At 68.3% G+C, this 56016-nt stretch carries 52 protein-coding genes and 1 pseudogene (1 of these 53 running past the window's edge); 37 read left to right on the forward strand and 16 right to left on the reverse strand.

Features of this window, described 5'->3' with window-relative positions:
• The first annotated feature begins 1013 nt into the window (after window positions 1-1013).
• The gene (locus AB0E69_RS24885) at window positions 1014-4349 is read left to right on the forward strand and encodes a CARDB domain-containing protein (protein ID WP_360150500.1); all 3336 of its coding nucleotides are present in this window, start codon (window positions 1014-1016) and stop codon (window positions 4347-4349) included.
• A gap of 75 nt (window positions 4350-4424) precedes the next feature.
• Here the strand turns inward: AB0E69_RS24885 and AB0E69_RS24890 are convergent, their stop codons facing one another.
• On the reverse strand, window positions 4425-5267 hold the full coding sequence (locus AB0E69_RS24890) for a helix-turn-helix transcriptional regulator (protein ID WP_360150503.1): 843 nt from the start codon (window positions 5265-5267) through the stop codon (window positions 4425-4427).
• A gap of 101 nt (window positions 5268-5368) precedes the next feature.
• On the opposite strand from AB0E69_RS24890, the gene AB0E69_RS24895 reads away from it, so the two are divergent.
• Window positions 5369-6091: an SDR family oxidoreductase gene (locus AB0E69_RS24895; protein ID WP_360150506.1), complete on the forward strand. Its 723-nt coding sequence runs from the start codon at window positions 5369-5371 to the stop codon at window positions 6089-6091.
• A gap of 27 nt (window positions 6092-6118) precedes the next feature.
• Here AB0E69_RS24895 and AB0E69_RS24900 read toward each other — a convergent pair whose 3' ends face one another.
• Together AB0E69_RS24900 and AB0E69_RS24905 are read right to left on the reverse strand one after the other, a co-directional pair.
• Window positions 6119-6667 (reverse strand): NUDIX hydrolase family protein, encoded by a 549-nt coding sequence (locus tag AB0E69_RS24900; protein ID WP_360150509.1) that lies wholly within the window; start codon window positions 6665-6667, stop codon window positions 6119-6121.
• 14 nt (window positions 6668-6681) lie between these two features.
• Window positions 6682-7359, reverse strand: coding sequence for an AraC family transcriptional regulator (locus tag AB0E69_RS24905; protein WP_360150512.1), 678 nt, complete (start codon window positions 7357-7359; stop codon window positions 6682-6684).
• 118 nt (window positions 7360-7477) lie between these two features.
• On the opposite strand from AB0E69_RS24905, the gene AB0E69_RS24910 reads away from it, so the two are divergent.
• The 3 genes and pseudogenes from AB0E69_RS24910 (at window position 7478) to AB0E69_RS24920 (ending at window position 9517) form a co-directional block, all read left to right on the forward strand.
• Window positions 7478-8239 carry a phytanoyl-CoA dioxygenase family protein gene (locus tag AB0E69_RS24910; protein ID WP_360150515.1) on the forward strand — a complete coding sequence of 254 codons (762 nt, stop codon included), beginning with the start codon at window positions 7478-7480 and terminating at the stop codon, window positions 8237-8239.
• A 44-nt stretch (window positions 8240-8283) separates the two neighbouring features.
• A pseudogene (locus AB0E69_RS24915) lies at window positions 8284-9093 on the forward strand (MFS transporter); the annotation flags it as partial.
• A gap of 58 nt (window positions 9094-9151) precedes the next feature.
• On the forward strand, window positions 9152-9517 hold the full coding sequence (locus AB0E69_RS24920) for an MFS transporter (protein ID WP_360151645.1): 366 nt from the start codon (window positions 9152-9154) through the stop codon (window positions 9515-9517).
• A gap of 3 nt (window positions 9518-9520) precedes the next feature.
• Here AB0E69_RS24920 and AB0E69_RS24925 read toward each other — a convergent pair whose 3' ends face one another.
• Complete coding sequence (locus AB0E69_RS24925) at window positions 9521-10270, reverse strand: hypothetical protein (RefSeq protein WP_360150517.1); 750 nt, start codon at window positions 10268-10270, stop codon at window positions 9521-9523.
• 55 nt (window positions 10271-10325) lie between these two features.
• On the opposite strand from AB0E69_RS24925, the gene AB0E69_RS24930 reads away from it, so the two are divergent.
• Entirely contained in the window at window positions 10326-10970 is a 645-nt protein-coding gene (locus tag AB0E69_RS24930) for a helix-turn-helix domain-containing protein (protein WP_130444922.1), read from the forward strand.
• Window positions 10971-12037: 1067 nt separating this feature from the next.
• Here the strand turns inward: AB0E69_RS24930 and AB0E69_RS24935 are convergent.
• Window positions 12038-12508, reverse strand: a complete 471-nt coding sequence (locus tag AB0E69_RS24935) for an Lrp/AsnC family transcriptional regulator (protein WP_360150521.1) — start codon at window positions 12506-12508, stop codon at window positions 12038-12040.
• A gap of 146 nt (window positions 12509-12654) precedes the next feature.
• Between AB0E69_RS24935 and hppD the strand changes: the two genes are divergently transcribed.
• From hppD to AB0E69_RS24970, 7 genes are all read left to right on the forward strand, one after another.
• Window positions 12655-13857: a 4-hydroxyphenylpyruvate dioxygenase gene (gene hppD, locus AB0E69_RS24940; protein WP_360150524.1), complete on the forward strand. Its 1203-nt coding sequence runs from the start codon at window positions 12655-12657 to the stop codon at window positions 13855-13857.
• A 195-nt stretch (window positions 13858-14052) separates the two neighbouring features.
• Window positions 14053-14523, forward strand: a complete 471-nt coding sequence (locus AB0E69_RS24945) for a hypothetical protein (RefSeq protein WP_360150527.1) — start codon at window positions 14053-14055, stop codon at window positions 14521-14523.
• A gap of 54 nt (window positions 14524-14577) precedes the next feature.
• Window positions 14578-15954 carry an FAD-linked oxidase C-terminal domain-containing protein gene (locus AB0E69_RS24950; protein WP_360150530.1) on the forward strand — a complete coding sequence of 459 codons (1377 nt, stop codon included), beginning with the start codon at window positions 14578-14580 and terminating at the stop codon, window positions 15952-15954.
• A gap of 134 nt (window positions 15955-16088) precedes the next feature.
• Window positions 16089-16688 carry a hypothetical protein gene (locus AB0E69_RS24955; protein WP_360150533.1) on the forward strand — a complete coding sequence of 200 codons (600 nt, stop codon included), beginning with the start codon at window positions 16089-16091 and terminating at the stop codon, window positions 16686-16688.
• A gap of 15 nt (window positions 16689-16703) precedes the next feature.
• Window positions 16704-17402, forward strand: a complete 699-nt coding sequence (cseB, locus tag AB0E69_RS24960) for a two-component system response regulator CseB (RefSeq protein ID WP_360150536.1) — start codon at window positions 16704-16706, stop codon at window positions 17400-17402.
• Between the two features lie 4 nt (window positions 17403-17406).
• Complete coding sequence (locus AB0E69_RS24965; protein WP_360150539.1) at window positions 17407-18651, forward strand: HAMP domain-containing sensor histidine kinase; 1245 nt, start codon at window positions 17407-17409, stop codon at window positions 18649-18651.
• A gap of 80 nt (window positions 18652-18731) precedes the next feature.
• The gene (locus AB0E69_RS24970; RefSeq protein WP_360150542.1) at window positions 18732-19145 is read left to right on the forward strand and encodes a hypothetical protein; all 414 of its coding nucleotides are present in this window, start codon (window positions 18732-18734) and stop codon (window positions 19143-19145) included.
• A gap of 55 nt (window positions 19146-19200) precedes the next feature.
• Here the strand turns inward: AB0E69_RS24970 and AB0E69_RS24975 are convergent, their stop codons facing one another.
• The 3 genes from AB0E69_RS24975 to AB0E69_RS24985 all read right to left on the reverse strand — a co-directional run bounded on the left by AB0E69_RS24975 (window position 19201) and on the right by AB0E69_RS24985 (window position 25065).
• Complete coding sequence (locus AB0E69_RS24975; RefSeq protein ID WP_360150545.1) at window positions 19201-22953, reverse strand: endo-alpha-N-acetylgalactosaminidase family protein; 3753 nt, start codon at window positions 22951-22953, stop codon at window positions 19201-19203.
• Between the two features lie 61 nt (window positions 22954-23014).
• Entirely contained in the window at window positions 23015-24214 is a 1200-nt protein-coding gene (gene fahA / locus AB0E69_RS24980) for a fumarylacetoacetase (RefSeq protein WP_360150548.1), read from the reverse strand.
• Window positions 24211-25065 (reverse strand): hypothetical protein, encoded by an 855-nt coding sequence (locus AB0E69_RS24985; protein ID WP_360150551.1) that lies wholly within the window; start codon window positions 25063-25065, stop codon window positions 24211-24213. Before AB0E69_RS24985 ends, fahA begins: the two co-directional genes overlap by 4 nt.
• A 74-nt stretch (window positions 25066-25139) precedes the next feature.
• Between AB0E69_RS24985 and AB0E69_RS24990 the strand changes: the two genes are divergently transcribed.
• The 4 genes from AB0E69_RS24990 to AB0E69_RS25005 are packed head-to-tail and all read left to right on the forward strand — an operon-like array spanning window position 25140 to window position 27892.
• Window positions 25140-26333, forward strand: a complete 1194-nt coding sequence (locus AB0E69_RS24990; RefSeq protein ID WP_360150553.1) for a homogentisate 1,2-dioxygenase domain-containing protein — start codon at window positions 25140-25142, stop codon at window positions 26331-26333.
• Between the two features lie 58 nt (window positions 26334-26391).
• The gene (locus AB0E69_RS24995) at window positions 26392-27036 is read left to right on the forward strand and encodes a hypothetical protein (RefSeq protein ID WP_360150556.1); all 645 of its coding nucleotides are present in this window, start codon (window positions 26392-26394) and stop codon (window positions 27034-27036) included.
• Window positions 27037-27062: 26 nt separating this feature from the next.
• A complete protein-coding gene (locus AB0E69_RS25000; protein WP_360150559.1) occupies window positions 27063-27668 on the forward strand; it encodes a hypothetical protein in 606 nt (201 codons plus the stop codon).
• Complete coding sequence (locus tag AB0E69_RS25005; RefSeq protein ID WP_360150562.1) at window positions 27665-27892, forward strand: hypothetical protein; 228 nt, start codon at window positions 27665-27667, stop codon at window positions 27890-27892. The genes AB0E69_RS25000 and AB0E69_RS25005 overlap by 4 nt, the downstream gene beginning before the upstream one ends.
• Here the strand turns inward: AB0E69_RS25005 and AB0E69_RS25010 are convergent.
• Window positions 27874-28680: a polysaccharide deacetylase family protein gene (locus AB0E69_RS25010; RefSeq protein WP_360150565.1), complete on the reverse strand. Its 807-nt coding sequence runs from the start codon at window positions 28678-28680 to the stop codon at window positions 27874-27876. The two genes, AB0E69_RS25005 and AB0E69_RS25010, sit on opposite strands and share 19 nt — an antisense overlap.
• A 74-nt stretch (window positions 28681-28754) precedes the next feature.
• Between AB0E69_RS25010 and AB0E69_RS25015 the strand changes: the two genes are divergently transcribed.
• From AB0E69_RS25015 to AB0E69_RS25025, 3 genes are read left to right on the forward strand one after another with little or no spacing between them, the layout of a single operon-like run.
• Complete coding sequence (locus AB0E69_RS25015; protein WP_360150568.1) at window positions 28755-30443, forward strand: 5'-nucleotidase C-terminal domain-containing protein; 1689 nt, start codon at window positions 28755-28757, stop codon at window positions 30441-30443.
• Between the two features lie 34 nt (window positions 30444-30477).
• Window positions 30478-31068 carry a sigma-70 family RNA polymerase sigma factor gene (locus AB0E69_RS25020; protein WP_360150571.1) on the forward strand — a complete coding sequence of 197 codons (591 nt, stop codon included), beginning with the start codon at window positions 30478-30480 and terminating at the stop codon, window positions 31066-31068.
• Window positions 31065-31916, forward strand: a complete 852-nt coding sequence (locus AB0E69_RS25025) for a hypothetical protein (protein ID WP_360150574.1) — start codon at window positions 31065-31067, stop codon at window positions 31914-31916. Before AB0E69_RS25020 ends, AB0E69_RS25025 begins: the two co-directional genes overlap by 4 nt.
• 83 nt (window positions 31917-31999) lie before the next feature.
• Here AB0E69_RS25025 and AB0E69_RS25030 read toward each other — a convergent pair whose 3' ends face one another.
• From AB0E69_RS25030 to AB0E69_RS25040, 3 genes are all read right to left on the reverse strand, one after another.
• Complete coding sequence (locus AB0E69_RS25030) at window positions 32000-32395, reverse strand: hypothetical protein (protein WP_360150577.1); 396 nt, start codon at window positions 32393-32395, stop codon at window positions 32000-32002.
• Window positions 32396-32504: 109 nt separating this feature from the next.
• Window positions 32505-33083: a nicotinamidase gene (locus AB0E69_RS25035; RefSeq protein WP_360150580.1), complete on the reverse strand. Its 579-nt coding sequence runs from the start codon at window positions 33081-33083 to the stop codon at window positions 32505-32507.
• A gap of 64 nt (window positions 33084-33147) precedes the next feature.
• Window positions 33148-33927, reverse strand: coding sequence for an SDR family oxidoreductase (locus AB0E69_RS25040; protein WP_360150583.1), 780 nt, complete (start codon window positions 33925-33927; stop codon window positions 33148-33150).
• Between the two features lie 192 nt (window positions 33928-34119).
• On the opposite strand from AB0E69_RS25040, the gene AB0E69_RS25045 reads away from it, so the two are divergent.
• The 3 genes from AB0E69_RS25045 (at window position 34120) to AB0E69_RS25055 (ending at window position 38330) form a co-directional block, all read left to right on the forward strand.
• On the forward strand, window positions 34120-35667 hold the full coding sequence (locus AB0E69_RS25045) for a fibronectin type III domain-containing protein (RefSeq protein WP_360150585.1): 1548 nt from the start codon (window positions 34120-34122) through the stop codon (window positions 35665-35667).
• A gap of 590 nt (window positions 35668-36257) precedes the next feature.
• Window positions 36258-37022, forward strand: a complete 765-nt coding sequence (locus AB0E69_RS25050) for a sulfite exporter TauE/SafE family protein (RefSeq protein WP_360150588.1) — start codon at window positions 36258-36260, stop codon at window positions 37020-37022.
• 69 nt (window positions 37023-37091) lie between these two features.
• Window positions 37092-38330, forward strand: coding sequence for an FAD-binding protein (locus tag AB0E69_RS25055; RefSeq protein ID WP_360150591.1), 1239 nt, complete (start codon window positions 37092-37094; stop codon window positions 38328-38330).
• Window position 38331: 1 nt separating this feature from the next.
• Here the strand turns inward: AB0E69_RS25055 and AB0E69_RS25060 are convergent, their stop codons facing one another.
• The gene (locus AB0E69_RS25060) at window positions 38332-39024 is read right to left on the reverse strand and encodes a cache domain-containing protein (RefSeq protein ID WP_360150594.1); all 693 of its coding nucleotides are present in this window, start codon (window positions 39022-39024) and stop codon (window positions 38332-38334) included.
• 1 nt (window position 39025) lies between these two features.
• Window positions 39026-39769 (reverse strand): FCD domain-containing protein, encoded by a 744-nt coding sequence (locus tag AB0E69_RS25065; RefSeq protein ID WP_360150597.1) that lies wholly within the window; start codon window positions 39767-39769, stop codon window positions 39026-39028.
• A 108-nt stretch (window positions 39770-39877) separates the two neighbouring features.
• Between AB0E69_RS25065 and AB0E69_RS25070 the strand changes: the two genes are divergently transcribed.
• Genes AB0E69_RS25070 through gabT form a run of 6 tightly spaced genes read left to right on the forward strand, consistent with a single transcriptional unit; the run spans window position 39878 to window position 46569 of the window.
• A complete protein-coding gene (locus tag AB0E69_RS25070) occupies window positions 39878-41314 on the forward strand; it encodes an aminobutyraldehyde dehydrogenase (protein WP_360150600.1) in 1437 nt (478 codons plus the stop codon).
• Window positions 41311-42393 (forward strand): ABC transporter ATP-binding protein, encoded by a 1083-nt coding sequence (locus AB0E69_RS25075; RefSeq protein ID WP_360150603.1) that lies wholly within the window; start codon window positions 41311-41313, stop codon window positions 42391-42393. Before AB0E69_RS25070 ends, AB0E69_RS25075 begins: the two co-directional genes overlap by 4 nt.
• A 9-nt stretch (window positions 42394-42402) precedes the next feature.
• A complete protein-coding gene (locus AB0E69_RS25080) occupies window positions 42403-43608 on the forward strand; it encodes an ABC transporter substrate-binding protein (protein ID WP_360150606.1) in 1206 nt (401 codons plus the stop codon).
• Window positions 43605-44453 (forward strand): ABC transporter permease, encoded by an 849-nt coding sequence (locus AB0E69_RS25085; protein WP_360150609.1) that lies wholly within the window; start codon window positions 43605-43607, stop codon window positions 44451-44453. Before AB0E69_RS25080 ends, AB0E69_RS25085 begins: the two co-directional genes overlap by 4 nt.
• Window positions 44453-45262 (forward strand): ABC transporter permease, encoded by an 810-nt coding sequence (locus AB0E69_RS25090; RefSeq protein WP_360150612.1) that lies wholly within the window; start codon window positions 44453-44455, stop codon window positions 45260-45262. The genes AB0E69_RS25085 and AB0E69_RS25090 overlap by 1 nt, the downstream gene beginning before the upstream one ends.
• Window positions 45259-46569 carry a 4-aminobutyrate--2-oxoglutarate transaminase gene (gene gabT / locus AB0E69_RS25095; protein WP_360150615.1) on the forward strand — a complete coding sequence of 437 codons (1311 nt, stop codon included), beginning with the start codon at window positions 45259-45261 and terminating at the stop codon, window positions 46567-46569. Before AB0E69_RS25090 ends, gabT begins: the two co-directional genes overlap by 4 nt.
• Here gabT and AB0E69_RS25100 read toward each other — a convergent pair.
• Window positions 46563-47015, reverse strand: coding sequence for a MarR family transcriptional regulator (locus AB0E69_RS25100; RefSeq protein ID WP_360150618.1), 453 nt, complete (start codon window positions 47013-47015; stop codon window positions 46563-46565). The genes gabT and AB0E69_RS25100 overlap by 7 nt on opposite strands.
• Complete coding sequence (locus tag AB0E69_RS25105; protein ID WP_360150621.1) at window positions 47012-48346, reverse strand: nicotinate phosphoribosyltransferase; 1335 nt, start codon at window positions 48344-48346, stop codon at window positions 47012-47014. Before AB0E69_RS25105 ends, AB0E69_RS25100 begins: the two co-directional genes overlap by 4 nt.
• 49 nt (window positions 48347-48395) lie before the next feature.
• Between AB0E69_RS25105 and clpS the strand changes: the two genes are divergently transcribed.
• The 8 genes from clpS to AB0E69_RS25145 form a co-directional block, all read left to right on the forward strand.
• A complete protein-coding gene (gene clpS, locus AB0E69_RS25110) occupies window positions 48396-48683 on the forward strand; it encodes an ATP-dependent Clp protease adapter ClpS (protein WP_360150624.1) in 288 nt (95 codons plus the stop codon).
• Window positions 48680-49231: a DUF2017 domain-containing protein gene (locus tag AB0E69_RS25115; protein ID WP_360150627.1), complete on the forward strand. Its 552-nt coding sequence runs from the start codon at window positions 48680-48682 to the stop codon at window positions 49229-49231. The genes clpS and AB0E69_RS25115 overlap by 4 nt, the downstream gene beginning before the upstream one ends.
• Window positions 49232-49653: 422 nt before the next feature.
• Window positions 49654-50793: a serine hydrolase domain-containing protein gene (locus AB0E69_RS25120; protein ID WP_360150630.1), complete on the forward strand. Its 1140-nt coding sequence runs from the start codon at window positions 49654-49656 to the stop codon at window positions 50791-50793.
• Between the two features lie 131 nt (window positions 50794-50924).
• Complete coding sequence (locus AB0E69_RS25125; RefSeq protein WP_360150633.1) at window positions 50925-51599, forward strand: hypothetical protein; 675 nt, start codon at window positions 50925-50927, stop codon at window positions 51597-51599.
• Between the two features lie 31 nt (window positions 51600-51630).
• Complete coding sequence (gene ileS, locus AB0E69_RS25130; RefSeq protein ID WP_360150636.1) at window positions 51631-54132, forward strand: isoleucine--tRNA ligase; 2502 nt, start codon at window positions 51631-51633, stop codon at window positions 54130-54132.
• 14 nt (window positions 54133-54146) lie between these two features.
• Window positions 54147-54671 carry a DUF5915 domain-containing protein gene (locus tag AB0E69_RS25135; RefSeq protein WP_360150639.1) on the forward strand — a complete coding sequence of 175 codons (525 nt, stop codon included), beginning with the start codon at window positions 54147-54149 and terminating at the stop codon, window positions 54669-54671.
• 9 nt (window positions 54672-54680) lie between these two features.
• Entirely contained in the window at window positions 54681-55658 is a 978-nt protein-coding gene (locus tag AB0E69_RS25140) for an aldo/keto reductase (protein WP_360150642.1), read from the forward strand.
• A 67-nt stretch (window positions 55659-55725) separates the two neighbouring features.
• On the forward strand, window positions 55726-56016 hold the 5' portion of the coding sequence (locus tag AB0E69_RS25145; protein WP_360150645.1) for a M67 family metallopeptidase. 168 nt of this gene lie beyond the right edge of the window; the window shows 291 of its 459 coding nt (coding positions 1-291); the start codon lies at window positions 55726-55728; its stop codon lies off the right edge, out of view.

Raw genomic sequence — 56016 nt, forward strand, 5'->3', positions numbered from 1 at the left:
GTGGACACCTTCGCGTGGGGCGGGCGCCTGCCGTCGTACATCTCGCGCAGGGGAGAGGCCGCGGTGGACACCTTCGCGTGGGGCGGGCGCCTGCCGTCGTACATCTCGCGCAGGGGAGAGGCCGCGGTGGACACCTTCGCGTGGGGCGGGCGCCTGCCGCCGTGCATCTCGCGCAGGGCAGTCGCTGCGGTAGACACCTCCGCGTGGGGCGGGCGCCCGCTGCCGTGCACCGGCATGGGGGGCAGTCGTCGTAGACATCTCCGCGCAGGCACCCGCCGCCGCACATCCGGCGCAGAGCAGACGCTGCCGTGGACACGTCCGTGCGGGGTGGGTGCCCGCTGCCGTACGCCGGCGTGGGGCAGACGCTGCCGTGGACACGTCCGTGCGGGGTGGGTGCCCGCTGCCGTGCATCGGCGTGGGGCAGACGCTGCCGTGGACACCTCCGCGCGGGGCGGGCGCCCGCCGTCGTGCATCGGCGTGGGGCAGACGCTGCCGTGGACACCTCCGCGCGGGGCAGGCGCCCGCTGCCTGGCACCGGCGTTGGGCAGTCGCTTGCCGTAGGCACCTCCGGGCGGGCGACCGCCGCCGTGCGCACTCCGCGCGGGGCAGCGCGTGCCCGCGGCCGTGGTCTCCGGCGACAGCGTCGCGCCCATGAACGCCGTGCGCAGCGACCGGAGGGCTGGTCCCGCCTGCGCGGGTGACCACGGCGAGCCGCGGACCGGGATCATCCGCGCGGCGGCAGGCGCCTGCCGCGTACTGACGCACCGCGGGAGCCTGCGGCGTACTCACGCACGGCGGGAGCCTGCCGGTCTAGGCATCTTCCGCGCGGGCGTGGGTCGGCTGGGCCGCGTCCTGGTCTGGGTCTTCTGGGCGGGGGTTTCTGTGGGTGCTCAGGTGTTGACGTGGTGCTACTGGTGCTGCAAGCTTCGGTTACCGGGCTGCAAGAAGTCGGCAAAGTTCTGCAATTTTTGTAGCTCGGGTTCCCTCCCACCGCCCCGATGGAGGAGCGCTCGATGCAGCGGACAAAGCTTCTGCGGTTATTGCTGGTGGTCGTACTGGCGGTCGGCTTCGTGCCCCGCCCGGCGACCGCGGCTGTCACCGCCAACCTCGCCAAGACCTTGACGGCCAGCAGTTCGCTCGGTGCCTACCCGAGCGGCAACGCCGGTGATGGCAACCAGGACAGCTACTGGGAGAGCAACAACAACGCGTTCCCGCAGTGGCTGCAGGCCGATCTCGGCAGTGCTCAGGACGTCAACCAGGTCACGCTCAAGCTCCCCACCTCGTGGGGTGCCCGGAGCCAGACGCTGACCGTCCAGGGCAGCACCAACGGTTCGTCGTTCACGCAGCTCGTCGCGAGTACGGCGTACAACTTCAGCGGCACGAATGTTGTGACGATCAGCTTCGCTACCACCTCGGCGCGGTACGTCCGCCTGACGTTCACCGCGAACACGGGCTGGCCGGCCGCGCAGCTCTCGGAGTTCGACCTGGCCGGACCTGGTGGCGGGCCCGTCGATCCCCCGACCGGCACCGACCTCGCGAACGGCAAACCGATCGAAGCGTCCTCGAGCGTCTTCGGCTTCGTCGCCGCCAACGCGAACGACGGCAACCCCGGCACCTACTGGGAGTCCAACGGCTTCCCGTCGACGCTGACCGTCAAGCTGGGTGCCAACGCCGACCTCAGCTCGGTCATGGTGAAGCTCAACCCCGACCCGGTCTGGGGCCCGCGCACGCAGAACATCGAGGTCCTCGGCCGGGAGCAGTCGTCCACGACCTTCACCTCGATCAAGCCACGGACCGACTACCAGTTCAGCCCGAGCACCGCGCAGAACTCGATCACGATCCCGGTCACCGGCCGGTACGCCGACGTCCGCCTGCAGTTCTTCAGCAACACCGGCGCCCCCGGCGGCCAGGTCGCCGAACTGCAAGCCTTCGGAACGGCGGCCCCGAACCCCGACCTCGTCGTGACGAACGTCAGCTGGTCCCCGGCGAGCCCGACCGAGACCACGCCGATCACCCTCCAGGCCACGGTCAAGAACATTGGCACCGCCAACGCACCCGCCAGCAGCCTCAACTTCCTCCTCAACGGCAGCACAGCCGGCACCGGCCAGGTCAGCGCCTTGGCAGCCGGCGCCTCGACCACGGTCAACGCCAGTGCCGGGACCCGAGCCCAAGGCAACTACACCGTCACTGCGGTCGTTGATCCAACCAACGTTGTCGTCGAGCAGAGTGACACCAACAACACCCTCCAGGCCCCGACCCAGCTCACCGTTGGTCAAGCCCCTGGCCCGGACCTTCAGATCACCGGCATCACCGCTACGCCGGCCAATCCCGCCCCCGGCCAACCGGTCTCGTTCACGGTCGCCGTCAACAACCGCGGTACGACGGCCTCCGCCGCCAGTACCACCCGCGTCACCGTTGGCAGCACCACGCTCAACGGTGCCACGCCAGCGATCGCGGCTGGCGGGACCACCAACGTTGCGATCAGCGGCACCTGGACCGCGACCAACGGTGGTGCGACCATCACCGCGACCGCCGACGCCACCGACACCGTTGCCGAAACCAACGAAACGAACAACGTGCTGACGAAGGCGATCGTCGTCGGCCGCGGCGCCGCCGTACCGTTCACGTCGTACGAGGCGGAGGCCGGCGACTACACCGGCACCCTGCTGGCCAGTGACGCGAAGCGGACCTTTGGGCACACCAACTTCGCAACCGAGTCGTCTGGCCGGCAGTCGGTCCGGCTGAACTCGACCGGGCAGTACGTCGAGGTCACCTCGACCGTCCCGACCAACTCGATCGTGGTCCGCAACTCGATCCCCGACTCGGCGAACGGGCAGGGGCTCGAGGCAACGATCAGCCTGTACGTGAACGGCACGTTCAAGCAGAAGCTCACCCTGAGCAGCCATAACAGCTGGCTCTACGGCACCACCGACTCGCCCGAGGGTCTGACCAACACCGCGGGTGGGGACGCCCGAAGGCTCTTCGACGAGTCGCACGCCCTGCTCGCCACGTCCTACCCGGCCGGCACGAAGTTCAAGCTGCAGCGCGACTCGGGTGACACCGCGCCGTTCTACATCATCGACCTGGTCGACCTCGAACAGGTCGCACCGCCGATCAATCAGCCGGCCGGCTGTACGTCGATCACGCAGTACGGCGCCGTGCCGAACGACGGGATCGACGACGCGGACGCGATCCAGCGCGCCGTCACCGACGACCAGAACGGCGTGATCAGCTGCGTCTGGATCCCGGAAGGACAGTGGCGGCAGGAGAAGAAGATCCTCACCGACGACCCACTGAACCGCGGGCAGTACAACCAGGTCGGGATCAGCAACGCCACGATCCGCGGTGCGGGCATGTGGTACTCGCAGCTCCACTCGACCATCGAGCCGCAGAACGCCGGCGGCATCAACCACCCGCACGAGGGCAACTTCGGCTTCGATATCGACAAGAATGTGCAGCTGAGCGACATCGCGATCTTCGGCTCCGGGCGCATCCGCGGCGGCGACGGGAACGCCGAGGGTGGCGTCGGGCTGAACGGCCGGTTCGGTACCGGGACGAAGATCAGCAACGTCTGGATCGAGCACGCGAACGTCGGGGTCTGGGTCGGCCGCGACTACGACAACATTCCCGAGCTCTGGGGTCCGGCCGACGGGCTCGAGTTCAGCGGGATGCGGATCCGGGACACGTACGCCGACGGAATCAACTTCGCGAACGGCACCCGCAACTCGAAGGTGTTCAACTCGTCCTTCCGGACCACCGGCGACGACTCGCTGGCCGTGTGGGCGAGCAAGTACGTCAAGGACCAGTCGGTCGACGTCGGTCACGACAACTCGTTCACCAACAACACCGTCCAGCTGCCGTGGCGGGCGAACGGGATCGCGATCTACGGCGGGTACGGCAACAAGATCGAGAACAACCTGATCTACGACACGATGAACTACCCGGGCATCATGCTGGCCACCGATCACGACCCGCTGCCGTTCTCGGGCACGACGACGATCGCCAACAACGCGCTCTACCGGTGCGGTGGGGTGTTCTGGAGCGAGGCGCAGGAGTTCGGGGCGATCACGCTGTTCCCGGCGAACCTGCCGATCACCGGGGTGACGATCCGGGACACCGAGATCTACGACTCGACGTACGACGGGATCCAGTTCAAGACCGGCGGCGGCGAGATGCCGAACGTTGCCCTGACCAACCTCCGGATCGACAAGTCGAACAACGGCTCGGGGATCCTCGCGATGGGCGGCGCCCGCGGCAACGCCAACCTCAGCAATGTCGTCATCACCAACTCGCGCGACGGCGACATCTTCAAGGAACCCGGCTCCACCTTCACCTTCACCGGCCAGTAAGCCGACCAGTAAGCCGACCGGTGAGCCCGAGGCCCCGCACCTTCCGTCCCAAGGTGCGGGGCCTCACCTCGCACATCAGGAGCGGGTTGTCAGCTTCTGGGTGCCGATGACCTCGAGGAGGCGGATTGCCTGCTCGGAAGGCGAGCCCGGCTCGGTCGTGTAGAGGACGACTCGTTGGTCGCGTTCGGGGACGACGAGGATCTCGCAGATCACCTCGATCCGGCCGACGTCGGCATGAAAGATCGTCTGGCAGAGGGTTTGCGGACGCGCCACCTCGTGCCGAGCCCAGATGTCGGCGAACTCCGGGCTGCCGGCCAGCAGTTCGTCGACGAGTTGCTTCACGGCCGGGTCGTCCGGGTAGGTGCTGGTGGCCGCGCGGAGGTCGGCCGCGGCTTCGCGGGCGAACTCCTGGGTGGCGTCCGCCCCGAAGAGCTCGCTCTTCCCCTCGGTCAGGAACCGCAGCCGCAGGAGGTTCCGAGAGCGCGGTGGCAGCGCGGAGAAGTCCGTGATGAGCGCGGCGGCCAGCGGATTCCACGCGAGTACCTCGTACTTCGCGTCGAGCACCAGACCAGGTACGTCGAGCCGCTCGAGCATCCGCAGTACGCCGGGGCGCACGTCCGACGGCGGTCCCGGTGGCGGACCGGGCTGCTCCCCGGCCAACCGGAACAGGTGGTCGCGCTCGGCGTCGGACAGCCGCAGCGCGCGAGCGAGTCCGCTCAGCACCGGGCGGGACGGACGCGGTCCACGACCCTGCTCGAGCCGGGTGTAGTAGTCCGTCGACATGGTCGCGAGGCCGGCGACCTCCTCGCGGCGCAGGCCCGGCGTACGGCGGCGCAGTCCGGCCGGGAGTCCGACGTCCGACGGCTGCAGCGCCTCCCGGCGTACCCGGAGGAAGTCCGCGAGCTGTCCTCGATCCATGGAGCCAGGATTCCAGCTGCCGCAAGCCCCAGCCAGGGACCGCCGGTCCCAGGGTCGCCTCGCTCTGCCTGCCGACGCCTCGCCGACCCAGCCTGGGAGACATGACGAAGATTGCGTTGGTGACCGGGGCGAACAAGGGGATCGGCAAGGAGATCGCGCGGCAGTTGGGGGAGGGTGGCTTCACCGTGCTGGTCGGGTCGCGTGACCTGGCCCGGGGTGAGGCGGCAGTGAAGGAGTTGGTTGCCGAGGGCCTCGACGCGGTGGCTGTGCAGCTCGAGGTGACGGATGCCAAGTCGGTGGATGCTGCCACGTCATTGGTCGCGAGGTCGTACGGGCAGTTGGATGTGTTGGTGAACAACGCGGCCGTCATCCCGGTGGGGGACGATGCGGCGGCGGGGATCGCCGATGACGTGCTGCGGGAGGCGTTCGAAGTGAATGTCATCGGGCTGGTCAGAGTGACGCAGGCGTTCCTGCCGCTGCTGCGGAAGGCGGAGCGGGCGCGGATCGTGAACCTGTCGACGTCGCTGGCGTCGTTCGAGCTCGTCGGGGATCCGGAGTCGCGGATGTCGACTGTCCGGACGCTCGGCTACAACGCGTCGAAGGCGGCCGTGAACATGGTCACGGTGATGCTCGCGAACGAGCTGCGCGGCACCGGGATCCTGGTCAACGGTGCCGACCCCGGCAACTGCGCGACGGACATGGGTGGGTGGAGCGCGCCACGCACGCCGTCGCAGGGCGCGGCCGTTGCGGTGCAGTTGGCGACGGTCGGTGCCGACGGACCTACCGGCCACGTGTACGCCGAGGAGGGCAGGCTGCCCTGGTAGGCATCCCCGGTCGGCGTTCTGGAGACGTCAGACGATCGCGCCGGACCAGGCGAGGGCTTGCTTGAGGAGCTGGCCGCGGCCACCTTCGAGGTCGTTCAGGAGGCTCGGAGCGAGGGCTTCCTCGGGGGTGAGCCAGGTCAGCTCCAGCGCGTCCTGGCGCGGGTTGCACTCGCCGGTGACCGGTACGACGTACACGAGCGCGACCGCGTGCTGGCGCGGGTCGTGCAGCGGGGTCATCCCGGGGAACGGGAAGTACTCCGCGACCGTCACCGGGACCAGGGTCGAAGGCAGCCGGGGGAACGCGTTCGGCCCGAGGTCCTTCTCGATGTTGCGCTGCAGCGCGTCCCGGATCGACTCGTTGTGCAGCACCCGGCCGGAGACGAGCGTGCGGGTGATCTCCCCGGTCGCGGGGGAGGTCCGGAGCAGTACTCCGATGTGCTCGATCTGGCCGAGCGTGTCCACCCGGGCCGGCACGGCCTCGACGTACAGGATCGGAACCCGCGTGCGGGTCTCGGCGAGAGCAAACTCGGACAACCAGCCGGGATTAGGATCCGGCGTACGCAACGACGACGTCATACCGACATCTTTGCTTACGGTCTGAAAGCAGATCGGTACTGGGATGGGCTCAGTCCGAATACTGAACGGAATCTCCTGGTGGCGTGGGACGGGTCGTGCCAGCCGACTGCTGCGCCGATGGTTGCTACTGGGAGCTCTGTCTCGATCAGGAGGCCGGCTGCTCGCTCAGCGCGGACTCTGGTGAGGTAGGCCATTGGCGAGATCCCGGCCGACTTCTTGAACAGGCGAATCAGGTACCCGGGGGCGAGGTTGACGCTTGCCCCCAACTGCTCGAGAGTCCACGGCTCAGTGAGGTCGGCTTCGAGTAGGCGCATGGCGTGCTGTACGGCGGGATGCGCCGGGGCGACCGAGCCTGGCCCACCGGAGCCTGGGCCGCCGGAGACCGGACCTCCCGGTACCAGGGCTCCGGAGAGGAGGCCGAATACGTCCGGGCCCAGGTAGGCGTTGCGGACGACCAGGCCGGAGCATTCGCGGTAGCCGTGCCACTCGCCTGGGCGGAGTACGACGACCGAGTTGGGCGCCAGATCCACCTCGCCGGCCGCTGACACGTGGACGCCGTGACCGGCAACCACGACGGCGATCTCGAAGAAGGCGTGGCTGTGGACGGCGACGTCCGCGACCAGCTCGAGCCGCTCGCCCGCAACCGGTAGGCGGGGGTCAGGGAACACCTCAGCGCTCAGCACGTTGTGCACCGGAGCCTCCAAGAGGTCAAGATCAGTCAAGTCGTGGTCAACGACAGCCTGTCGCATCAGCGACAACCGAGACAGGCTGGAAACACCTGCAAATCCAAGCACTCCCGAGGAGCGTACGATGACCACGACCGAGCCTACGGCAGCTGTGACGCTCGACGAAGAGACCATTTCCGCCTACCGCCGCGACGGCGTGGTCCGGATCAAGAACATCATCAGCCGCGACGAGGCCGCCCGCTTCCGGGACGCCGCGGCCGCATACACGCAGCAAGGCGACGACCTGTTCAAGGAGTCGAAGATCTTCAACCAGTACGTCAACGTCTGGCGGCAGAGCGACGTACTCAAGGAGCTCACCCTCGACCCGCGCCTCGCCGCCGCAGCCACCGCGCTGGCCGGCGTCCCGCTGCGGATCTGGCACGACCAGCTGCTGATCAAACCCCCGCACAACGGCGCCGCGACCGAGTTCCACCAGGACGCGCCGTACTGGCCGCACGCCGGCTCCCGCGCGTCGCTGTCCGCCTGGGTCGCGCTGGTCGACGTACCGGTCGAGCGCGGCTGCATGACGTTCATCCCCGGCTCGCAGGACCACCAGGACCTGCGCAGCCAGGACCTGTCCGACCAGGACGACATGTTCCGCGCCGCGCCCGACCTGCGCTGGGAGACGCGGCTGACGATCCCGCTGCAGGCCGGCGACTGCACCTTCCACAACGCGTACCTCGCGCACTCCGCGACGCCGAACCTGACCGACGACCCGCGGATCGCGCACGTCGCCATCTACTTCGACGCCGAGGCGACGTACACCGGCGCCGGCCATGTCGTCACCGACGGCCTCGGCCTCACAGTCGGGCAGCCGCTGGAGCACGAGCTGTTTCCGCGGGTCTGATGTATCGGTTACTGATACAACATGCCATGACATAAGTTGTCGTCGTGCGTCTGCTCACCGATCTCCGCCCGCTGCGTGAGTCCGCCGACTTCCGCCGGCTGTGGATCGGGTCGACGGTCTCGCAGCTCGGTCAGCAGATGACCGCGGTGACGATCTCGATCCAGGTGTTCGCGCTGACGCACTCGACGTTCTCGGTCGGGCTGGTCGGTCTGTGTTCGCTGGTTCCGTTGGTCTTCTTCGGGCTGTACGGCGGGGCGATGGCGGACGCGATCGACCGGCGTACCCTCGCGCTCGTCTCGTCCACCGGTCTGTGGCTGCTGTCGATGATCCTGGTGCTGCAGTCCCAGCTCAGCTGGGGTCACGTCGGGGTGCTGTACGCCGTAGTGGCCTGCCAGTCGGCCTGTTTCGCGGTGAACAACCCGGCCCGCTCCGCGATCATCCCGCGGCTGATCCGGCCCGAGCTGCTGCCGGCCGCGAACACGATCGGCCAGGCGGCGTTCAACCTCGGGTTCACCGCCGGGCCGTTGCTCGGTGCGGCGGTGATCGCCTGGCAGGGCTTCGCGGCGGCGTACCTGGTCGACGTGATCACGTTCACCGCGGCGCTGTACTCGCTCTTCCGACTGCCGCCGGTGCCGCCCGAGGGGACCGTGCGGCGGGCCGGGCTGCGGTCGGTGCTCGAGGGGTTCACGTTCCTGCGCGCGGCGCCGGCGTTGCTGGCGACATTCCTTGCGGACATCTTCGCGATGGTGTTCGCGCAGCCGCGGGCGCTGTTCCCGGCGGTGGCCGGGGCGTTCTTCGCCGGCGGCGTACGGACCGTCGGTCTGCTCCAGGCGGCGCCGGCGATCGGTGCGCTGATCGGGGGTGATCTTCTCCGGCTGGGTGACGCGGGTGCACCGGCAGGGCGTGGCGATCGTGCTCGCGATTACGGCGTACGCGACGGCGGTCGGGCTGTTCGGGTTGTCGCGGACGATCTGGTTGGGCGTGGCCCTACTGGCGATGTCTGGGGCGGCGGACATGGTGAGCTCGGCGTACCGGAACACCGTGCTGCAGTCGGCGGCGCCGGACGCGATGCGCGGGCGGCTGCAAGGGGTGTTCATCGTGGTCGTGGCCGGTGGGCCGCGGCTGGGAGACTTCGTCGCCGGTACGACGGCGTCGCTGACCACGCCGACGATCGCGCTGCTCGGCGGCGCGGCGGTCTGCATCACCGGGTTGCTGATCCTGCTGGCGCGGAACCGGCCGTTCCGGGTCTACGACTCGCGGACCCGGGCGCTGAGCTGAGGGCTAGCCGCCGGTGGCCAGCTTCTTGAGCACGGTGAACCAGGAGTCCATGTCCGGGTTGACCTCGGTCATCGGCTTGTCGTCGAGCGTGACGATCTTGCGGTCGCCGAGCGGTTTCTTCAGCTTGATCGCGGTCAGCGACGTGCTGTCCTCGTGCGGGCACGGCTGGTCGGTGTCGACGTACACCAGGATCTTGTCGTCCTGCTGCTCGACCCGCAGGTCCGGGGCGCAGCTCTGACCGGTGCCGATCAGGAGGTCGGCCTGGTCGTACGGCGGTGCGTTCTGGATCCACTTCAGGTAGGCGGGCTTGTTCTTGTGGACCAGCTGGTAGAACTCGGCCGGGACGGGCTTGTCCTCCAGCTTGATGCCGGTGCCGTCGCCGATGAACGTGCCGTAGATCATGTTCACGCACGGGTCCTTGGCGGGTACGCCGTCGACCGCGCCGAACGCCTTGGCCGCCCGGTAGCAGCCGTTCGACTCGCGGGTGAACGAGATGTTGAACCCGACGATGATCAGTACCAGGCCGACCAGCGCGACCGCGAGCATCCGGCGGGACCGGATCTGCTGCGGCCCGAGGATGCCGGCCGCGCGGCGAGCCTCCTCCGGGGTCGCGTCCGCGGGCACCGGTGTGGTCCGGAACAGCGCCATGATCGTGCTGGTCCACTGCGGGTTGATCAGCGTCGGGACGGCGTACAGCAGGATCAGCACGACCACGATGGCGACAGTGGGGAGCAGCGACCAGTAATTTCGCACGGCAGCAAGATACGGGGCCATCGGGCCGCGCCCGAAAAACGGATACGCTCTCTAGGTGCCCGCCGAGACCTCACAGACGCTCGACCGGGGGCTTACGGTCCTCGAGTTGCTGGCGGACGCGCCGGACGGACTGTCGATCACCGAACTCGCCGCCGCGCTCGGGGTCAGCCGGACCGTCGTCTACCGTCTGGTGAACACGCTCGAGCTGCACCGGCTGGTCCGACGTGACAGCGAGGGTCGGGCTCGGCTCGGGCTGGCTGTCCTGCACTACAGCCGACGGGTCCAGCCCACGCTCCGTGACGCCGCGCTGCCGGTACTGCGCTCGCTCGCCGAGGACACCGGTGCGACGGCGCACCTGACGGTCGCGGACGGTGAGGAAGCACTGGCCATCGCGGTCATCGAACCGAGCTGGACCGACTTCCACGTCTCGTACCGGATGGGCTCCCGCCACGCGCTCGACCAGGGCGCCGCAGGCAAAGCCATCCTCGCCGGCCGCCGCAAGCCCGACCCAGCCGGCCGCCCCTTCGTAGTAACCTCCGGCGAACTCCAAGCAGGCGCCCAAGGCGTCTCCTCCCCGGTCCTGGGAGTCCCCGGCGTAGAAGCCTCCATAGGAGTAGTAGTCCTAGGCAAACTAGACCGAGACTTCGTAGGCCCCCGAGTAGCCCGAGCCGCAGTAGAAGTAGCCAAACGCCTCGCCTAACCACCCACAAACAGACTCGCTCGCTCCACTCACCTCGCGGTCAGGCGTGGGACGGTTGGTTGGCATCCGGCTCGCTCGCTCCGCTCGCCTCGCACTCGGAGAACGGGTTCGGCTATGCGCGGGTGGTGACCTGCTCGCTCGCTCCGCTCGCCTCGCCGGACGGGGACGGCACCATCGGTTGGCAGGTCAGGCGGAGGACCCGCGATGGCCGGTAGGTACTCGCACCCAGCGGTTGGGAGGTGGGTGCTCGCTTGCCGCGGGCTCGCTCGCCTCGCAAACGGACAGCAGAACCGCCTGCCCGGTTGGTGGCACGGCTCGCTTGCTCCGCTCGCCTCGCACTCGGAGGATGGCGCCAGCCACGCCTGGTGCTGGTGGTGTCCGGCGCGATCGCCTCGCCGGACGAGGGACAGCACATCGCCGGCAGGTGCCGGGCAGGCTTGCCCCGTGGCAGGTGAGGTGGAGCGTGGGATTGGCAGGTGCGCGCTCGGTCGTCGTGGGCTCGCACTCGGAGAACGGGTTCGGTTATGCGCGGGCCCCAGCATGCCTGGTGCTGGTGGGGTGACCGGCTCGCTCGCTCCGCTCGCCTCGCCGTCTGGGGGACGGCACACATCGTCCGCAGGTGGGGCGCAAGCCTGCCCTGTGCGGGTGAGGCGGAGGACCTGCGAAGGCCGGTGGGTACTCGCACCAAGCGGTTGGAGGGTGGGTGCTCGGGTGCTGCGGGCTCGCTCGCTTCGCTCGCCTTGCGGGGTTAGAGCAGAGCACCCCACGGCAGTCGGTCGCAGTCAGCTATGTGTCCACCAAACCGGGTGGGCTCGGCAACCCGCAGGTGGTGTGAGGGCGAGTACGCAGACGTCTCAGGGGCTTCGGCCTACCGGTTATCCGGGGGCCTCGCCTGAGAGGTGGGTTGTTCTGTGTCCTCTCGTCTGGCGAGGCGAGCGGAGCGAGCGAGCCCGTACTACGGGCCGGCCATGAGCGGTCCGTTTCAGGCTGCGAGGCGAGCGGAGCGAGCGAGCAGTCGCCGTGCTGACCATGACCGGGTCCGTTCGGGTGTGGAGTGAGCGGGCTGGTTAGGTTTTGGTGGCGGCTTTTACCAGGGGGAGGACTCGGTGGGGGATTTGTTCGGCTAGGGCTATTACTGTCGAGGCTCTTTGGATGCCTTGGACTATTACTACCTGGTCTATTACGCGTTGGAGGTCGGCGTTGGAGCGGGCGACTATTCGGCACCAGAGGTCTTCGGCGCCGGTGATGGTGTGGACTTCCAGGACCTCGGGGATGCGGGCGAGGGCTTCGGCGACTGTGGTGTGGCCGGAGCCTTGTTCTATTTGGAGGGTGGCGAAGGCGGTGACGGGGTAGCCGATGGCGGTGGTGTCGATGTCGGGGCCCCAGCCGCGGACCACGCCCTCGCGGTGCATGCGGTCCAGGCGGGCCTGGACTGTGCCGCGGGCGACGCCCAGTCGTCGGGAAGCCTCCAGGACGCCGACCCTGGGTTCGGCTGCGAACAGCGCGAGGATCTGGGCGTCCAACCGGTCCACCGACATCTAGCACCTCCAGCAATCTGACCAAATAGTCCAGCCAAAGCCCCATGATACCATGCAGATTGTGCAGTGAAACAAGAAACTGTTGCACAACCTGTCCCACGCCAACGAGAGTCGACCCCACGGAACCCGACCTCGGAGGATCACCGATGACCAGCACCGACCTCACCCCCGCAGAGCTCGACGCCGATCTCGACCTCGACCAGCTGAAGCAGCTCGTCGGCCTGGTCCCGTACGACGAGAGCACCGACCCGTTCCCGGTCACCGCGATGGACGCGCTGGTGTTCGTGGTCGGCAACGCAACCCAGACCGCGAAGTACTACCAGCTCGCGTTCGGCATGGACCTGGTCGCGTACTCCGGCCCCGAGACCGGCTCCAAGGACAGCAAGTCGTTCGTGCTCAAGGCCGGCTCGGCCCGCTTCGTCATCTCCGGCGGTGTCAGCCCGAAGAGCCCACTGCTCGACCACCACCGCAGGCACGGCGACGGTGTCGCGGACATCGCGCTCGAGGTCCCGGACGTGGACAAGTGCGTCGAGCACGCCCGCAAGGTCGGTGCCACCGTTCTCGAGGAGCCGAACGACGTCTCCGACGAGCACGGCACCATCCGCCGGGCCGCGATCGCGGCGTACGGCGACACTCGCCACACCCTGATCGACCGCAGCCGGTACGACGGCCCGTACCTGCCCGGCTTCGTCGCCGCGACGACCCAGGTCACCCGGCCCGAGGGGCACCCGAAGCGGCTGTTCCAGGCGATCGACCACGTGGTCGGCAACGTCGAGCTCGGCAAGATGGACGAGTGGGTTGCCTTCTACAACAAGGTGATGGGCTTCGTGAACATGGCCGAGTTCATCGGTGACGACATCGCCACCGACTACTCCGCGCTGATGAGCAAGGTGGTGGCCAACGGCAACCACCGGGTCAAGTTCCCGCTGAACGAGCCGGCGATCGCGAAGAAGAAGTCGCAGATCGACGAGTTCCTGGAGTTCTACGACGGCGCCGGCGCCCAGCACATCGCGCTGGCGACCAACGACATCCTGCGCACCGTCGACATCATGCGGGCGAACGGCGTCGAGTTCCTCAACACGCCCGACTCGTACTACGAGGACCCGGAGCTGCGGGCCCGGATCGGCAATGTGCGGGTGCCGATCGAGGAGCTGCAGTCGCGCGGCATCCTGGTCGACCGGGACGAGGACGGCTACCTGCTGCAGATCTTCACGTCGCCGATCGGTGACCGGCCGACGGTGTTCTACGAGCTGATCGAGCGGCACGGCTCGCTCGGCTTCGGCAAGGGCAACTTCAAGGCGCTGTTCGAGGCGATCGAGCGCGAGCAGGAGCGCCGCGGCAACCTCTGACGCTCGCCGGGAGCCAGCCGCGGTAGCCTCTGACGTTTGCCAGGAGCAAGCCGCGGTAGCTTCTGACGTTTGCCGGGAGCAACTGGACACGGCGTGTCGCCGTCCGATTACCGGAATGACTGTCGGGGCAGCGGGTGTTCGCGTAGTGTGCCTTCCTGAGTGGGCGTCGGGGCGTGCACTCAGGAAGGGTTCGTCATGAAGACACTGGGCATTTTGCTCAGCACCGCGGGCCTGGCCGGGGCGGGCGCGATCGCCCTCGCTCTGCCGGCCCAGGCGGCGACCGCCGCCAGTTGCTCTGGTGCGAGATCCATTTCGTCCGCGCCGATGTTGCGCGACCACAGGCCGCCGAGCTGGGGAACCATCCGGCTCGTGCGGGACAACTGCTCGCAGTACTGGGCCGAGATCACCATGGCATCGTCCGTGGTGGCCAACGCGAGGGCCAACGCCTTCCTGGTGCAGTACGGCGGGTCCAACGACGGCCGGGTGCTCAGCTGTGACAGCAGCGGCGGCAACGGCGCGGTGATCCATGGCCAGCGCAGCTGCCGGACACCCAAGGTGAAGGCGACGAGCGGGAGCATCACGTTCGCCGCGATCGGCCGTGAGTACCACAACTACGGCGGCGGCTACGAAGAGATCTCGGAGAACGCCACCAGGCGCACCCGGTGAGACCAATACCGGCCAGGGTGCGCAGTACCACGCAGTAAATATTAGGCTCGACACATGAGTGAGGTTGTCGAGCGACTGCGTCAGGTGCTGCCGCCCGCGGCGCTGGTGACCGATCCGGACCGGATGGAGAGTTACCGGTACGACCGGGCGATGTTCTGCCCGGCCGGGATGCCGGCTGCCGTCGTGCTGGCCCGCGAGACCGCGCACGTGCAGGCGGCGGTGCGGGTTGCGAACGAGACCGGCGTACCGATCGTGCCGCAGGGCGCGCGGTCCGGCCTGTCCGGTGCGGCCAACGCGCTCGACGGCTGCATCGTGATCTCGCTGGAGAAGATGGACCAGATCCTCGCGATCGAGGCCGTGGACCGGTACGTCGTCACGCAGCCGGGCGTCTACAACGCAGTACTGTCCCGCGCGGTCGCCGAGCACGGCCTGTTCTACCCGCCGGACCCGTCCAGCTGGGAGTTCTGCTCGATCGGCGGCAACCTCTCGACGAACTCCGGCGGCCTGTGCTGCGTGAAGTACGGCGTGACCACGGACTATGTGCTCGGTCTGGAGGTCGTGCTGGCCGACGGGAGGATCCTGCGGACCGGCCGGAAGACGGTCAAGGGCGTCGCCGGGTACGACCTGGCCAAGCTGATCGTCGGCAGCGAGGGCACCCTCGGCATCATCACCGAGGCGACGCTCGCGCTCCGCCCGGCGGCGGCGAAGCCGAAGACGATGGCCGCGTTGTTCGGCTCCGGCGTCGAGGCGGGAGCCGCGATCCTGGAGATCATCCGCAGCGGCGTCTCGCTCAGCCTGCTGGAGATCATGGACCGGACCACGATCCAGGCGGTCAACAAGTACAAGCGGATGGACCTCCCGGAGGAGGCCGGCGCGATGGTGATCGCGCAGTCCGACGCGGGCGGTGAGGCGGGGGCGGCCGATGTCGCCACGGTCGCCAAGCTCTGCCGCGACAACGGCGCGCTGGAGTGCATCGAGGCTGAGGACGACGCCGAGGGCGAGTTGCTGCTCGAGGGGCGCCGGGTGGCGCTGACCGCGCTCGAGCAGCTCGGTACGACGATGATCGACGACGTCGCCGTACCGCGGTCGCGGCTGGCCGAGTTCATCGGTCGCCTCGAGCAGCTGTCGGCCGAGCTGGACATCACGATCGGCGTGCTCGGGCACGCGGGTGACGGGAACATGCATCCGACGGTGGTCTTCGACCAGACCGATCCGGCCCAGGCGGCGCGCGCCCAGGAGGCGTTCGAGCAGGTGATGGCGATCGGGCTGGAGCTCGGCGGCACGATCACCGGTGAGCACGGCGTCGGGGTGCTGAAGCGGACCTGGCTGGCCCAGGAGATCGGGCCCGTCGCGCTCGACGTGCACCGCGCGATCAAGGCCGCGCTGGACCCGAAGAACCTGCTCAACCCCGGCAAGATTGTTGCCGAGTGAGGTTGTGACCGAACCGCAACGGAACTGTGGAGGCCATTCGACGTTCACGGCCATCGAATGTGACGTGTGGACAGCAGTATGGAAAGAAGTTGTCTGAAGCTCGCGGGGGAACGATGCAGGGTAGGAGGCGCCCGATGCGCGTGTGGCGCCGTACGCTCCTGCCTGCCGTCGCGGCCGTCGCCGCGCTGACCTCGCTGTCCGCCCTGTCCGCCTGCGGGAACGGCGGTGGCCTCCGGGTCGAGGGCGCCGACTCGCAGCCCACGTCGGAGGCTCCGACCCCGGCCCTCGGGAGCACCCAGCCGAAGGCGCAGAAGACCCCGGGACCGGCCGTCGACCTGCCTGCACTCCGGGTCCGGTTGCTGGCCGATCGGCACCTGCCGGACTACTCCCGGAAGGTGCTGGTGAAATGTACGGTGATTTCGCGTTGCCTGAGCAGGGGTACGACCGTTGATGTATTGCACAGCGGTACACCTCAGCAGATCGTCTTGATCCACAGCGTGGACAAGTTCGTCTTCGGCATCATCCTGGTCGCCGTCGAGCCCTCGGGCCCGCGAGCCATCTGGAGCCTGAAGGTCGATCAGCCGACCGTGAACGCCAGCCCCCAGGGTGACTTGGTGGTCGAGTCGAAGGTCTACACCCTCGACGACCGCCCTTGTTGCCCCTCGGGCCGGCGGGTCGAGGTCTACCGTTGGAACGGTCGGCAGATGACCAAGGTGAGTTCGACGGACCAGTAGGGAGACTGAAGCTCGGTGGTACCGGAAGAACCGGCAGCGCGCATCCTCATGGTCGAGGACGACGCGGTGATCCGTGAGGCGACCCAACTGACCCTCGAACGCCACGGGTACGACGTGACCACGGCCGAGGACGGCCTGGAGGCGATCGAACGCTTCGAGAAGGTCCACCCGGACGTCGTGATGCTGGACATCATGCTGCCCGGGCTGGACGGCATCTCGGTGTGCCGACGGATCCGCGAGACCAGCACGGTTCCGATCGTGATGGTCTCCGCCCGCGGTGACGCGCTCGACGTCGTCCTCGGGCTCGAGGCGGGCGCGGACGACTACGTGACCAAACCCTTCGACACCCAGGTCCTGGTGGCGCGGCTGCGGGCGGTGATGCGGCGCGCCGTCTCCGACCCGGAGCGTCCCGCACCCGCGGCCGGCTCCGGCGTGGAGTCGTTCGGCGACCTGGAGCTGGACCGCGAGGCCCTCGAGGTACGGCGGGGCGGTCAGACCGTCCAGCTGACGCCGACCGAGCTCAAGCTGTTGATCGAGTTCGCGAACAACCCGGGTGTGGTGCTGAGCCGGTCCACGCTGCTGCAGCGGGTCTGGGACTACGAGTGGGGCGGCGACGGCCGGCTGGTCGACGTCCACCTGCAGCGGCTGCGGACCAAGATCGGTGCCGACCGCATCGAAACCGTCCGCGGCTTCGGGTACAAGCTGCGAGCCTAAGAGGATGGGCCTCCGGGGCAAGCTCGGTCTCATCTTCTTGCTGGTCTCCGCGTTCGCGATCCTGGTGCTGTGCGTCGCGGTCTACACCCAGGCGCAGTCGGCCCGGCTGGACCGCACGCGCAGTTTCGCGGACGAGCGGATCCAGCTGGCGGCGCAGAGCTACGACACCAACGACGTACCGGTGTTCGGGGCGAAGGTGGACGATCCCGACCTGCCTCCGCAGCTGCGGGACGCCGTCCTCGAGGGCAAGCGGGCCACCTTCAAGACGGGATCGCCGCACGCGAAGATGTGGGCCGCGGTGGCGGTCAAGGACGGCAAGATCCTGTCGATCGAGCAGGACTACAAGACCACCGACGACTCGATGAAGGCGCTCCAGCAGGCACTGCTGCTGGGCGGTATCGGCACGGTCGCGCTGGTCGCGCTGGTGAGCGTGATCCTGGCCGGCAGCCTCTCCAAGCGGATCGTGGCGGTCGCAGGTACGGCGCGCCGGATCGCGGCCGGCGACCTGGACGCGTCGGCGGCCGAGGCCGTTGGCAAGGGCAAGGACGAAGTACAGTCGCTGGCCACCGCACTGGACACCATGGCCACCTCCCTGCGCGGTCAGCTGGAGGCCGAGCGGCGCTTCACCGCTGATGTCGCCCACGACCTGCGGACGCCGGTGACCGGGTTGACGACAGCCGCCGAGCTGCTGCCGCCGGGGCGGCCGAGCGAGCTGGTCCGGGACCGCGCCAAGGTACTGCGGCGGCTCGTCGAGGACCTGTTGGAGATCGCCCGGTTCGACTCGGGCGTCGAGCAGGCCGACCTCGAGCTGGTGGGTCTCGGCGCCTTCGTCGGCTCGGCGGTCGCACGGCTGCGGATGCAGCAGGCGCTCGCGCTGGACGACGTGATCGTGCACCAGCTCGGGCCGGACGAGACCGTGTCGACGGACTCGCGCCGGATCGAGCGCATCCTGGCCAACCTGATCGTCAACGGTCTGCGGCACGGCAAGCCGCCGGTCGAGGTCACGATCAGCGGCCGGACCGTCGAGGTAGTTGACCACGGCAACGGTTATCCCGAGGAATTGATTGCCGAGGGCCCGCGCCGGTTCCGGTCCGGGATGGCCGAGCGCGGGGTCGGGCACGGCCTCGGCCTGACCATCGCGGCGGGCCACGCGAAGGTGCTCGGCGCCGAGCTCACCTTCGGCGAAGCGCCCACCGGCGGGGCGCTGGCGCGGCTGGTGCTGCCCGCCGAACCTGAGACGCAGTCGTAACACAACCCTTCAACCTTTCGCCGGGTCGCGTCGTCTCTATCCCCGTAAAGCTCAGCAAATACGAGGGGAAACCAAGAATCATGCGCGCTCAGTTCGTACGTCGTACCGCCGCTGCTGTTGCCGGTCTCGCGCTGTCGGCCGGAGGTGTCGGCGTCGCCGGCGCCCTGCAGGCCGACGCGGCCACCACCCACCTGGCCGCGGCGAGCACCCCGGCCGTGGCGAAGTCGGTCACGATCAAGGCTGCCGGGACCTACGTCCCGCTGTGGGCCAAGGTTCCGCTGACCGGCAAGACCACCGGCATCGCGAGGAACACCGTGGTCCAGGTGCAGCGCCTGCAGAGCGGCAAGTGGGTGAACTTCCCGGCCACCACGAAGGTGACCAGCAAGGGCACCTACTCGGTCTGGGTGGCCAGCGGCCGCACCGGCGTCAACAAGTTCCGCGTCGTCGCCGCGAAGACCGCGAGCCCGTCGGTCGCCATCACGTACGTCAAGTGAAGCCCGAAGCGGCGCCACTCCCTGGGGGCGGGAGTGGCGCCGCTTTGCCTTGCAGTCAGTGCGTTCCGTAGACGTTCAGCTCGGCGGCGGAGCCGAAGACGGCGCCGTTGAGCGAGCTGGTGCCGACGAACTTCACGAACCGGCCGGGCTTCGCGGTGAAGTTGACCCGCTGGACCGCCGTGCTGTTCGGGAACTCGCCGGTCGCGACCGGCGTACCCCAGTCCTGGCCGTCGGTGCTCACATAGAGCTCGTAGCCCTTGAACATGCCGTTCGTCCCGCTCTGCCGGGGCAGGTAGCTGAGCCCGTTGACCTGGTACGTCGATCCGAGGTCGAGGGTCATGAAGTGCGGGAAGCCGGCCGGTGTGCTGACCTCGGACCAGGCGGAATGCCAGATGGTGCTGGGGTTTCCGTCCAGGGCCATGGTCGCGGCGCCGCCGGTGGCGACGTCCTCACTGTCCACGGCAGCCACAGTGATCCGGGACTGCGGCACGATTCCCGGTGGTAGCACCGTTGCCTCGCCGGTGATCGTTGCCTGACCACCCGTTGCCGTCAGCCCGTACTTTCCTTCCGGGGTGCCGGCTGGTGGGGTGACGTCCCACTTCGTGGTGACGCTGGTGCCGGGGGCAACGGCCGCGTGGGTGGCCGGTGTGGTCGGGGTGACGGTCCAGCCGTCGGGTGCGGTCAGGCCGAGCGTGATGTTGGCAGCGGCAACCACATCGTTGTTGGTGAAGGTGGTGGTGACGCTGTTGGCCTCGCCGCTGACGAGACCGGTCAGCCCGGACAACGCGACCGAGGTGCAGTCGGCCGGGTCGGACGTCGTACCGAGATCCCTCACGGCGAAGTTGTCCATGACGAAGTCGGTCTGGTCGCCGCCGTCCGAGAGTTTGCGCAGGCCGACCCAGTAGTCGCCGCCGCAGCCGGCCACGAACTGCTGGTTGAAGGTCGCCTTGGTCCGCTGCTCGCCGATCGGAGTGGACTTGACGTCGACCGAGGCGGGACGGTCGACGCCCTGGACCCAGGCGTACTGGCCGGCGCGGCCGCTCTCGTAGTCGAAGCTGACCTGGTACTTGTGGCCTGGCTGGAAGTTCACCGTCGACAGCGTGGTCCGATAGACCAGCCCTTGGTTCTCCTCGTGTGACTTCAGCGACCAGTCACCGTCGAGAACGTCGTCGACAAGCTTCCCGTTCCAGCCCGCCTGCGTGTATGGCGCGTGCTTCTTGGCCAGCACCGTCCGCGGGTCGGTGACGCCACCCGCATCACCCTTCACGAACGGTCCCCACCCCTGATCCACATTCTCGAAGTCGTCCACGAGACCGGCGGCCGGCCGCGTCGTCTCCACCACCCGCACATCGTCAACCCGCACTCGAGCGGACCCTGCTGGTGAGGAGATTCCCAGGTCAGCGGTGCTTCCCTTGGCATCGAAGAGGACTCGCACCCGCTGGTAGTACGCGTCGTGTTTGTCGTCAGAGGCAACCAGGTTCTGCGCGGTCGACCTTGTCACAACGTTGGTCACACCATCAATCGAGATCGTTGTCGGACGAGACTTTCCCGGCTCGACCTCGATCCACGCCGACGCGCTGTAGGTCTTGCCGCGGGTCAGGCCGGTGATCCGCTGGCTGATGGACGACCTGCGGGTGCCGAGCTCCGCGACGTGCTGGCCGTTGTCGAGGGCGGAGATGGTGGCGCCGCCGGTAGCGTTCCACGCCTGCAGGTTGCCTGCGTTGAATCCTGGGTCTTGGACGTGGCTGCTCTCACCCCAGGCAGGGTTCTTGGGCTGCGGAGCGACTGCCGGGTAGATCACGTACGGTTTGCCCGGGACTGCGTCCAGCGTGACGGTTCCTTGGTGAGCGCGGATGGTGGTTGGCTTGGTGCGGCCGGTGTCGCTGAGCTGGTAGGCGGTGAAGGTCTGCGCACTCGCGAAGGCTGCGGGCAGCTGCCACGTAGTACGGCCGCCGGCGGGGTTGTAGTGGTAGAGCTTCTTGTTGCTGTCCCACGGGAGCAGGTACTTGTCGCCGTCGATCACCTTCGCGTTGCCGACGTACACGGCGCGTTTGCCGTTCTCGACCGCGCCGCGGACGCCGCCGGTGAAGGCGATGTCGTTGGCGTTCCAGTCCAGGATCTGTTGCTGCTGGAGGAACTTGGCCGGCAGGTTCTGCTTCCAGATGTTGGCGTAGAACGCATTCCAGTCGGTCTCGCCGGTCCAGCCCTCGAACTCGACGATGCTGGCCTGGCCGAGGATCGGGTCGGCGTTCCAGACGTCCTTCTCGTGGTTGCGGACGAACCGGATGATCCTGCTGTTCAGGCCCTTGTTGGTCGGGCCGCCGTAGTCGAGATCGTTGGCCCAGTGCGACCAGAGCGACGTCCGCTCGTGCCGGTCGGCCCACTCGGTCGCGATCTGCCAGCCCTGGCCGGCGAGCTGCCGGGTCAGGCCGTCGGCGAGCCAGCCGGACTGGTAGTACACGTCGATGTAGAGCTCCTGCAGGTTCTGGTCCGTCTCGTTGCGGAGCTGCTGGAAGCGGTTCACGATGTTGCCAGAGGCAAGGTCAGGGCGCTGCTTCATGTAGTAGCTCTGGTTGAGCCAGTTCCAGCCCTTGGCGGTCTTGTCGACGAGGCTCTCGTTGAAAGCGTTGGCCTCCGGGTAGGACTCGGTCGCGTTGACGTGGACGCCGAAGGCGGCGTTCCAGTTCTTGCCCTGCTTGAGCAGGGTGTTGAGGTCGGTCAGGCCGCCGGCGCGGAGGTTGTAGTTGCCGCCGTAGTCCGGGTGGCCGGAGTCGTGGCCCTCGGACGCGTAGCCCTTGAGGATCGCCATTTGGCCGAGTCCGTCGGTGGCGAGCGAGATCCGTTTCACGTCGTCGAGCGTGCGCAGGAACGGGTGCGTCGCCTGGCTCGCGAAGTTGAACGGGATGTGCGTGACGACGCGATCCTTGACCTGGTCCCCGCCCTGCGGCTCGGTCATGATCGAGCGGAACGCGATCGCGCCGTCCTCCCAGTCGACAGTCTGGTCGTGGTTCGCGTCGGGGGTGACGACGACCTGCGCCCAGGGGAGCGGCTCGGTGTACGGCGAGGTGTCGGCGCGGTACGTCCACTGGCCGCTCCAGACGCCGACGCGGGTGCTGCCGTCGGCGTTCTTCCGGGCTCGGTGCCAGAACCGCGCACCGTCGTCGACGGACTGCCCGGAGGGCTTGTCGTACGTCGAGTTGGACTCGATCCCGGCGGCGAGCCCGCTGGTGCTGACGAACGCGTACGTCGCTCCGGTCGCGGCGGCGTCGGCCGGGGTGTCGGCGGTGACGGGCGCGATCTTGTCCGCCGTACGGGTGGAGTCGGGGTCGAGCGTGGTGAACGCGGTCGTGGCGCCCGCGTCCGTACTCGCTACGGAGACGAGATCCTGGTCCGGGATGTCGATCGTGTGCACGCGGGCGGCGTCGGTGTCGCGGACCGCGTCGATCGCGAATGTCGTCACCCGCCCGGTCAGGCTCAGGCTGGCATCGAGCTCGACACCGGGCAGGGCGTCGAAGCCGAGGTGGTACGACGCCTTCGCACCACTCACCGCGGCGGGTGCGGTCAGCTGGGCGATCCGCGCGACACCGTCGATCGTCACGGTGGAGATCGCGTCGGGTTGGCCACCGAGCGCCTGCCCGGACGCGTTCTCGACGTACTTGATCACCCGCGGGAAGTCGCTCCCCACGGTGACCGTCAACTCCGGCGATCGCAGCGTCAGGTCACCGGCAGCATGCGCCCCAACCGGCACGCTCAGCACCCCGGCACCGAACGCTACAGCCAGTGCTGCACACCCCACTGAACGTTTCATGCGACAAAAGTTCGCACGTAACAGCTAAGAGGTCAAGAGAAACGAACAGTTATGAACAAGTTCAGGCAGGAGTGATCGTGCCGGACACCTCGCCGAGGCCGAGGCGCTTGCCGGTTGGGGTGGTGGCCCAGGCGGTGATGGTTACCTCGTCGCCGTCTTGGAGGAAGGTGTGTTCCTGGCCGTCGAGGACGAGGGGGTCGCGGCCTGCCCAGGTTAGTTCGATGAGGGAGCCTCGTTGGGTTTTTTCGGGGCCGCTGATTGTGCCTGAGGCGTAGAGGTCGCCGGTGCGGAGGGTGGCGCCGTTGGCGGTCAGGTGGGCGAGCATCTGGGCGGGGGACCAGTAGGTGTCGCGGTACGGCGGGGTGCTGATGACGTGACCGTTCAGGCGGACTTCGAAGGTGATGTCGTAGTTCGTCAGGTTCTTTCCGGCCAGGTAGGGGAGGACGGGTGGGTCCTGCGCCGGGAGGGGGACGGCGGCGGGGTTCAAGGCGTCGAGGGAGATGACCCACGGGGAGATCGAGGTCGCGAAGGACTTGCCCAGGAACGGGCCGAGGGGGACGTACTCCCACGCCTGGAGGTCGCGAGCGGACCAGTCGTTGACCAGGACCACGCCGAACACGTGGTTCTCGAAATCGTCAACGGAAACAGGGGTTCCGAGCGTCGACGGCGTGCCGACCACGTAGCCGAGCTCCACCTCGATGTCGAGCCGTTGGGACGGCCCGAACGACGGGACCGGCTCCGTCGGGGACTTGCGCTGGCCCGACGGCCGGACGATGTCGGTGCCACTGGCAACGATCGTGCCGGCGCGGCCGTGGTACCCGACCGGGAGGTGTTTCCAGTTCGGAAGCAGCGGCTCGGAGTCGGGGCGGAAGAGCCGGCCCAGGTTCGTCGCGTGCTGCTCGGAGGCGTAGAAGTCGACGTAGTCCGCGACCTCGAACGGCAGCTGCATCGTGACCGCGGACTGCGGGATCAGGTGCGGTTCGACGGCGTCGCGCTGGCCGGGGTTGCTGACCAGGTCGAGGAGCCAGTTGCGGGTGGCTCGCCAGGCGGGCCGGCCGAGGGCGAGGAACCCGTTCAGCGTCGGCTGCGCGAACAGTTGCGCGCCATCCAGCATCTCCGCCGACGCGACCGGCGCCAGGTCGATCACCTGGTCCCCGATCGCGGCCCCGACCCGCGGCTCCTCGTCGCCGTACCGGAACACGCCGAGCGGCAGGTTGTCCGCGCCGAAGGGTGACCCCTCCGGAATCTCGATCCAGCTCACACGTCCCCCATCAGGTTCAAGGTGTTCAGGTCCTGCCGCGGCTCGTCGATGCTGCACGAGCCGAAGGAGGTGAACCACTTCCGCGCACTCGCCGCCCGCTCCTCGGTCAGCTCCCGTGCTCGCGCGGCCAGCTCGTTTCCGTCGCGCGACCCCAGGATCTGGGTCAGTTCGTCGCGGGACGAGCCGTCCAGCGAGGCACGGGTGGCCAGCAGTACGTTCAGGAAGCCGTGGTGCTCGAAGGACGAATCTGCCGCGGTATGGCGGACCGCGTTGTGCAGCCCAGCCGTGCACTTGAAGGGCACTTCGTAGTCCAGGCAGGTAGTGATGAACGCAGCTACTTGATCCTCGGACGGGAAGAGCGATGCGTCCATGCCACCCGTGCGGAGCTTCGCGGCGTACCCGGCGTCCGCGATCACGCCGAGCGCCCGCTCCCACGCTCCGTCCAGACCGACCTCGACGTACGCCGTCTCGTTGTCCAGGCAGTCGTCGCACACCCGCACGACCCGCAGCGCGTTCCGGGACAGGTCCTCCTCGTCGCGCAGCCGGACCTCGACACCCGTCACCTTCACGTCCGGCGACCGGTCGCCCCAGCGGATCGCGGGTTCGATCCCGCCGGCGCCGCCGGTGATCACGACCGACACCTCGAGCGGATCCGGCCCGGTCCGCGCGGCCTCCGCGGCGACCTTCATCAGGTCCTCGTCGGTGCAGACGAACGAGCCGACCAGGTCGGCGTACGGCGCGGCCCGGTGCGTCCGATGCGCCGCGACCGCGTCCGCCAGCGGGAGGTTCCCCGGCGGGAACATCGCAGCGTCGTCGACCAGGTGCCGGAACAGGGCAGGGACGGTTGACATGGGTCCGAGCCTAACGGATGCTTTCGGTAAGCGGACGCAAGCGTCCGACTATCGTACAGCGGGAGTTCGAAGAGATGGCGTTCTACCGGCAGGTCGGTGAGGTTCCACCCAAGCGGCACACCCAGTTCCGGAAACCGGACGGCGGGCTGTACTACGAGGAGCTGATGGGCGAGGAGGGGTTCTCGTCGGACTCGTCGTTGCTGTACCACGCCGGCGTACCGTCCGCGATCGTGGACTCGCAGGTGTGGGACCTGCCGGACCTCGCCACCGTCCCGAACCACCCGCTGACGCCCCGGCACCTGAAGCTCCACGACCTGTTCACCGACACGTCGAAGTCGAACGCCGTCGAGGACCGCAGCCTGGTTCTCGGCAACGGCGACGTCCGGATCTCGTACGTCGTTGCCGAGCAGCCCTCGCCGTACTACCGGAACGCGATCGGCGACGAGTGCGTGTACGTCGAGAAGGGCACCGCAACCGTCGAGACCGTGTTCGGCACGCTGAACGCGGTCGAGGGCGACTACGTGATCATCCCGCGGGCGACCACGCACCGCTGGCTGCCCGGTCCGAACGGCGTGCATGCGTACGCGATCGAGGCCAACAGCCACATTGCTCCGCCGAAGCGCTACCTGTCCCGCTACGGCCAGTTCCTCGAGCACTCGCCGTACTGCGAACGCGACCTGCACCCGACGACCGAGCCGCTCGTGGTCGAGGGCACCGACGTCGAGGTCCTCGTGAAGCACCGCGGGAACGGCGCCGGCGGCATCGTCGGCAGCCGGATGACGTATGCGACGCACCCGTTCGACGTGGTCGGGTGGGACGGTTGCCTGTACCCGTACACGTTCAACGTGAGCGACTTCGAGCCCATCACCGGGCGGATCCACCAGCCGCCGCCAGTGCACCAGGTGTTCGAGGGGTACAACTTCGTCGTCTGCAACTTCGTCCCGCGGAAGGTCGACTACCACCCGCTGTCCGTGCCGGTGCCGTACTACCACTCGAATGTCGACTCCGACGAGGTGATGTTCTACTGCGGCGGCGACTACGAGGCGCGCAAGGGCTCCGGAATCGGCCTCGGCTCGATCTCCCTGCATCCCGGCGGCTACGCCCACGGCCCGCAGCCGAGCGCCATCGAGGCCTCCCTGGGCGTCGACCGCTTCGAAGAGCTCGCCGTCATGGTCGACACGTTCCGCCCGCTCGAACTGGGCGAAGCCGGCCAAGCATCCGACGACGGCACCTACGCCTGGACCTGGGCGGGCAGACGCAAGGAGTGACCGGGTCCTGTGACAAGCTTGGGCGGTGCCGACTCGGAGTGTGTGGGATTCTTGGGCGGTGGGCGAGCACGGGGACGCATCACCTGAGGGGCCGCCGGAGACGTTTGTGATCGGCATCGACCGGGACGCGGTGCTCCGCCGGCGTGAGGTCGTGCGGACGGTCGAGCGGCGCGGTGGCTGGATCACGCTCGCCATCGGACTGGTCGGCATCACGGCCGCGGTCTATGCGCTGATCGCGTTCAAAGGCTCGGGGATGTGGCCGTTCGCGCTGCTGCTGATCCTCGCCATGACGCCGCTGATCCTCAGCACGGTGATGGTCCTGCGGCTGCAGGCTGAGCGTAAGCACTGGTACGACGCCAACGAGCTGCAGCCCGTCGCGATGCGGATGTCCGCCAAGGGTCTCGAGCTCGCGTGCGACGGAGCGGCGTACCCCGTGATGCTGCCGTGGGCGACCGTGCGGGGCTTCCGCCAGCAGAAGCACCTCGGGCAGTACGTGCTCGAGCTGTCCCTCGTCCCCGGCGCCGGGGCAACAACAGCCGGCGTTCGCGGCCTCGACCAGCCGTCGGTCCGGACCGTGGTCAAGCCGAACCCGCTCCTCCGCCCGACCGGCCTCTTCCTGGTCAAGGCCCTGGACCACCCGGTGCACGTCATCGACGAAGCGCTCCGGCACTACTCCGGCGGTACGGCGAGCGTCGAGCGCTGACCCTCCCGGCCTGTCAGGCTCGGACCATGAACGAGAGCTTCGTGGTCGGCCTGAACCGGGAAGAGGTCCTGCGGCGGCGCGCCACGGTCCGGCGCACCCGCCTGATCGGTGGCGGGATCACGCTCACGATGACCGCGATCGGGCTCGGGCTGTCGATCGTGCTGACGATCATGCTCGGCGACTACTGGATGATCGGCCTGCTGATGATCGCGTCGATGGTCATCCTCGGGTCGAGCGGGATCCAGGCGCTCCGCCAGGGCACGAAGCTGAAGCGCTGGTACGACGCGACAGACCTGCCGCCGTACGCGCTCCGGATGACGCCCGCTGCGCTGGAGCTCGGCGTCGAAGGCGCACCGGCACCCGTCGTCCTGCCCTGGCCGGCGGTCGTCGGCCTCCGCTACCAGCGCAAGTTCGGCCAGCCGATCCTCGAGGTCGTCCTCCAGCCCGGCGTCACTCCGGCGAGCCCGGGCGTCACCGGCCTCGACCAGCCCGCCGCCCGAGCCACCCTCCAGCCGAGCAAGTGGATCAAGACCGCCGGCTTCTACGGCGTCGCCTCGCTCGACCAGTCAGTCGAAGCCATCGACCAAGCCCTCCGCCACTTCTCGAACGGCGTCGCGGCCGTCGCCCGATGACGCAGGAGCAGCGTTGGGAGGCACGCAAGCTCTGGACGGACATCGTCCGCCTGCGGATCGCGACCGGTCTGCTGATCACCACTGGGCTCGTGCTGCTGTTCCTGCTGGACTCGCCGCTGCCGGGACTGCTGGTCGGACTGAGCGCCTTCTTCGTGTATGCCGCGGTGGCGAGCCGAGTCGCTCGGCTCCGGAAGCTGCGTCGGGGTCAGCAGGGGAGTGAGTGATAGCTCCAACCCTGTTTGTCGAGGGTTGTGAGTGCGCGGTCCAGGGCGGCGACGGTCTGGGCGCGGTTTCCGCCGCCGTCGTGCATGAGGATGATGTTGCCCGGGCGGGCACCGGCGAGGATGGCGTGCTCGATGGACGCGGCGCCCGGCTTCTTCCAGTCGTTGGTGTCGACGTCCCAGAGGATCTGCCGCTGGTGCCGGGACGCTGCCACTGCGGCAACGCGAGCGTTGGTGTCGCGGAACGGTGGGCGGAAGCATTTCGACTCGATGCCCGTATAGATCTCCTGGTGCAGCCTCGCCGGCGTGAGGTGGGTCAGCATCGGGTGGTCCCAGGTGTGGTTCCCGGTCCGGTGCCCGGCCGCGCGCTCCGCCGCGAGCAGCTCGGGGAACTGCTGCACCTGCATGCCGAGCACGAAGAACGTCGCGTGTGCCTTGTGTTTGCGCAGGACCTGCAGGACCTTCGGCGTCCACTCACCCTGGGGCCCGTCGTCGAACGTCAGGTACAGCACCTTGCCGTGCGCGGCCAGGTTCCAGTCGTCCTCCGGCACACTCTTGGCTGGCGGCTTGACCTCCGGCTTGTGCGCGTGCGTCGTCTTGGTCGCCGACGGCGCACCCTGTTTGCGCGTGATCGGCGTACCGAGCGGGCCTCGACTCGTGACAGCAGCGGCCTGCACCACCGGCGGGGAGGTTGTCGCCGATTGGTCGTTGGGATGGGCGGCTTGGGCGAGGACGGCACCGCAGAGCAGGGCGGCGACCAACGGCAGGATCTTGCCGGGCGGCTTGGTCATGGTGCGCATCTTCTCGCGTCACTGGGTTCATCCCGAAATCGAGGCGGGGGCGTGTCGCCCTTATCGTGGGCAGTGTGGCCGCAGATCCGATCCGCCTGACCGTGCTCGGCACGACCGATGTGCACGGCAATGTCGTCAACTGGGACTACTACCGGAGCGCGGAGTACGACGACCACGCGCACAACGACATCGGCCTGGCCAAGATCGCAAGCCTGGTTCGGAAAATCCGAAACGACGTCTCCCCGCGGCCGCTGCTGCTGGACGCCGGCGACACCATCCAGGGCACGCCGCTCGCGTACTACTTCGCGCGGATCGAGCCGATCACCGACGGCCACGTGCACCCGGTGGCCGCCGCGATGAACCTGATCGGGTACGACGCCGCCGCGCTCGGCAACCACGAGTTCAACTACGGCATCGACGTACTGCGGACCTTCGAGGAGCAGCTCGAGTTCCCGCTGCTCGGGGCGAACGCTCATGACGCGACGACGGGCGAGCCGGTGTTCCCGCCGTACCTCCTGATCTCCGTCGACGTCCCGGGTGAGCCGCCGATCACGGTCGGGGTGCTCGGGCTGACGAATCCCGGGATCGCGATCTGGGACAAGCCGATCGTCGAGGGCCGCTACGCCTTCGGCGGCGTCGTCGAGCAGGCGCAGTACTGGGTGCCGAAGGTCCGCGCCGCCGGGGCCGACGTGGTGATCGTCGCCGCGCACTCCGGGATGAATCTCTCCTCGTCGTACGGCGACGCGCTGCCGGTGCCCGAGAATGCGTCGGTGCTGATGGCCGAGACCGTGCCCGGGATCGACGCCGTCCTGGTCGGTCACGCACACGTGGAGATCCCCGAGCGGCTCGTCACCAATATCGTGGGCGAACCGGTCGTGCTGACCGAACCGCTGAAGTGGGGCATGCGGCTGTCGGTGATCGAGTTCGACCTGGCTCGCGTCGACGACCGCTGGACGGTCACCAACAGGCGCGCCGAGGTGCTGAACGCCAACACCGTCGAGGCAGCGCCGGACGTTGTCGCCGTACTGCAGAAGGATCACGACAAGGTCGTCGAGTACGTGAACTCCAAGATCGGCACCTGTACGACTGCGATGTCCGCCGCGACGGCCGCCTGGGAGGACACGGCCGCGCTCGACTTCGTCAACTTCGTCCAGGCCGACGCGGTGTCCCGAGCGATGGTGGGGACGCCGTACGCCGACCTGCCGGTGCTCGCGATCGCGGCGCCGTTCAGCCGCTCGGCCGTGATCCCTGCCGGCGAGGTGTCGCTGCGGGACGTCGCTGGTCTCTACGTCTTCGACAACACGCTTCTCGCGGTGCTCCTGAATGGCGCTCAGGTTAAGGACTACCTGGAGTACTCCGCGTGGTACTACCACCAGGTCGTGGGAACCGGGCCGTTCCGCCCCGACCAGCTCACCAATGCCCCCACCGAGACCGCGCCCACCGGCACGCCGGACTACAACTACGACATCGTCGGCGGGCTCTCCTACGCGATCGACCTCGCCCAGCCGGTCGGGTCGCGGATCACCGGCCTGACCGTCCGGCCGGACCAGCAGTACGTCGTTGCGCTCAACAACTACCGGCAGTCCGGCAGCGGCAACTTCCCGCACGTCACCACCGCGCCGGTCGTCCACGACCCGCAGACCGAGATCCGTCAGCTGCTGATCGACTACGTCACCACGGTCGGCACCATCGACCCGGCCGACTTCCGGACCGGCCATTGGTCGCTCGTCTCCGGCGGTGCCCCGATCATCGTCGAGCCGTGAGGTAATACCGGGCGTCTGCCGGACACAACCAGGTATGACGCGAACGGTGCCGGCCCGCGGTGGGCCACGGGAGGACAGCGAGGACGGCATGGTCGACCCGGATCCACGGCCGGACTTCGAGAGCTTGTTCCGGAGCCATCACGACGACGTACTGCGGTACTTCGTCCGCCGGCTCGACGTCCGCGCGGACGCGGCCGACCTGGTCGCGGAGACCTTCCTGGTCGCCTGGCGCCGGGCGGACGACGTACCGCGTGGTGGGGCCCTGCCGTGGCTGTACGGCGTGGCGCGCCGGGTGCTGGCCAATCACCGCCGCGGGGAGACGCGGCGGCACGGGCTCGCCGACAAGCTGCGGGACGACCTGCGGTCGATGCCGCCGGAGTCGGAGACCGCGCTCGAGGTGCAGCACGCGGCTGAGGTGTTCCGGCAGCTGCCGGAGGCGGATCGCGAGCTGCTGTCGCTGGTCGCCTGGGAGGGCCTCGACACCGCGCAGTTGGCGGCGGCGCTCGGGTGCTCACGCAGTACGGCGGCCGTCCGCCTGCACCGGGCGCGCCGGCGGCTCGAACGCATGCTGAACCAGACCACCCCGGGTCGGGTACCGGCCCGCGCACGAGGAGAGCGCGCATGAACACCATCGAACGGCTCCGCGAGCTCGACCCGATCGCCGGGAACGACCCCGCCGAGGTCGTCCGCGACGAGAGCCGGGCGGACCTGCTGGCCGGCATCACCCGGGCGCCACGCACGGCCTCGGCTTCGGCTTCGGCTTCGCGGGAAGGCGAAGGTCTGGGACTGCCAGTGGGGTCGGCGCGGCGGCGGGTCCGGCACGTCCTGGTCCCGGCGGTCGTTGCCGCGGTCGTCGCTGCCGCGGTCGCCGTCGTGGTCGTGAAGCTGCCGGGCGACGACAGTCACGAGGCGCTCGGGCCGGCGCTCTCGTTCACGACCGAGGGCAACTACCTCCGGGTGCGGATCGTGGACCCGCTGGCGGACACTGCGCGGTACAACAAGGAGTTCAAGAAGCACCATCTGAACATCACGCTCGAGCTCGACCCCGGCTCGCCGTCGATCGTCGGCCACAGCCCGGCCGCCGCGTTCGGACCGGACTCGGACGACATCCAGCAGAGCGACGATCCGCCGGGGTGCGTCAAGGCGGCGACGTACCCGTGCTACCCCCAGTTCCTGATCCCGAAGAACTACTCCGGCCAGGCCGGCCTGGTGATCGCCCGCGCGGCCAAGCCCGGCGAGGAGATCCAGTTCAACGGCCCGATCGACGGCCGGGGAGAGGCGCTGTACGGCGTCAAGTACAAGACCCTGCGCCTCGGCCAGATCCTCGCAATCCTGAAACACCGCGGCTACACGGTAGCCGGCTACCGACTCGGCGGAACCACCCCAAAAACCGTACCCACAACCTACTTCGTCAAGGACGGAGCTCTGATGAAAGACAAAGAAGTCCTCCTCTTCGTCTCCCCAAAACCCTGACCCCTCCGAGCCGACCCGACATTCACCGGCGAGCGCGTGCCTCTAATCCACTACCGCGAGCTTTGTCGGCCAGGTCCACTCGGTCATCGGGCTGTTGACCCGCCGATCGTTACTGCGGCGACCAGTGCGGCGGCGGCCAGGCCCAAGTACATCCGGCCGTCGCTCGGGCCGTACTGCAATAGCCCGGCCAGCCCGAGCACCACCGCGACCGCTGTGCCGATCGGTAGTTCCTTGCCGAGGTGGAACTTCACGGCGAACACGACGACAGTGACCAGCACGGCAAGTGCTCCGGCGAGGAGGCCGATGCCGAGGGCCCAGAGGCCTTCCAGGCAGTCCGGCTCGCCCTCGCACCGTTCCGCCGCCCAGAGTCGGTCGATCCCGACCATCATGACGTACGCCGCGGCAAACCCGACCGCGCCCGCTGCCACCAGGCTGACGCCGGCCAGCGCCCACCAGTTCCTGCGCCTCTTCTCCACCATGACAGCAAGCTACGGACCGCGACACCCCCTCCACCTGAGGAGAACTACTCAACCTGGCCAGGTGGACCAGCTCGTTGCCAAGCGCAAGGGACTGAGCCGGGTATGCCGGTTAGGTGACGGTGATGCCGGCGTTGCGGAGGTCGGCCAGGGCTTGGGCGGTGCTGGCCGGGGCGACGCCGGCGGTCAGCCCGGTGAGAACCGTCGTACCGAAGCCTGCCTGGCACGCGTCGAGGGCGGTGGCGCGGACGCAGTAGTCGGTGGCGATGCCGCAGACGTCGACGTCCGTGACGCCCTTGCCGCGCAACCAGTCGGCGAGTGCGTGGCCGCCTTCGTGGGACTTCCCCTCGAAGCCGGAGTAGGCGGCCGCGTACTCGCCCTTGTCGAAGATCGCGTCGAACGGCTGCGGGTCCAGGTTCGGGTGGAAGCTCACGCCGTCGGTGCCGACGACGCAGTGCCGCGGCCAGGAGTCGACGAAGTCGGGATGCGAGGAGAAGTGGTCACCCGGGTCGATGTGGTGGTCCCGGGTGGCCACGACGTACTTGTACTGCCGGTCCTCGGGCTCGGCCTCGTGCCACTTGTGCAGCAGCTCGCCGATCCGGAACGCCACGTCTGCGCCACCGCTGACGGCCAGGCTCCCGCCCTCGCAGAAGTCGTTCTGCACATCCACCACGATCAGTGCCCGAGCCATCGCGCCGCTCCTTCATCGGGGGACTCCTGAGCCCCACGGTACAAGCGTCCGCGCCGGTTTGCTGTCAGGCGGGCAGCAGGCTGCCGCCGGTGACGCGCAGGATCTGGCCCTGGATCGCCTTCGTCCGCGGCGAGGTCAGGAACAGGATCGCGTCCGCGAGCTCGGTCGTCTCCGGCAGGTGCCGCGCGCTGAAACCGGCCGCGATCCGGTCGAGCGCCGGCCGGGGGATCACCCGGTGCGCGCCGTTCTCGAGCGTGATTCCCGGCATCACGACGTTGACCAGTACGCCGTCCGCGCCGAGGTCGTGCTGCACGCTCGCGACGAGTCCGTGCAGTCCCGCCTTGGCCGCGCTGTACGGCCACGATCCCGGCATGCCGCGCTCGGCGAGGTCCGTCGAGATCAGCACCAACCGGCCGTGGTCCGATCGCCGCAGCGCCGGCGCGACCTGCTGCACGAGGTGGAAGTTGCCCTCGAGGTTGGCCCGCATGATCGGCACCCACCACTCCGGCGACCCGTCCTCGACCTTCGTCGGCCGCTCGTCGAACCCGGCGTTCCCCCAGTTCACCGCGTTCCCCACGACCACATCCAGCCCACCCCACCGCTCCACGGTCGACGCCACAGCCGCCACGATCGTCTCCGGCGCGCCCAGGTCCATCGGCACGACGTACGCCGTACCACCCGCCGCCTCGATCTCCTCCGCAACCCCCTCCGCCGCGTCCTTCCGCGAGTTGTAGGTGATCGCGACCCGCGCCCCCTCCCGCCCGTAGGCGACTGCCGTAGCCCGCCCGATCCCCGAAGACCCACCCGTCACCAACACCGCCACACCGTGCAAACCCAGGTCCATGAACTATCCTCCATTGATACTTAGTCGGCTAATCAGAAAACTTAGCCGACTAAGTAAATGCGTGCAAGCGGAGGCGGTGCCGGGGTGAGCGTGCGCCTCGGCGGTAGATGACACGTACACACCTGATGCGATGCGGATAAATGCCCACAGTTATGGTGTGATGGCGCATTGTCACCACGCTCGGGGGAGCTCATGAAGAAGGTTGTGCTGGGAGTTGCCACGGCCGCGGCCGTGGTCGCTGCGGCGTTGGTGCCGGCCGGGCCGTCAGGGCCGTCAGCGCAGGCGGCCATGTCGACGGCGCACAGCTCACCGCCGGGCTTCGCGTCGGCGTTGTCGGCGGTCAAGCAGACCTCCTGGCAGACGAACGCCAGCGTGAACGCGCTCGCCGTCGCCGGGAACGTGGTGTACGCCGGTGGACTGTTCACGCGGATCCGGCCGCCGGGCCACAAGGCCGGCGTGGGGGACGCGGCGCGGAAGTACTTCGCGGCGTTCAACCGGACCACCGGTGCGCCGACCCGCTTCGCGCCGGCGGTGAACGGGCCGGTCTGGAGCGTCGCCACCTCGGCGAACGGACGGTGGCTGGTGATCGGCGGTGACTTCACCACCGTCGACGGCGTACCGCGGCCGCATGTCGCGATGTTCAACGTGGCCACCGGCAAACTGGTGGCCGGCTGGCATCCGGCGGTCAACTACCGGGTCGCGGCGATCCGGATTGCCGGCAGCACGGTGTACCTCGGTGGCTCGTTCGGCAAGGTGAACAAGGTGACGCGCAACAACGTCGCCGCGGTCGCGATCGGCACCGGTGCACTGCTGCCGTGGAACCCGGATGCGGACGACGACGTGCACGCGCTCGAGGTCTCCACCGACGGCAGCCGGGTCTTCGTCGGCGGCGCCTTCACCGAGATCGGCGGGCGGGACGACCATGCGCTGGCGATGCTGAACCCGACGACCGGAGCCGCGTACGCGATGCCGGCCGCGGCGGCGATCCCGGAGCCGACGCCGGGCTGCGACAGCCGGGTCAAGGACCTCGAGGTCCAGGGGACGAGGGTCTTCGCGTCGAACGCCGGCAGTGGTCGCGGCTGCTACGACGGCGTACTCGCGGCCGACGCCCGGACCGGCAAGCTGATCTGGCAGAGCCACTGCCTGGGCGCGACCGAGGCGATCAAGGCGATCGGCAACTGGCTCTACAAGGGCTCGCACGCGCACGACTGCCGCCAGGACGGCGCGTTCGGTGACGGGACCGGTATCCACCACCTGCTCGTCTACAGCACGATCACCGGCAAGCTCGGCCCGTGGTTCCCGAACACCGACGCGGGCGGCGCGACCCTGGTCGGCCCGCTGGCGTTCGCGTCCGGTGGCAACGACCTCTGGGCGGGTGGCGACTTCACGACGGTGAACGGCGTACCGCAGCAGGGACTGACCCGCTTCAACAACGTCCCCGGCGGCGCGCGCCCCGGGCTCCCGGCGAAGCCAAAGGTGGCGAGTTCGCGGGTGCACAAGGTGACCATCAGCTTCAGCACGGTGGTCGACATCGACAACATCGCGCTGACCTACCTGCTGTACCGCGGGCGCACCCGGATCGGCATCTGGTCGCGATCGTCGTACTCATGGAAGAAACCGGTCATCACCACCGTCACCGACGCCGGCCTACCGTCCGGTCAAAACCTGACCTACCGCCTCGAGGTCACCGACGGCCACAACACCCGCACAAGCACCGCCGCCACGGTGCGGGTCCGCTGAGTCGGTTAGGTTCAGTAGACCCGGCTGTGCTTCAAGGAAGAAAATAAAGAAGAAGAGATTTAGAGTGGTGGCCGGCTCGGCGGTCGCGCGGAGGTTCGTAAGGTTTGAGTGATCTTCAAGAACAGGAAGAACAAAGAAAAGAGGAAGAGAATAAAGGAAGAGATTTTAGGGTGGTAGTTGGCTCCGGTGACCGACTTGGAGATTGACCGCGGGACCTGACTCCATGGTCTGCGGTCGGCCCACCGTCTGTGGCCGGCCTTCGAGAAACTCCAATTCTTCAATAACGGTGGGTCGATCTGTGTTCTGACCCGCTGGCGGCACCCGGACAAATCTCCGGCGGGCCGCTGAAGCTAGCCACTACTCTGAATTTGTTCTTCTCTCTGCACTTTTCCTGAAAGCTGAAACTTCTGAATAACCGTCGTCTCTGATCTTTCCTGTTCTCTTACCTCGAAGGTCTGTATATTCTCTGAAGGTTATTCAGAAGTCGCGAGTAGTAGCACCCGGACAAGCCGCCGGCCGGCCGCCGGAGCCGGGGACCGCTCTAAATCTCTTCTTCTGATCCCTTCGCGGAGCGTAATAAGGTCGTCGGCATGACCGGGCCTGAGCACCTTGCTGTTGTTGCGGCTGGGTTGGGGGCGGGTGTGTTGACCTCGACGGTTGGTGTCGCGTCGTTGGTCAGCTTTCCGGCGTTGATTGCGCTTGGGATCCCGCCGGTGGTTGCCAATGCGTCCAATACTGTCGGCCTGTTGCCGGGGGCGTTGAGCGGGTCGTTCGGCTATCGGCGTGAGCTGCGCGAGGTCTCGCGGGCGACCACGATCGTCGTCGTACTGACCTGTGCGATCGGCGCGATCGGCGGCGCGGCGCTGCTGCTTGCCCTGCCGCCAGGTGTGTTCGCGGCCGCCGCACCCTGGCTGATCCTCTTCACCTGCCTGATCGTCGGCGTCCAGCCGTGGATCTCCCGGTGGCTCCGGTCGCGCCACGACCAGCCGCACGGCACCCGCACCCGGATGACGCCGGCGACCACCTTCTTCGCCGCGATCACCGGCGTGTACGGCGGCTACTTCGGCGCCGGCGCAGGCGTGATGATGATGGCCGTGCTCGGCCTGGGCCTCGACCTCGAGTTGCGCGTCGTCAACGCGCTCAAGACGCTCGCGCTGCTGGCCGCGAACCTGGTCGCGAGCGTCATCTTCGTGTTCGTCGCTGACCTCGACGTGACCGCGATCGTGCTGCTCGCGGCCGGCTCGGTCGTCGGCGGGTACGCCGGCTCGCACATCGGCCGCCGGCTGCCGAGCGGCCTGCTCCGCCTGCTGATCGTGATCGCCGGCGTCGTGGCCGCCGTCCTGATGCTGCGTTAGACGTACGCCCACCGCTCGCACCGTGGGACCTGCTGACCGAGTGTCCAGACGTGTGCGAGGCTGGCTCGCATGACTGGTGAGGTGCGGAACTGGGCGGGCAATGTCGCGTTCTCCAGCGAACTGTTGCGGCCGGAGTCGATCGACGAGTTGCAAGAGCTGGTGGCAGCCGCGGAGAAGGTCCGCGTCCTGGGCACCGGGCACTCGTTCAACCGGATCGCGGACACGACCGGGACGCTGGTCACCGTCCAGGACCTGCCGAAGGTGGTCGACATCGGCGAGCGTGGCGTGACGGTCTCGGCCGGTCTGCGGTACGGCGAGATCACGGCCGCTCTGCAGGCCAAGGACCTCGCGCTGCACAACCTCGGCTCGCTGCCGCACATCTCCGTCTCCGGTGCCTGCTCGACCGGGACGCATGGCTCCGGCGACGGCAACGGACCCCTCGCCGACGCCGTCAACTCGATCACGTTCGTGACCGCCGACGGCGAGCTGACGACGCTCGACCGGGACGACGCGGACTTCGACGGTTCGGTTGTCTCGCTCGGGGCGCTCGGCGTGATCGTGAGCCTGACGCTCGACGTACAGCCGTCGTACCAGGTCAGCCAGGTCGTGTACGACGGGATGCCGGTGGACCGGCTCAGCACCGACTTCGACGCGGTGATGGGGAGCGCGTACAGCGTCAGCGCCTTCACCGACTGGCTCGACCCGGACGTGATGGTCTGGCGCAAGCAGCGCGGCCACCACCCGATCGAGCCCGACTGGCTCGGCGGGCACCTCGCCGACCGGCCGCGGCACCCGATCAAGACGATGCCGGCCGACTACGCCACCCAGCAGGGCGGGATGCCCGGCCCGTGGAACGAGCGGCTCCCGCACTTCAGGCTCGAGTTCACCCCGAGCAACGGCGACGAACTGCAGTCGGAGTACTTCGTCGCGCGCGAGCGGGCGGCCGAGGCGTTCGACGTACTGCGGACCCTGGGCAACCAGTTTGCCCCGGTGCTGCAGGTGTCGGAGGTGCGGACCGTCGCCGCCGACGAGCTGTGGCTCAGCCCGAGCCAAGGCCGCGACACCGTCGCGCTGCACTTCACCTGGATCCAGGACGAGGCCGCCGTTCGCCCGGTCGTCGTCGCGATCGAGGACGGGCTCGCGCCGCTGGACGTCCGGCCGCACTGGGGCAAGGTCTTCGCCGCCGACGCCGCCACGCTGGCGGAGCGCTACCCGAAGGTCCCCGACTTCATCGCGCTCGCCGCGAAGTACGACCCCGAGGGCAAGTTCCGCAACGACTACCTGGACACGTTCCTGCCCAGGCCGTGAGCTAGGCCGTGAGCTCGACCACCGAGAGCGGGAGGTCCTCGATCCGGTACGCCGGGAGCTCGGTGCGGAGCAGCGTGCCGCTGACGTGGCGGGCGCTGTTGCTGAGCACGATCCGGCCCTGATCGTTGACGATGGCAACCTTCCGGTGGGTGGCCCGCAAGCACGGCAGGACCGCCTTCTCGAAGGTGAACACGCGCACGTCCGCGCCCGCCACCCCCACGAACCGGTCCTGGACCACGACCGGCACGGTGAAGGTCAGCGTGTAGTCGTCGGTGCAGAGGTAGTCGACGTACGGCCCGGTGATGTACCGCCGGCCGGTCCGCTGCGGTACGTCGAACCACGGCAGCGACCCGTAGTCGTAGAAGTTCTCGCCCCGCGGATCGGTGTCGACGAGCAAGCGCTCGGCCACGCCGTTGCTCCGCATGAACCACTCCAGCCACCACCGCGAGTCCGCCAGCGCATCCACCGCGGCCACGAACCCGGCCCCCTGAATCAGCCCCGCGGGGTCCTCGAGCGCAGGCCGGATGACCGCAAGCAGGCCGGCAAGATCCGCCCGTTTCGCTGTCGAGTCCTGGGCGAACACCGCCTGAGCCTCGGAACCGATCAGGTTCGCCAGGCCGAAAGCACCTTCCACGACCGACTCGACCACCTCGAGCACAGTCTCCAGCCCGGCATCCAGCGCCAACGAGTCCATATCAGTCCTCCAACGCCAGTCTGAGGTCGATGAGCCGCGCCGTCGAGTCGGCCACGCGCTCCTCGGCCGCGGCCCGCGCCGCGTCGCCGTCGGTCCGCGCGATCGCGTCGACCACCTCCCGGCAACTGGCGACGGTACGCCGATGGCTCTCGTCGTCACCGAATGCGAGCCAGAGCAGCGTGCCTACCTCGGCCTGCAAACTCACCTCGGCCCGGTAGAGCCGGGTCGACTGCGCGGTCGCCGCCACCTCGATGTGGAACTGCGCATCGGCCCGTCTGCGCGCGCCCACGCCCTCCGCGTGCTCCAGACTGTCGCAGACCGCGGTCAGCCGCTGGGCGTCATCGGGCGTGGCCCGCTCCGCCGCCAGCCGCGCCGCCGTACCCGCGATCGCGCTGTAGTGGTCGCCGAGGTCGCGGAGCTGGGCCAGGCTGAGCTCGGCCAGCCGGTCGCGCACGATCGCGATCGAGATCTCGTCCTGTGCGCGGACGAAGCTGCCGCCGCCGCGACCGCGCCGGGTGTCGATCAGGCCGCGCAACCGCAGCGACGAGAGCGCCTCGCGGATCGTGGTCGTGGAGACGCCGAAGATCCCGGCCAGGTCGGACTCGCCCGGGAGCTGCTCGGCGTCGGGGAGCAGGCCGAGTGCGATCGCGTCGGTCAGTCGGCGCGCCACGAGTTCCGAGCGGCTCAGCGTCTCGAGCGGTGCGAACACCGCCGCCGCGCCACTGCCGTAGAACCGCAGCGCCATCTCCCCACCTCTCCTCGGCCACAAGTTCAGGACATTGTCACCGATCCCTTGAACTTTAACATCTGATTTCATATGTTTACCGCCAACCAGCGTCCCGGGGAGAGCCTGATGCGAACAGTGCGGAACCTGATCAACGGAGAGCCCCGGGATGCGCGCAGCGGCGCGACCAGTGAGCTCGTCGACCCGGCCACCGGCAAGGTCTTCGGGACGGCGCCGCTCTCGAGCGAGGACGATGTCGACGCGGCGTATCAGGCCGCGGCGGCCGCCGTACCTGCTTGGGGAGGGATCACGCCGGGCGAGCGGCAGCGGATGTTGCTGAAGTTTGCCGACCTGGTCGAGGCGCGCGGAGACGAGTTGGTCGCGGCCGAGTCGCAGAACACCGGGAAACCGCTCGAGCTGACGCGTACCGAGGAGCTCGCGGTGATGGTCGATCAGCTGCGGTTCTTCGCCGGGGCTTCACGGATGCTGGAGGGCAAGTCGGCGGGCGAGTACCTGGCCGGCCACACGTCCTGGGTGCGGCGGGAACCGATCGGGGTCGTCGGACAGGTGTCGCCCTGGAACTACCCGATGATGATGGCGGTCTGGAAGATCGGGCCGGCGCTTGCCGCGGGCAACACGCTCGTGCTGAAGCCGGCCGAGACCACGCCCGTCACCACGGTGATGCTGGCGGAGATCGCGGCCGAGGTGTTGCCGGCCGGGGTGTTCAACGTGGTCTGTGGGGATCGGGCGACCGGTCAGGCGGTGGTCGCGCATCCGACGCCGGGGCTGGTCAGCATCACCGGATCGACGCGCGCGGGGTCTGAGGTCGCGTCGACGGCTGCCCTGGATCTCAAGCGCACGCACCTGGAGCTTGGCGGCAAGGCCCCTGCTGTGGTGTTTGCCGACGCGGATCTGGCCGCGGCTGCCGAAGCTATCGGGGTCGGCGGGTACTTCAATGCCGGCCAGGACTGTACGGCGGCCTGTCGGGTGCTTGTCGAGGCGTCCGTGCACGACGAATTCGTTAGAGCGTTGGTGGACTGGGCGACTGCGAACGCACGCCCAGGACTGCCTGATGACGGAGACGCCTTGTTCGGGCCGTTGAACAGCAGTTTGCAGCTCGATCGAGTGCGGGGGTTCCTCGCACGGATGCCTGCGCATGGGTCTGTGGTGCTGGGTGGGGAGCGGCCTGGCGGCGCACTGGCCGACGGGTTCTTCCTCGAGGCGACCGTGGTGACCGGTCTGCGGCAGGACGACGAGATGATTCAGGACGAGGTGTTCGGGCCGGTCATCACCGTGCAGGCCTTCGCCGGGGACGAGGAAGCGGTCCGGCTGGCGAACGGGGTCCGGTACGGGCTCGCGTCGAGCGTCTTCACGTCCGACCACGCGAGAGCCTTGAGAATGTCCCGGGACCTCGATTTCGGCTGCGTCTGGATCAACACGCACATCCCGCTGGTGGCCGAGATGCCGCACGGCGGCTTCAAGCACTCCGGCCACGGCAAGGACCTGTCGATGTACGGCGTCGAGGACTACACCCGGGTGAAGCACGTGATGTCGGCGATCGGATGAGCTCGTTGACCACCTCCCCGGCAGAGCCCGCGGTGCAGACCGCCGCGGTGAGTCTGCGCGGGTTGCGGAAGACGTTCGGGGACGTGACCGCGGTGGACGGGATCGACCTGGACCTGGCCGAGGGCGAGTTCTTCTCGATGCTCGGCCCGTCCGGTTCGGGCAAGACGACGGTACTGCGGATGATCGCGGGCTTCGAAGTACCGACGGACGGCCGGGTGCTGCTCGGCGGCGTCGACGTCACCGAGCAGGCGCCGTACGCGCGGGACGTGAACACGGTCTTTCAGGACTACGCGCTGTTCCCGCACATGAGTGTGCTGCAGAACGTCGAGTACGGGTTGCGGGTCAAGGGTGTCGAGCGGAAGTCGCGCCGTACCCGGGCGGTCGAGGCCTTGGAGACCGTGCAGCTGGCCGGGTACGGCGATCGGCGGCCGAGTCAGCTGTCTGGTGGCCAACGGCAACGAGTCGCGCTGGCGCGGGCGCTGGTCAACCGGCCCAAGGTGCTGCTGCTGGACGAGCCGCTCGGTGCGCTCGACCTCAAGCTGCGGCGCGAGATGCAGATCGAGCTGAAGGCGCTGCAGCGCGACGTCGGCATCACCTTCGTCTTCGTCACCCACGACCAGGAGGAAGCGCTGACGATGAGCGACCGGATCGCCGTGTTCAACGGCGGCCGGATCGAGCAGCTGGCCGCGCCGGCCGAGCTGTACGAGCACCCGGCGAGCGCCTTCGTCGCCGGGTTCGTCGGGACGTCGAACCTGCTCGAGGGCGAGGTCGCGGCCGCGATCCTCGGCACCGCGGGCCTGTTCACCGTCCGGCCGGAGAAGATCCGGCTCGAGCCGCACTCCACGGCTGACGGAGCGGCCGAGCCGGGGAGGTGCACAGCGGCCGGGGTGGTCCGTGAGGTGGTGTACCTGGGCTCGGCCACGCAGTCCGTGGTCGACCTGGACGCCGGGGGGTCGCTGATCGTCCTGCAGCAGAACCAGCAGGGTTCCGTGCAGGACAAGCTCGAGCTGCGAGGTGCGCGGGTCCGGCTCAGCTGGCACCGCGAACACACGGTTGCGATCCCGCCCCAAACCCCTTAGGAGCTGTCGATGAAGAAGATCGGTGTGGCGGCCGGCCTCGCGCTGCTCGCCTTGCTGGCGGCGTGCGGCACCTCCGGAGGCTCGTCCTCCGGCGGTTCGGGCGGTGCCGCGGCCGGCGGGTTCACGCCGCCGGACCTGAAGAAGCTGGACAAGCTCGGCACCGGCGAGGGCAAGCTCAGCGTGCTCGCCTGGCCCGGGTACGCCGAGGACGGCTCGAACGACCCGAAGGTCGACTGGGTCACGCCGTTCGAGAAGCAGACCGGCTGCCAGGTGACGGTGAAGACGTTCGGTACGTCGGACGAGGCTGTCAGCCTGATGAAGACCGGGCAGTACGACGTGGTCTCGGCGTCCGGTGACGCGTCGCTGCGGCTGATCGCGGGCGGACAGGTGGAGCCCGTGAACACCGATCTAGTGCCGAACTACGCCGACGTCTACCCGTTCCTGAAGAACCGGCCGTGGAACTCGGTCAAGGGCCAGATGTACGGCATCCCGCACGGGTACGGCGCTAACCTGCTGATGTGGCGGACCGACAAGGTGACGCCGGCGCCGACCTCGTGGGGCGTGGTGTTCGACGCGAGCTCGCCGTACAAGGGCAAGGTGACGGCGTACGACTCGCCGATCTACATCGCGGACGCGGCGATGTACCTGATGGCGAGCAAGCCGGACCTCGGCATCAAGAACCCGTACGCGCTCGACGACAAGCAGCTCCAGGCCGCGGTCGACCTGCTGAAGACGCAGAAGACGCTGGTCTCGGAGTACTGGTCGGACTACCTCAAGGCCACGCAGGCCTTCCAGAGCGGCAACACCGTGGTCGGCACGACCTGGCAGGTGATCGCGAACCTGGCCACCAGCGAGAAGATCCCCGTCCAGGCAACCGTCCCGACCGAGGGCGTCACCGGCTGGTCGGACACCTGGATGGTCAGCGCCACCTCGAAGCACAAGAACTGCGCGTACCTCTGGATGAACCACATCATCAGCCCCTCCGCGAACGCGGCGGTGGCAGAGTACTTCGGTGAGTCTCCGGCGAACGGCAAGGCCTGCGCGATGACGGTGGACAAGAGCCACTGCACGGCGTACCACGCGGGTGACGCGGCCTACGCCGAGAAGATCTGGTACTGGACCACGCCGATCGAGCAGTGCCTGGACGGCCGCACCGACGTGAAGTGCACCGACTACAGCAAGTGGACGCAAGCCTGGACGCAGATCAAGGGATGAGCACCCTCTACCGGCACCCTAAAGCCCGCCTGGGGCTGTTGCTCGGGCCGCCGATGTTGTGGCTCGGGGTGGCGTACCTGGGGGCGTTGGCGGCGTTGTTCGTCACCGCGCTCTGGACGCAGAACGGGTTCACCGGGCAGATCGAGCGGGTGTGGACGCTGGACAGCTTCCGGACGCTGTTCACGGTCGACGTCTATCGGACGATCGCGCTGCGGACGATCGGGGTTGCCGTGCTGGTGACCCTGATCGACGCGGTGGTGGCGTTTCCGATCGCTTTGTACATGTCGAAGGTGGCCGGGCCGGGGTTGCGGCGGTTCCTGCTGGTGGCGGTGCTGATGCCGTTGTGGGCGAGCTACCTGGTCAAGGCCTACGCGTGGCGCGGGATGTTCTCCGAGGGCGGGCTGGTGTCGTCGGCGTTCGAGGCGATCGGGCTGAAGTCGCCGGGGTACGGGCTGGCGGCAACTGTGGTGACGTTGGCCTATCTGTGGTTGCCGTACATGATCCTGCCGATCTACGCGGGGCTCGAGCGGCTGCCGGACTCGTTGCTGGAGGCCTCTTCCGATCTTGGCGGCCGGACGCTGCAGACCGTACGGCGGATCGTCGTACCGACGGTGATTCCGGCTGTGGTGGCCGGGTCGATCTTCACCTTCAGTCTGACGCTGGGCGACTACATCGCGGTCCGGATCGTCGGTGGGACCAATCAGCTGCTCGGCAACGTTGTCTACGACAACGTGGGATCCGCCAACAACTTGCCGTTTGCCGCGGCGGTCGCGACGGTGCCGGTCGTGGTGATGCTGGTGTACCTGGCGGCGGTTCGCCGTACCGGAGCGATGGAGAGCCTCTGATGACGATCTCCCGATCGACCCGGATCGTGCTGCGGGTGCTGACCGCGGTGATCCTCGCGTTCATCTACGTCCCGCTGCTGCTGGTGCTGGTGAACTCGTTCAACGTGAACAAGACGTTCGCCTGGCCGCCGCGCGAGCTCACGCTGGACTGGTGGCGGCGGGCGGCCGAGAGCCAGGGTGCGCTGGACGCGCTGTGGGTGAGCGTGCGGGTCGGGCTGGCGGCGACGGTGATCGCACTGGTGCTCGGGACGATGATCGCCTTTGCTCTGCAGCGGTTCGCGTTCTACGGGCGCGACGCTGTCTCGCTGCTGGTGATCCTGCCGATCGCGTTGCCGGGCATCGTGACCGGGATCGCGCTGAACAACGCGTTCCGGACGTTGTTCGGGTGCGAGCTCGGCTTCGTCACGATCGTGATCGCGCACGCGACGTTCTGCATTGTCACCGTGTTCAACAATGTGATTGCTCGACTACGGCGGACCGGGGTGTCGCTGGAGCAGGCCTCGGCCGATCTCGGTGCATCCGGGTTCACCACGTTCCGGCTGGTGACGTTTCCGATGATCCGGTCGGCGCTGCTGGCCGGGGCGTTGCTGGCGTTCGCGCTGTCGTTCGACGAGATCATCGTGACCACCTTCACGGCCGGCGCGCAGGTGCAGACGCTGCCGATCTGGATCTTCAACAACCTCTTCCGGCCGAACCAGGCACCGGTGGTCAACGTGGTCGCGGCCGCGCTGATCGTGTTCTCGGTGCTCCCGGTCTGGCTGGCGCAACGACTCTCTGGCGACGCGGAATCCTTGGGGGCTGGACGATGACGGTGACGCAGGAACGGAAGCTGGTCACGGAGATCCCGGGGCCGCGGTCGGTGGAACTCCTGGAGCGGGTCCGGCGGTCGGTCGCGCGCGGGATCGGGATCACGCTGCCGGTGTTCGTCACCGACGCGGGTGGCGGCATCGTGGTGGATGCCGATGGCAACCAGTTGATCGATCTCGGGTCCGGGATCGCGGTCGTCAACGTCGGGAACGCGGCGCCGGCGGTGGTCGCGGCGGTGCAGGAGCAGGTGGCGCGGTTCACGCACACGTGCTTCATGGTCACGCCGTACTCCGGTTATCTCGAGGTGTGCGAGGCGCTGGCGCGGATCACGCCGGGGGACTTCGAGAAGCGGTCGGTGCTGCTGAACTCGGGGGCCGAGGCGGTCGAGAACGCGGTGAAGATCGCGCGGTCGTACACGAAGCGGGACGCGGTGGTGGTGTTCGACCACGGGTACCACGGGCGGACGAACCTGACGATGGCGATGACGGCGAAGAACATGCCGTACAAGGACGGGTTCGGGCCGTTCGCGCCCGAGGTCTACCGGGTGCCGACGTCGTACCCGTTCCGCGACGGGCTGAGCGGGCCGGAGGCGGCGGCGCGGTCGGTCGCGATGATCGAGAAGTACGTCGGGGCGTCGAACGTGGCGTGCGTCGTCCTGGAGCCGATCCACGGCGAGGGCGGCTTCGTCGTACCCGCCCCCGGCTTCCTGCCGGCGGTCGCCGCGTGGTGCGCTGCCAACGGGGTCGTGTTCGTCGCCGACGAGATCCAGACCGGCTTCGGGCGGACCGGCGACCTGTTCGCCTGCTCCTACGAAGGCGTCGTACCCGACCTGATCACGCTGGCCAAGGGCATCGCCGGCGGTCTCCCGCTCGCAGCCGTCACCGGCCGAGCCGAAATCATGGACGCCCCGCACGTCGGCGGCCTCGGCGGCACCTACGGCGGCAACCCGATCGCCTGCGCCGCCGCCCTGGCCGCGATCCAAACGATCGAGTCCGAGGACCTCCCCGCCCGAGCCCGCGACATCGGCAACCTCATGCTGCCCTTCCTCCACGACCTCGCCACCCGCCACCCGGTCATCGCCGACATCCGCGGCCGAGGCGCCATGCTTGCCATCGAACTAACCACCAACGGCCAACCAGACCCCGCCACCACCACCCAAATCGCCAAAGCCTGCCACGCCGAAGGCTTGATAGTCCTCACCGCCGGCACCTACAACAACGTCCTCCGCTTCCTCCCACCCCTGGTCACACCCCCACACCTCTTACGTGAAGCCCTCGGAGTCATCGCCAAGGTCTTCGAGGCCTACTGAGGCTCGAGGGTGGTGGTGATGGTCCAGAGGAGGTTGCGGATCAGGCGGCGGTCTTCGGGGGTCAGTTTGGAGAGGGCTCGGCGGCCGGCTCGGTCGTAGACGTCCTGGACGGTGTGGGCGAGCTCGGTGCCGCGGGCGGTGAGTTCGATGCCTACCTGGCGGGCGTCGGTGCTGCTTTTCACCCGGCGGACCAGGCCGGCGGCCTCCATCCGCTGGGTGGTTTTGGTGGCGGTCGGCACCTCGACGTCCAGGACCTTCGCCAGCTGGGCGACGGGAAGCGACCCGTGGTGCAGCAGCTTCGCGAGGACCAGCTCCTGACCAGTGTGCAGACCGGTCCCGACCAGTTCCTCTGCCACCGCCTTCCGCGCCGCCCGGTCCGCGAACCGCAGCGCGACCAGCACATCAGCCCCCGAAGCGGGCGCGTCGACCGGCCACCCGGTGCTCACGTGTGGCTCCGGGGCAGGAACGGGTTGCGCGCGTCGAAGTCACCGACGTACTCCGTCGGGATCGCCGGCTCGCCCCGGCTGAGCTGGCTCGCGTACCGCGGCAGCTCGTCGCGGACCTTGAAGTGATGCGCCTGCGACTCCGCCGGCGTCGTACGCCCGACGATCTTCCCGCCCTCGACCAACGTCTTCATCAGCGGCCGGTCGTCCCCGTCGTCCTCCGGCTGCTCGCCGACACCGATCAGCTCCACCTCAGCGACCCCACTCGCCGACCGCCGTCGCAGCGCCCACTTGCGGCCGCCGATCGAGATCTTGTCCGGGCTCTTCTTCGCCACCGGCAGCAGCGCGCCGCTCGCGTCCTCGCGCGCCACCAGCTTGTATACAAACCCACAGGTCGGATACCCCGACCCGGTGACCAGCGACGTCCCCACGCCATAACCGTCGACCGCCGCCGGCGCCAGCGCCGCGATCTGGAACTCGTCCAGGTCGCTGGTCACGATGATCCGCGTCTTGGTCGCCCCGAGCGCGTCCAGCTGCTCGCGGACCTGCCCGGCCAGCGACGGCAGGTCGCCGGAGTCCAGCCGTACGGCGCCCAGCTCGGGCCCGGTCAGCTCGATCGCGGTCCGCACCGCCTCGGCGACGTCGTACGTGTCCACGAGCAGCGTCGTACCCTTGCCGAGGGCATCGACCTGGGACCGGAACGCGTCCCGCTCCTGGTCGTGCAGCAGCGTGAACGAGTGCGCCGCCGTACCCGCGCTCGGGATGCCGAACCGGCGGGCTGCCTCCAGGTTCGACGTGGTGCTGAAGCCCGCGATGTACGCCGCCAGCGCCGCCGCGACCGCGGCCTCCTCGTGGGTCCGGCGCGAGCCCATCTCGATACAGGGCCGCCCACCGGCCCACCAGGTCATCCGGGACGCCGCCGAGGCGACCGCTGAATCGTGGTTCAGGATGGACAGGAACACGGTCTCCAGCAGCACCGCCTCGGCGAAACTCGACTCCACCACGAGGACCGGGGAGCCAGGAAAGAAGATTTCGCCGTCGGCGTAGCCGGAGATGTCGCCGGTGAACCGATAGTCCGCCAGCCAGTCCCGGGTAGCCTGGTCCACGACGCCGCGATCGGCAAGGAAGGCGATCGTCTGCTCGTCGAAGCGGAACCGCTCGAGCGTGTCGAGCAGCCGGTTGACGCCGGCGACCACGCCGTACCGGCGGCCGTCCGGCAGCCGGCGGGCGAACAGCTCGAAGACCGAGCGGCGCTGCGCCGTGCCGTCGGCCAGGGCGGCCTGCAGCATCGTCAGCTCGTAGTGGTCCGTGAGAAGTGCCGTCGAGTGGGTCACAAGAGCAGCCTATTGCGAGACGCGGACCGATGATGGAGAGAATGGACGAGTGACCACCGCACCAAGCGAGCTCGAGAGCCCCGAGGTCGACGAGGCGATCAAGCTGAGCCCACCCTGGGTGACCATCGTCTGGAACGATCCGGTCAACCTGATGGACTACGTCACGTTCGTGTTCCAGACGTACTTCGGCTACTCCAAGGAGAAGGCGGAGAAGCTGATGCTGCAGGTCCACCAAGAGGGCAAGTCGGCGGTCTCGAACGGCAACCGCGAGGCGATGGAACGCGACGTCGAAGCCATGCACTCCTACGGCCTCTGGGCCACCTGCGAGAAGTCGTGACCCGCTTCCGGAAGCGCCGCAAGACCGTCGTCGTCAGCTTCGCCGAGCACGAGGCGGACATCCTGGCGAACCTCCTCCGCAACCTGGTCGAGCTCCTGTACGACGGCATGCCGCCGCGCGCCGCCGCATCCTCGGACCCGCTCGCCGACCTGCTCGACTCGGACGGCCCGACGTCGCCGCCCGAGGATGTGGTGCTTCAGCGGCTGCTGCCGGACGCCTACAAGGCCGACGACATGGCGTCGTCGGAGTTCCGGCGCTTCACCGAGCGGGGGCTCCGCGAGGGGAAGGTGACGGACGCGAAGCGTGTCCTGTCGGCGCTGGAGGAGTCGGGCGCCGACGAGATCGCCCTGGAGCCCGACGAACAACTCTCCTGGCTGCGGGCGTTGAACGACCTCCGCCTGGCCATCGGCACCCGCCTCGACATCAAAGACGAAGACGACTACACCACCTGGGAAAAACTCCCCGAAGACGACCCCCGCCGCCTCACCTACGACCTGTACGACTGGCTCGGCTACCTCCAATCAGCCCTCCTCCACAACATCCGCTAAACCCCGGGGACACCGCCCAAAGGACACCGCCTCCGGCGGCGGCTGACTATTGGCGCCTCCAGCGCGGGCGCGGCTTGTGGTGTGGCGCGGAGGTGGGCGGCGGAGGTGGGTGTGGACAGTCAGGGCAGTGGTTGGGGCCGCAGTGGATGCGGAGGACTGTGGACGCCCTCTTCGGCGGCTGATTTCAGTGGGTGCGCGACTCGGGGGTGACGTGCCGAGGTGGGTGGTTGTGGATTGGTGAACTGCGAAGGGCATCGGCTCCGGTCGGTTGCGCGTGCTCGTGGGGAGTGGCTGTCGGCTGCTGCCAGTAGCCTCGGTGCGGTGCGCGGGCGGCTGGGTCGGCGTGCGGACGCCGACAGGATGTGGAGTAGGTCGTGACCATTGGTGGGTTTTCGTTGAGGCGGTTGGGGCGGGTGCGGGGGGTGCTCGAGCGGCAGCTTGATGGTGGGTTTGTGCCGGGTGTTTTGGCTGTTCTTGCGCGGCGTGGGGACGTGCATGTTGAGGCGACGGGGGCTCTTGCGTTCGAGGGTGCGGGCTCGACGGTGCCGATGGCGGGGGACACGATCGTTCGGATGACGTCGATGACGAAGCCGATTGTGGCGGCGTGTGCGATGACGTTGGTTGAGGACTGCACGCTGCGGCTTGACGACCCGGTCGACGAGTTTCTGCCGGAGCTGGCGGACATGCGGGTGCTCGCCGATCCCGGCGGGCCGCTTGAGGACACCGTGCCGGCTGCGCGGGCGGTCACCTTGCGAGATCTGCTGACGTTCACCTTCGGCTCCGGCGTGGTCCCGGCCGAGCCGGGAACCGTCCCGATCGCCGATGCGCTGGAACTGGAGGATGCGCCGCTGGACGAGTGGGTGGGTCGGCTCGGTGCGCTCCCGCTGGTTCATCAGCCGGGTGAACGGTGGCTGTACCAGACAGGCTCCGTCGTGACAGGTGCGCTCATCGCACGGGCCACCGGCAGGTCGTTCGGGCAGGCCTTGCAGGAACGGCTTTTCGAGCCGCTCGGGATGAAGGACACCGCCTTCAGCGTGAGCGCGGACCGCCTCGACCGGATGGCGACAGCGTACGAGCGCGACAGCGCCCCGACAGGCGAGGCGGTCGTCGCAGACCACCCCGACGGGCGGTGGAGCGTTCCGCCGACGCTCGAAGATGGTGGCGGCGGGCTCGTCTCGACCGCCGACGACTACCTCGCGTTCGCGTCGATGCTGCTCGCAGGTGGCACCTATCGGGGCGAGCGGGTGCTCTCGCGGCCGTCGGTCACGCTGATGACCAGCGATCACCTGACTCCGGCACAGCGGGCGGTCTCGGGCTTCAGACCGGGGTACTTCGACACCACGAGCTGGGGTTTCGGAGTGGGGGTCGTCACCGACCGCACACATCTCGGCCCCTCCGCCGGAAGCTACGGCTGGAACGGCTTCTTCGGCACCTCCTGGTACAACGATCCGGCCGAGGACCTGACGGCGATCTTGATCCTGCAGCGGGCGCACGCGGGTGACCCGCAGTTGCCGCTGCAGAAGGACTTCTGGACCAGCGTCTACCAGGCGATCGACGACTGACGGTTGCGGATTGTAACGAAATGATGGTCAGAGTTACTTTCCGTTGGGTTGGGGGTGGTGTCGGTCTTCGCTGAGGGTTAGCTTGCTGGCGGATCTCGAGGGGGGCTCGGGGACCAGGGGGAGGAACTGCCATGTCTCAGCAATATCCGCAATACCCGCCGCCGCAGCAGCCGTACGGGCGTGATCCGCAGCAGCCGCAGTACCAGCAGCCGCAGTACCAGCAGCCGCAGTACCAGCAACAACCGCAGTACCAGCAGCAGCCGCCTTATCAGGAGCCGCAGTCGGCGAGGCAGGCGGTTGCTGGCGGGGCGGGGAAGAAGCCGTCGGGGCGGGGTGTGCGTATTGGCTGGAGTGTGTTGGGTGGGTTGGCTGTGTTCGCGGTCGGTGCCGCCATTGGTAACGCAGGGGCGGGGAGTGACCCGGCCGCTGCGGGGTCGCCCGCGGCGACGGTGACTGTTACTGCGCCGGTTGCGGGGCCTGCGGCGCCGCCGGTGACGGTTACTGCGCCGCCGGTGACGGTGACCAAGCCTGCGCCGCCGGCCAAGACTGTGACTGCGCAGCCGCCGCAGGCGGCGGTGGTGATGTCGGGGGACGGGACGTACGAGGTCGGGGTCGATATCAAGCCAGGGAAGTACAAGACGGCCGGTGGCGAGGGGTGCTACTGGGCTCGGCTGGCGAACCTGTCGGGCGGTATCGACTCGATTCTTGCGAACAACATCAGCAACGGCCCGCAGACCGTGACGATCAAGAAGTCGGACAAGGCGTTCGAGACTGCGCGGTGTGGTGATTGGCGCAAAGCGGGCTGATGCCGGGTGACGGCCGCATAGCATGCGGTGGGTGAGTTATCCGAGGGTTGGGGTGCCGGATTTCCCGGAGGTCGAGCGTGGGGTGCTCGCGTACTGGGAGCGGGACGGGACGTTTCGGGCGTCGTTGACGGGCGCCGAGGAGTTCGTCTTCTACGACGGGCCGCCGTTTGCCAATGGGTTGCCGCACTACGGGCACTTGCTGACCGGGTACGTGAAGGATGTCGTGCCGCGGTACCGAACCATGCGGGGATTTCGGGTCGAGCGGCGGTTCGGGTGGGACACGCATGGGTTGCCGGCTGAGTTGGAGGCTCAGCGGGTGCTGGGGCTGAAGACGAAGGCCGAGATTCTCGCGCTGGGGATCGAGGAGTTCAATGCTGCTTGCCGGGCGTCGGTGCTGAAGTATGCGGACGAGTGGCGGGCGTACGTCACCCGGCAGGCGCGGTGGGTCGATTTCGAGCATGACTACAAGACGCTCAACGTCGACTACATGGAGTCGGTGATCTGGGCGTTCAAGACGCTGTACGACAAGGGCCTGGTGTACGAAGGGCTTCGAGTCCTGCCGTACTGCTGGAACGACGAGACCCCGCTGTCCAACCATGAGTTGCGGATGGACGACGACGTGTACCAGCCGCGGCAGGACCCCTCCGTGACGATCGCGGTGGAGCTGGAGACAGGCGAGCGGCTGCTCGCCTGGACCACCACTCCCTGGACCCTCCCCAGCAACCTCGCGATGGCGGTCGGGCCAGAGGTGGACTACGCAGTGGTCGAGCTCGACGGTCGGGAGACGATTCTGGCCGAGGCCCGGCTCGACGCCTACGGGTATACCGACGTGGTGCGCAGGATGAAGGGCGCCGACCTGATCGGCCGCCGCTACGCCCCGCTGTTCGACTTCCTGGAAGGTACGCCGAACGCGTTCCAAGTGATCGCGGCCGATCACGTCACCACCGACGACGGTACGGGCGTGGTGCACCTGGCGCCGGCGTACGGCGAAGAGGACCAGCTCGCCTGTGACGCCGTCGGGATCCCCACGATCCTGACCATCGACGACGGCGCCCGATTCACGTCCGTCGTGCCGCCCTACCTTGGAATGCACGTCTTCGAGGCGAACCGGCCGATCATCCGCGATCTCCGGGCCGCCGGCAACCTCGTGCGGGAGGACAGCTACGTACACAGCTACCCGCACTGCTGGCGGTGCCGGCATCCCCTGATCTACAAGGCGGTGTCGAGCTGGTTCGTCGAGGTGACGCGGATCCGCGACCGGATGGTCGAGCTGAACGAGCAGATCACCTGGGTGCCGGAGCACGTGAAGCACGGTCAGTTCGGCAAGTGGTTGTCGAACGCGCGGGACTGGTCGATCAGCCGGAACCGGTTCTGGGGTTCGCCGATCCCGGTCTGGCGGTCGGACGATCCGGCGTACCCGCGGGTCGACGTCTACGGCTCGATCGCGGAGCTGGAGCGGGACTTCGGCGTCCGGCTGACCGACCTGCACCGGCCGTACGTCGACGAGCTCACCCGGCCGAACCCGGACGACCCGACCGGGCGATCGACGATGCGCCGGGTGCCGGACGTGCTGGACGTGTGGTTCGACTCCGGGTCGATGAGCTTCGCCCAGGTGCACTACCCGTTCGAGAACGAGGACTGGTTCGAGAGCCACTTCCCGGGCGACTTCATCGTCGAGTACATCGGGCAGACGCGCGGCTGGTTCTACACCCTGCACATCCTGGCGACGGCCTTGTTCGACCGGCCGGCGTTCTCGTCCTGCCTGAGTCACGGCATCGTGCTCGGCAACGACGGGCAGAAGATGAGCAAGTCGCTGCGCAACTACCCGGACGTCTCGGAGGTGTTCGACCGCGACGGCGCCGACGCGATGCGCTGGTTCCTGATGTCGAGCCCGATCCTGCGCGGCGGCAACCTCGTCGTCACCGAATCCGCCATCCGCGACGGCGTCCGCCAGGTCCTGCTGCCGCTGTGGAACGCGTGGTCGTTCTTCACGCTGTACGCCAACGCATCTGGCACGACGGGCTCCTGGTCGCCTGACTCCCCGCACGTGCTGGATCGCTACATCCTCGCTCGGCTGGAGAGTTTGGTGACAAACACCCAGGCTGCGCTCGACCGCTACGACATCGCCACGGCTTGCGATGCAGTCCAGGGCTATCTCGACGTCCTCACCAACTGGTACATCCGTCGCTCGCGGGACCGCTTCTGGACCGGATCCCAGGACGCGATCAACACGCTCTACACAGTCCTCGAAGTGCTGTGCCGTACGGCGGCGCCGCTGTTGCCGCTGGTCACCGAGAACATCTGGCGTGGTCTTACCGGTGACCGCTCTGTGCATCTGGCCGAATGGCCTACCCCAACGGACCTCCCCGCAGACCCAGGACTCATCAAACAGATGGATGCCGCTCGGGAGGTGTGTTCGGTGGCGTCATCGATTCGGAAGGCGGTGGGGATTCGGGCTCGCCAGCCGCTCCGCAGCCTGACTGTGGCGACGGACGTCGATCACCGGGACCGGGCGGTCGAACGACGGCTCTGACCGCGCTCACCCCGTTGATCGCCGCGGAGGTCAACGTCCGCAACGTCGTGCTGAGTGCCGAGCACGCGGAGGTATCTCAGCGGCTGACTGTCAACGCCAGGGCGGCGGGCCCGCGGCTCGGGCGGGATGTCCAGCAGGTGATCAAGGCGTCCAAAGCCGGGGACTGGTCCGTCACCGACGGAGTAGTGGTTGCTGGAGGCATCGAGTTGCAGGACGGCGAGTACACACTGGAGACCACGCTCGCGGATGGGCACGAGGCGAGTGGACTGCTCCCCGGCGGTGGTTTCGTGGTGCTTGACACGACCATCACACCAGAGCTCCAAGCTGAAGGGATTGCGCGGGACGTCGTGCGGGCGGTTCAGCAGGCGCGGCGGGATGCGGGCTTCGAGGTGACCGATCGGGTCCGGGTGACGGTGTCCGCCGACGCGACCACCGCGGCCGCGGTTCAGACTCACCGTGAGCTGATCATGGGCGAGACGCTGGCGACCGACCTGCAACTGACCGAGGGCGGCGAGCTGACGGTCAGCGTGACTGCTTAGGGTTGCGGCATGGAGACGCGAACGCTTGGCCGGACCGGTCGTGATGTCGGAGTTGTCGGGCTCGGTGCGTGGCAGTTGGGCGCCGACTGGGGTTCGGTGGACGAGAGCGACGCGCTCGCCGTACTCCGGACCGCCGTCGAGGGCGGCGTGACCTTCATCGACACCGCGGACGTGTACGGCGACGGCCGCAGCGAGCGGCTCGTCGGCCAGGTCCTGAAGGCGTACGACGGCCTGACCGTGGCGACCAAGATGGGCCGCCGGGTCGAGCAGGTCCCGGAGAACTACAACCCGGCCAACTTCCGCGCCTGGAACGACCGCTCCCGGACCAACCTCGGCGTCGACACGATCGACCTCGTCCAGCTGCACTGCCCGCCGACCCCGGTCTACGCGACCGACGCGGTGTTCGACGACCTCGACGCGATGGTCGACGCGGGCCGGATCGCGGCGTACGGCGTCAGCGTCGAGACCTGCGCCGAGGCGCTCACCGCGATCGCGCGCCCGAACGTCGCCTCCGTCCAGATCATCCTGAACGCGTTCCGCCTGAAGCCCCTCGACGAGGTCCTTCCGGCGGCCCGGGAAGCCGGCGTCGGCATCATCGCCCGCGTCCCGCTCGCCAGCGGGCTGCTCTCCGGGAAGTACGACGAGAACACCGTCTTCGGCGCCGACGACCACCGCACGTACAACCGGCACGGCGAAGCCTTCGACGTCGGCGAGACCTTCTCCGGGATCGACTTCAGCACCGGCCTGGAGGCCGTCCGCCGGCTGATGCCATGGCTCCCGGCCGGCGCCACGATGGCCCAGTTCGCGCTCCGCTGGATCCTCGACCAGCCCGGCGTCTCGGTCGTCATCCCTGGTGCCCGCAACCCCGAGCAGGTCGCCGGCAACATCGCCGCCGCCACGCTCGCCCCGCTCACCGAGGACCAGCTCACCGCGGTCCGCGAGATCTACGACGAGCTGATCCGTCCCCAGATCCACGACCGCTGGTAACTGTCCGCATCGTGGACCGACCCCGCGGTTGGCGGGGCCGGTCACGCGGCCGCCGTACCGTGGAGGCGTGCTGGTCATCGAGAAGGCGACGTACGACGCGATCGTCGCGCACGCCCGGAAGGATCACCCGGACGAGGCGTGCGGCGTGGTCGCGGGGGCGGAAGGATCGGATCGGGCCACCCGGTTCATCCCGATGCTGAACGCGGCGATGTCGCCGACGTTCTACGAATTCGACTCGGGCGACCTGCTCCGGCTCTACAAGGAGATGGGTGAGCGCGACGAGGAGCCGGTGGTGATCTACCACTCGCACACCGCCACCGAGGCGTACCCGTCGCGGACCGACATCACCCTCGCCCAG

It is taken from the genome of Kribbella sp. NPDC026611 (assembly GCF_040638345.1).
Taxonomy (GTDB): domain Bacteria; phylum Actinomycetota; class Actinomycetes; order Propionibacteriales; family Kribbellaceae; genus Kribbella.

What these genes read in the sequence shown, in the direction of transcription:
- AB0E69_RS25125 (WP_360150633.1), top strand. Translation starts at nt 50,925, where the DNA reads ATGTCTCAGCAATATCCGCAATACCCGCCGCCGCAGCAGCCGTACGGG.
- AB0E69_RS25090 (WP_360150612.1), top strand. Translation starts at nt 44,453, where the DNA reads ATGACGATCTCCCGATCGACCCGGATCGTGCTGCGGGTGCTGACCGCG.
- AB0E69_RS24955 (WP_360150533.1), top strand. Translation starts at nt 16,089, where the DNA reads ATGCGCGTGTGGCGCCGTACGCTCCTGCCTGCCGTCGCGGCCGTCGCC.
- AB0E69_RS25040 (WP_360150583.1), bottom strand. Translation starts at nt 33,927, where the DNA reads ATGGACCTGGGTTTGCACGGTGTGGCGGTGTTGGTGACGGGTGGGTCT.
- AB0E69_RS25070 (WP_360150600.1), top strand. Translation starts at nt 39,878, where the DNA reads ATGCGAACAGTGCGGAACCTGATCAACGGAGAGCCCCGGGATGCGCGC.
- AB0E69_RS24985 (WP_360150551.1), bottom strand. Translation starts at nt 25,065, where the DNA reads ATGTCAACCGTCCCTGCCCTGTTCCGGCACCTGGTCGACGACGCTGCG.
- AB0E69_RS24885 (WP_360150500.1), top strand. Translation starts at nt 1,014, where the DNA reads ATGCAGCGGACAAAGCTTCTGCGGTTATTGCTGGTGGTCGTACTGGCG.
- AB0E69_RS25025 (WP_360150574.1), top strand. Translation starts at nt 31,065, where the DNA reads ATGAACACCATCGAACGGCTCCGCGAGCTCGACCCGATCGCCGGGAAC.
- AB0E69_RS25080 (WP_360150606.1), top strand. Translation starts at nt 42,403, where the DNA reads ATGAAGAAGATCGGTGTGGCGGCCGGCCTCGCGCTGCTCGCCTTGCTG.
- AB0E69_RS25085 (WP_360150609.1), top strand. Translation starts at nt 43,605, where the DNA reads ATGAGCACCCTCTACCGGCACCCTAAAGCCCGCCTGGGGCTGTTGCTC.
- AB0E69_RS25055 (WP_360150591.1), top strand. Translation starts at nt 37,092, where the DNA reads ATGACTGGTGAGGTGCGGAACTGGGCGGGCAATGTCGCGTTCTCCAGC.
- AB0E69_RS24965 (WP_360150539.1), top strand. Translation starts at nt 17,407, where the DNA reads ATGGGCCTCCGGGGCAAGCTCGGTCTCATCTTCTTGCTGGTCTCCGCG.
- AB0E69_RS24950 (WP_360150530.1), top strand. Translation starts at nt 14,578, where the DNA reads ATGAGTGAGGTTGTCGAGCGACTGCGTCAGGTGCTGCCGCCCGCGGCG.
- AB0E69_RS24895 (WP_360150506.1), top strand. Translation starts at nt 5,369, where the DNA reads ATGACGAAGATTGCGTTGGTGACCGGGGCGAACAAGGGGATCGGCAAG.
- AB0E69_RS24990 (WP_360150553.1), top strand. Translation starts at nt 25,140, where the DNA reads ATGGCGTTCTACCGGCAGGTCGGTGAGGTTCCACCCAAGCGGCACACC.
- AB0E69_RS24900 (WP_360150509.1), bottom strand. Translation starts at nt 6,667, where the DNA reads ATGACGTCGTCGTTGCGTACGCCGGATCCTAATCCCGGCTGGTTGTCC.
- gabT (WP_360150615.1), top strand. Translation starts at nt 45,259, where the DNA reads ATGACGGTGACGCAGGAACGGAAGCTGGTCACGGAGATCCCGGGGCCG.
- AB0E69_RS25035 (WP_360150580.1), bottom strand. Translation starts at nt 33,083, where the DNA reads ATGGCTCGGGCACTGATCGTGGTGGATGTGCAGAACGACTTCTGCGAG.
- AB0E69_RS25075 (WP_360150603.1), top strand. Translation starts at nt 41,311, where the DNA reads ATGAGCTCGTTGACCACCTCCCCGGCAGAGCCCGCGGTGCAGACCGCC.
- AB0E69_RS25045 (WP_360150585.1), top strand. Translation starts at nt 34,120, where the DNA reads ATGAAGAAGGTTGTGCTGGGAGTTGCCACGGCCGCGGCCGTGGTCGCT.
- AB0E69_RS25010 (WP_360150565.1), bottom strand. Translation starts at nt 28,680, where the DNA reads ATGACCAAGCCGCCCGGCAAGATCCTGCCGTTGGTCGCCGCCCTGCTC.
- AB0E69_RS25065 (WP_360150597.1), bottom strand. Translation starts at nt 39,769, where the DNA reads ATGGCGCTGCGGTTCTACGGCAGTGGCGCGGCGGCGGTGTTCGCACCG.
- AB0E69_RS25050 (WP_360150588.1), top strand. Translation starts at nt 36,258, where the DNA reads ATGACCGGGCCTGAGCACCTTGCTGTTGTTGCGGCTGGGTTGGGGGCG.
- AB0E69_RS24935 (WP_360150521.1), bottom strand. Translation starts at nt 12,508, where the DNA reads ATGTCGGTGGACCGGTTGGACGCCCAGATCCTCGCGCTGTTCGCAGCC.
- AB0E69_RS24970 (WP_360150542.1), top strand. Translation starts at nt 18,732, where the DNA reads ATGCGCGCTCAGTTCGTACGTCGTACCGCCGCTGCTGTTGCCGGTCTC.
- AB0E69_RS24975 (WP_360150545.1), bottom strand. Translation starts at nt 22,953, where the DNA reads ATGAAACGTTCAGTGGGGTGTGCAGCACTGGCTGTAGCGTTCGGTGCC.
- AB0E69_RS24945 (WP_360150527.1), top strand. Translation starts at nt 14,053, where the DNA reads ATGAAGACACTGGGCATTTTGCTCAGCACCGCGGGCCTGGCCGGGGCG.
- AB0E69_RS24910 (WP_360150515.1), top strand. Translation starts at nt 7,478, where the DNA reads ATGACCACGACCGAGCCTACGGCAGCTGTGACGCTCGACGAAGAGACC.
- AB0E69_RS25020 (WP_360150571.1), top strand. Translation starts at nt 30,478, where the DNA reads ATGACGCGAACGGTGCCGGCCCGCGGTGGGCCACGGGAGGACAGCGAG.
- AB0E69_RS24890 (WP_360150503.1), bottom strand. Translation starts at nt 5,267, where the DNA reads ATGGATCGAGGACAGCTCGCGGACTTCCTCCGGGTACGCCGGGAGGCG.
- AB0E69_RS25140 (WP_360150642.1), top strand. Translation starts at nt 54,681, where the DNA reads ATGGAGACGCGAACGCTTGGCCGGACCGGTCGTGATGTCGGAGTTGTC.
- AB0E69_RS25030 (WP_360150577.1), bottom strand. Translation starts at nt 32,395, where the DNA reads ATGGTGGAGAAGAGGCGCAGGAACTGGTGGGCGCTGGCCGGCGTCAGC.
- AB0E69_RS25005 (WP_360150562.1), top strand. Translation starts at nt 27,665, where the DNA reads ATGACGCAGGAGCAGCGTTGGGAGGCACGCAAGCTCTGGACGGACATC.
- hppD (WP_360150524.1), top strand. Translation starts at nt 12,655, where the DNA reads ATGACCAGCACCGACCTCACCCCCGCAGAGCTCGACGCCGATCTCGAC.
- AB0E69_RS25000 (WP_360150559.1), top strand. Translation starts at nt 27,063, where the DNA reads ATGAACGAGAGCTTCGTGGTCGGCCTGAACCGGGAAGAGGTCCTGCGG.
- AB0E69_RS25060 (WP_360150594.1), bottom strand. Translation starts at nt 39,024, where the DNA reads ATGGACTCGTTGGCGCTGGATGCCGGGCTGGAGACTGTGCTCGAGGTG.